Raw genomic sequence first — 57671 nt, 5'->3', positions numbered from 1 at the left:
GTCTAATCAGCAACTACGCCTCACTCAGAGTTGTGCACATCTTTTCCACAGCCTGTTAATTATTCTACCCGCTTGCACTTCACTGCTGCTTTCGGTATGATTAAACTAAATTTAATTATCTTTGTCTGGGGTGCCACACGGCTGAGAAATACCCATCGAACCTGCTCTGGTTAGGACCAGCGAAGGGAGATCACAAGGTTGTTTTTTATTTTATAATTACCACCCTGGCGGACATTTTAATCCGGCAGGGTTTCTTTATTTAACGAGGTCATTATGACAACACCAATTACAATTGAATCACTCCAGTTTGGTTATCAGAAAAAGCAAACTATTCTCAATATTCCTCAATTATCTATTCCAACTAATCAATTAACTATTTTTTACGGTGAATCTGGTTGTGGAAAATCCACCCTGCTTAGAATCATTGCCGGTTTGCTCCCCAAGTATGGCGGACACTTATCAGGCACCATCAATCTCCCGGATCATCTCACCTGTGCCATGATGTTTCAAGACCCGGCATTACAATTTGCTTTAGACACACCACGGCATGAAATCGAATTTGCACTAGAAAACCAGCAAGTATCCGCTCAGCGCATTCCCCAACTAACTCAGCAAGCTTTAGAGGAAATTGGTATTTTACACCTTGCTGACCGCCACTTCACAACCCTTTCCGGTGGTGAGCAGCAACGTGCCAGCTTAGCCGTTATCATTGCAATGAATCCACAAATCATCCTCTTGGATGAACCCTTCGCAAGTTTAGACTTGCATAATCGAACTTTGATTATCCAACAACTAAAGAAACTCCTTCAAACCGGCAAAACGATCATTATTGCCGACCACGATTTAGCCGCATATGATTCACTTCATCCGCTAATCATTGATTTCAATAATCATTTTCAACCATTATCATTAGCTGCTACTCAAAAATTGTTGGATCGATTTAATCAGCCTAATAACGTTCCAGCCATCCTACCTCAATCAACCGATCCGGCTGCTATTTCATTACATAACTTTACCTTACGGCGACAGAATCAATTGCTTATTCAGCAACCGGAACTGACCATCTATAAAAATAAGGTGACCCTTTTAACCGGTGAATCTGGTAGTGGCAAATCTTCTTTTTTCAAGGCATTAACTAAAATCATTCCATTTGATGGAACTGTTCAGCTTTTTGATCGTCCTTTAAAGAATTATTCTTCACATCTACTTGGCCAAACCTTGGGCCTTGTCTTTCAAAATGCCAACGATCAGTTTCTTAAGGTAACCGTCCAGGAGGAACTAGAACTCAGTCTAAAAAATGGTCAGCATCCCTACTTTAATCGCTCCCGTTTAGCAGACGCAATCACCAAGCTAGGTTTACAACATCTCACCAATCAGGTGGTATACTCCCTTTCTGGTGGTCAAAAGAAGAAGCTCCAATTACTGGTGATGCTAATGATGGGACAGTCATTGTTGCTCCTTGACGAACCATTCAGTGGCCTAGATCAGCAATCAATCGCTAATTTGATTGACCTAATTCATAACTGTCAGCAGGTTTTACCCCAAACCATTCTGATTATCAGTCATCAATTAACGGGACTCGATTCATTAATTGACTATCATCTCAATCTGAGTGGTCGACAACTGTCATATCAAGGGAGGGCAAGTCATGAATCCTAGTCTAAAATTATTACTGATTATCATTATTTCCCTGGAAATATCTTTTACCAATAAAATCACCACCAACCTACTCTTAATCTTCTTTGCACTAATCTTTCTAATTTTGCATCATTGTTCACTACGGACATTGGTAAAATTACTACTTATCCCCTTGCTTCCTGCTTTAACCATCGCAGTTACCATCCGCTGGTTTAGTCCAGGCCATAGTTGGTTCTTTGCGTGGGTAATGGTTAGTCGGATCTACGCCTACTGCTTTTTAGGCGCTCTTATTACTATTTCTACGTCTCCACTTGAGCTTGCCCGCTCACTAGAACAAAATGCCCACCTCCCAGCTAAATATGCCTATGGAACATTAGCCGCCCTCAATACTGTTCCACGCACAATTCAAGCAATCCAAACCATTCGCATTGCAGCCCAAATGCGCGGAATCACTCTCAACTTCTGGTCACCGCAGCTCTACTTCAAAGCCATTCTCTCAGCTTTAAGTTGGTCGGACGTGCTCGCTCAAGCAATGGAATCACAAGGCTTTGTTGAGGGACGCTCACGGACCCATGTTCAAGTCATTCAGATTAAAACACGAGATTGGATAACCCTCATCGCTAGTTTGGCAATTGTTCAGGTCACATTACTCATGCTCCCATAACTTTTCTGGTATACTAAAAGAAAAGGAGTGCATTATGAATAATCAATCAACAACCAGTAGGATTCTCAGTTGCTTGGCTTACCTCAGTATCCTATTTCTTCCCGTTTTGTTTCCATTAATCATTTGGATCGTTGATCATCGGGACCCGTATGTTGCTCGACATGCGCGATCTGCTTTCTGGACGCAGATCTTCCCCGCCCTTTACGTGATTATCGCCCTACTAACCTTTTTTATTCTCGGCGCGGCCGGAATAGATCAGATCCGTAGTTCGGGTGGTTGGCTCTTCGGCATCCTAACGGTTTTAGCTCTTTTAATTTCCTTAATTCTCTACATTTACAACTTGGCGATGGGAATTAGCGTTTTAATTAAACGGCAATAATTAATTGAACAAGCGATTAGTAATTTCCAGTTGCTAATCGCTTGTTTTTTTACATTTTTCGTTATAATAGAACTAAATTACATTCAAGAAAGGATTAATATTATGTCGACCGTTCTCGGAATTGTTCTCTTATTAGTTGCCGTCGTTACGGCCAACATTATCCATTTAATTTGGCCTGTCCTCCCTTTAGCAATTTATCAAATTATTGCTGGAGTGGTTTTAGCAATTATTCCTGACTTAAAGACTTTTCAACTCGAACCAGAAATTTTCATGCTCTTGATTATCGCACCGCTCATGTTTAACGACGGTCAAAATACTTCCTCTAGGCAACTCGCACGGGGACTGTCAAGGACGATGTCGATGGCTGTCTATTTGGCGCTTTTTGCAGTCATTATCCTCGGGCTAGGATTACATTTCCTCCTCCCACGTTCGTTCTCATTCCCCGTTGCCTTCATGCTTGCTGCCATTATTACCCCAACTGATGCCGTCGCTGTTAAATCGTTGACTACTGATGTCGAAATGCCAGAAAACGTTAGTTTAACCCTCGAACACGAATCACTTTTTAATGACGCATCGGGAATCGTCCTGTTTAGTCTTGCTTCATCCGCCCTGGCTTCTGGTTCATTCTCACTTGCTCAAGGAATCTGGACATTCCTGTATGTGTTCTTTGGTGGGATTATCTTTGGAATGATTGCCGGCTCCCTGCTCATTAACGTGCGGACCGCGCTAATGCAGCATCACGTTGACATCGCCCCAATTGTCATTCCAATTAATGTAATGACTCCGATTGTCGTTTATTGGTTAGCCGAAGAACTCCACCTCTCAGGTATTCTAGCAGTTGTAGCAGCTGGGATCATGCACAGTATCTTGTATGACCGTCTCCACCTTACTTCGACCAAGGTGCAGATTGCTACTACTACTATTTGGAACATCATTGCTGATGCTTTAAACGGCCTTGTGTTCGTCTTTTTGGGACTCAGCTTGCCAATGGTGCTTGGTCATATGAAACAGCTGCAAACTCTTAAAATTGTTGGCATTGCACTGGTTCTTTATCTGGTTATGACCTGGTTGAGGTATTTATGGTCACAAATTGGTTTTGTGCGTCTGCATTCCAAAGCTTTACAACAAGATAAAAAACTGGATAGCTTATTGCTAGCAATTGGTGGTGTTCACGGAACCATCACTATGGCGATGGCCTTTTCCATTCCTTTACTGGTCAACGAAGACCGAATTGCTATGCGGAATGCTTTAATTTTGATTGCGGCCTTTGTAATCCTTATTAGTCTTTTTGTTGGTACCTTTGCTTTTCCAAAACTCCTTCCCCAAAAACAAGAAAGTTATTCTAAAGCCGAATTTCACAAAGCTTTAACCAATACTGTTCAGTATGCCATTAATGATTTAACCAATAATGGTGAACAAAATCGTGAAAAATCCTTAGTAATTGACCAATTGGCTAGTCAAATGACCATGCGGGCACGCCTGAATACCGAAACCTATAACCATCTCTTGCAAAAGTGCCACCAAGTAGAATTAGATACCCTTGAAGAACTGACCGATAATGACGTCATCACTGAACGGCAGGAACGAATGTACTCGCGGCTGATGGCCCGTGACCTCTTCAGTAAATCAAAGCACGGTTTTTGGGATACTTTTATCATGTTGTATCACCGTCTGCACTGGCTACACGCCCGGCGGAAAGTAATCAAACTTTATCATAAAAATCCGGAATTAAAAAAAGCGCGGCAAGACCACTTTAAAGCGGTTAATGATGAAATTGGCCCCGTTTTACGAATCGTGATCCGACGTGTTAATAAATTTTTGAATGATGCTCAAACGCCGAAAAATGCTTATGAAATCGCCACGGTTCGGCGAACATACCTAAACCGTTACCGAATCTTCTCACGTAAAAATAAGATTAACGCTGATCTCATGACTAGCTACTTTATCAATGCCTTTCAAGCAGAACACAGCTATATCCAACAACAAGCTGCTGCGCATAAAATTTCGTTTGACTTAGCAAACGCACTTAACGAACAAGTCTCAACGGACCAGTTAGTTTACATGCAGTCTTTGGATTAATTAACAAAGCAGGTAATCATTTCCCGGGAAATGATTACCTGCTTTGTTAATTATTTTTGCCAAGAACTCGTAAGTCCCAGCCCTTCATCTTTGGTTGTGGTTGTTCATCTGTTAATAGGTCCGTCCAGCCATCTACTAACTCTGCGGGTAGTTGGCGTTCTTCGTCCCGCATGTTCAGAACAAAGTAAATCTCATGACCATCCTTCACTCGTTTAGTGATTTCCAAATCAGTTGGGGTCGTAATTAATCCTGACACATCTGCCACTTGTAGAACCTCATCCATCAAGTGACTCAATCCAGCATGATCAATCCGACTACCGACATACCAAGCCGTCCCTTGCCCGTACTGATTTTCCGTGATTGCAGGAACCCCAGCATAGAATTCTGTACCATATTTAGCGACCGCACGAGCATGGTCACTGGTTAAATGAATGAGGTCACATAAATAATGACCATCCGTAGCAAGACCATCTTTTTCATAAACGACTTGGGTTGTCTTTCCAGGAGTCATTGCATCCGTCTCTTCAACCCAAATCCCGAGCACTTTGCTTAACGGTCCTGGATAACCACCAGTGTAGACATTATCACTCTCGTTCACCATTCCTGACATGTAGGTCGTAAGGAAATGACCACCAGCAGCAACGTAGTCATTAATTTTTTCGGCAAGCCCCTGCTTAACCATGTAGAGAACGGGGGCCACAATTAAGTCATACTGGCTAAAATCGTCATCTACGCTAATCACATCCGTCGGAATATGGCGTTCATAGAACTGCCGATAATAATCCAGAACAGAGCCAACATAGTCTAGATCTTGAGAAATCCCTGCCACGTATTCATATGACCAAAAATTATTCCAATCAAAAATCAACCCAACCTTAGCTGGAGTTTTGGAACCTAATATCTTGGTACTCAGCCGTTTTAAATCATGGCCAATGTGAGCCACTTCTTGAAACGCACGGGTGTCAGTCCGTTGAGAATGGCTAATGACTGCACCATGAAATTTCTCTGAACCACCGATTGCCTGCTTAAGCTGGAAATATTGAACCGTATCTGCCCCATGTGCCACCGCTTGAAACTCAGTTGCCCGGACTTGTCCAGGTCGTTTCAGTGGACTATACGGCTGCCAATTAACTTGGGAGGGCGTCGACTCCATCAACATAAATGGTTGGTGCTTTAAGCTCCGCATTAAATCGTACAGAAACGCAGGTTGATAGGCTGGTTGGTCATAAGCCGGGTATGAATCGTACGCAATGATGTCTTGATCCCCCGCCCAGGCTTGGTAATCAATCATCTTGTTTGGCGTGCTATGGAAGTTCGTCATAATTGGGGTGTGATCATCATACTTTTCAATCGTCCGCTTTTCCATCCGATAAAGATTTTGGAGCGCAGCAGATTGGAAACGAAGATAATCCAACGACAAACCGGCAACAATAGTATGACTGCCTTCTGGGCCCCATGCATCACCAAGTTCGTTGGGAACCACAATTTCATCCCAATGATAAATGGTGTGACTCCAGACGTTATTATTCCAGGCCTGATTGAGGCGATCAAGAGTCTGATACTTTTGCTGCAACCATTTTTGAAACGCCCTTTGGCAATTCTCACAGTAACAATTACCGCCATACTCGTTGTTAATATGCCAAGCAACAATGTGGGGATTGTCACCATACCGTTCCGCTAATTTAGCAACGAGCTTTTGAGCGAGCCGTTGATAGTTCGGGGAACTAGGACAGAAGTTATGGCGTTGACCAAAAACATGCCGTCGTCCTTGATAGTCCACCCGCGCCACATCTGGGTATTTTTTAAACATCCACGCTGGCATGGCGGCGGTTGAAGTTGCCAAAACGATTTTAAAGTCAGCAGCACTGAGTTTTTCAATAATTTTATCCAGAATACTAAAATTATATTGTCCCTCTGCTGGTTCAAGCAGCGCCCATGAAAACACATTGACGGTCGCGGAATTAATATCTGCCTGCTTAAAGACTTTAATATCGTCATTCCAGGTGTCTTCTGGCCACTGCTCGGGGTTATAGTCACCCCCGTACAAAATAGTTGGTAATTGATTCTTCATAATGATCCTCCACTACTTATTCGCGGTCACTGCAATCACGCGTTCGCCATGGTGCACCGTCGTCCCAAATTGAACATGGTTAACAACATCCACTAGGTTTGGCCGAACCATGAACGTCACCACGGTATCAAGATAGCCGTTTTGGCGAATTAAATCACGATCAAATTCAATCAGAAGGTCACCCGCGTGGACTTTTTGACCATCAGTATAATGCACATTAAAGCCTTCGCCACGCATGTTAACAGTTCCGAGGCCAACATGAATAATCGTTTCTAAGCCATCATCGGCAACAATTTCAAAAGCGTGCTTGGTTGAGAAAGTAAATTTAATCGTTCCATCAAACGGTGCGTAAATCCGTCCATCGCTCGGTGCAATCGCAAATCCTTTTCCAGGAAAACCAACCGTTCCATCTTCATTCTTAACATCCGCCAACGCCATTAATTGACCATCAGCAGGAGCTAATACGTTGGTTTCTTCGGTGGGTGTCGCCTGACGATCTGTCGTCTTAATTTCACCCTTAGCTAACTTATCCTTCAATTCTTCCACAATTGCCGCGTGCTGTTTTTCTGACAATTTAACCTTCGTCAAGAACACAACAATGGAAAGAATTGCTAACGCCATTGGGATATAGAACGCCATGCTATCAAACGTGCGAATGTCTTTAGCGGTCATATCCGCAGCTGTCGCAGCACCTGTCATCCCCGCAGCTACCGCAATGTAACCAACAAGCCCGTTTGAAATGGCTCCCGTCAACTTATCGATCATTGGCCGCACAGCTAAAACAACCGCTTCGTTACGTTGACCGTTCTTTAATTGACCATATTCAATTGCATCCGTAAAGGTTAGTACCGTCACTAATTGGGCATAGTTAATGTTAAACAGTACTAGTCCTAAATCCATCATAAAAATATTCGACCGACAGGCAATAAAAATTACGTAGGCCAGGGCCATGCAAACTTGTCCCATGATGAAAAGCCATTTTCGTGGAATAAACTTATTCAAAATTGGGAATAATGGGCTGGTACAGAAACCGATGATCGTTGCAATAACACCAACAATCCAAAATTGTCCTGGCTTCCCAATGACAAACTTGTAAAGGTAGAACAAGACCCCGTTCGTAATCACGTATGCACATGAGTACAGCAGGTAGGCTAAGGCTGGCCACAAAATTTGATCATTATGGAAAATGGCAGAGAAAACATCCCGAATGGTCGTCTTCTGCTGAGCTGAATTCCGAATTAAATTTTGCTTTTCTTTGGTACCAAAGCAAACAGCTAACGCACTTAAAATTGCTAACGCCGTAATAATGGCAGCAAAGGCAAACCAGCCGACAGCCCCTTCTTTATGTTGACCAGTAGCCAAATAAGTAAAGTAAGTGACAATTGGGACCACGATAATGGTCAGTCCGTTCCAACCGATCGTCCCGGCAAAGGCACCTAATGATGTATAAATTCCCCGTTCATTCGAGTCTTCACTTAACGCTGGCACCATTCCCCAGTAAGAAACATCAGAGAATGAATAAAAAATATCAAACGCTAGGAAAATGATGACAAATAGGATCGCAAAGAGGACCCAGTTAACCTTTGCCAAGCCAAAAATACCGGTAAATAGAACTAACAAGAGGGCTCCGGAAACAATATTTCCCCAGAAGATCCATGGCTTAAATTTACCCCACCTGGTTTTTGTATTGTCCACAATATTACCGATTACAGGATCAATAATTAGTTCCAGAATCCGTACACCAACAATCAAACCAGTAATTAGTGCAATTAATTGGTCCGCAACGTGTTTGCTCAGACCATCAAACATTCCGCTCGTCACAAAAATAATAAAATAAGTGCTCATTACGCCATAAAAAGCGGAGTGACCAACGTTACCAAAACAAAACGCAGAACGCGAAATCCATTGGGCCGCCGTTAGTTTAGCGGCTGGTTTTTGTTTAGTGTCTAAAATGCACACCCTCCTCAGAAAAATCATTGTAATCGCTTACAACAATTATTATAGAAAACTGTCTAAAAAAGTAAATGAAATAAATAAAGGATTTACTAATCTTTAGTAAATCCTTTACTGATTGATTTTTCTTGTAAAACTATCGCGCATGACGAGCCTCGTATCCACCAGCAGATGAAAGTGTGGACGTTGTGGATGATTGATCAAATCATGGAGGTCTTCTACCGCAATTCGGCACATTTCTTCCTGGTTAATCTCATAAGTGGTTAGCGGTGGCGACACATACTTGGCTAACGCACTATTATTAATACTGATTAAAGACGTATCCCGCGGAACAATCACGCCTGCATGGTTAAAAGCTTGCAGTACCCCAACTGCAATCGTATCCGACGCACAGATAAAACCATCTGGTAGACCGATCCGACCATACCGTTCGATAATTTCTTCTCCCATCCGTTGACCATTTTCAATGGTAAAACGGCCACTAGAAAAAATTGGGGCATCTGCCATTCCATATTCTTCAGCCACAATTTTGAAAGCAGCGGTTCGTGAATCGGCCATTAACGGTTTATCCCCAATTTGCATTCCCTGACCACCAATAAAACCAATTTTTTCAAATCCTTGATGAATCATTTCTTCAAATGCTTTCCGCACCGTTAACGCTAAGTTAGGTTGGACAGAATCAAAATAATCTGGCGCTGGATTCGTATCGACGATGACCCCAAGGGGTAATACCTGATGAAGACGATCAAGATCATCAGTCGTCATGTGGTTCGCACCAACACAAATAAAGCCTTCGTAACGGCGAGCTTGATTAATCAATTTCTCCGTATCAGAAAAGGTCTTCGTCCTTAATTGACGTTTTGCTAACGCCTGCTGCAGATGTTCCTGCAGGGTGGCAAAATAGACATCATTCTCCTGATCTTGCTTGGTAATTCGAAATAGAATCGCGATCTCTTTATTTCCTAATGGTCGTTCATGCTCGTCCCAGTATCCTAATACATCCGCCACTGCCAAAATCTTTTCCCGCGCCTGATCCGAAATTACTAGTCGCGGATCTGAGTTTAATAGACGGGACACCGTGGCGGAAGAATATCCTGCACGTTGCGCGATTTCCTTAATTGTGACCATTGTGATCCTCCACTTCGCCTAATGAACGTAATGATTCAAAAATTGTTGCACATGCCGTTGGTACTGCCGAGGGGTCGTTTGAAAAGATTTGGCGTGTGCAGCTTTCGGCACTACCCATAACTCCTTCGGCCCCTGGGTTGCTCGATAATTAGTATAAACCATTTCCGTAGGCACAAACGTATCCTTGGCCCCATGGATGAATAACATTGGTCGTTTATTATGATGCAATGAAGCCACCGAACTGGCTTCACTTGTATAGAATCCATTCGCAATCCGGTTAACGATACTCAACGATGCTTCTGCTGGTTTAGCAACCACTGGCGGTAAATGATACAGCTGCTGAGCTTCATGATCAAGTTCCGCCGCTAGACTGGTGTAACCACAATCTTCGACAAAGGCTTTTACCTGATGGGGTAATTTAATTCCGCTCGTCATCATCGTGGTGGCACCACCCATGCTAACCCCAAACATCACAATTTGGCTATTCTGACCATTCTTTTGAATTAGCCGGTTAATCCATTTACGCTCATCATAACGTTCTGGCCAGCCATAACCAATGTAGCGACCTTCGCTCTCTCCATGCGCCCGTGCATCCGGGAGCAAGACATTATAGCCCATTTGATGAAACATCGCCGCATAAGCACCCATCGTTTCCTTATTATTCATAAAGCCATGACAAATTAAAACACTTTTCTTCGACGGCTGAGCTGCAGGAATATAATCCGCTACTAACCGGTAGTTTTTACTAGCGGACTTCATTACCCATCGTTGCTTTTTTACATCATGAAACCATTTCTTTTGCCGATACAGTGGATCAGAACGGCGCAGCGTTTGGTGATTGCTGCTGATAAATGACTTATGTCCCGGTACCATGCCGACTTTGAAAAAGTATCCACCGGCCGCTAACCAAATAATTAGTAAAGTCCCAATAATAGCTGTTAGCCACCGCCATAAATGCCGTTGCTTATTCTTCTTTTTCGCCATGAATTCTTCCCCTATCTCAATAATAGCGTTAATTTTAGCGCATTCTGACAAAAAATGCACCACGCGTTTTCCACGCTCCGTGGTTCAATGTTAAAATAGAATTAGTTCTCAAAAGGGGGAGTAGCTATGTTTCCAGAAAGACTACGGGCATTACGCCGTGGACAAAAAATCACATTAAAACAGTTAGCAGCAGCACTGAATCAGCACCTTGGACCAGACGAACGGCCAAATACTGCTTCACAAATTGGCAATTGGGAGCGCGGTATTCGTACACCTTCCTACATCGAGGCCAAAAAATTATCCGAATTCTTTGACGTTAGCCTGGATTACTTAACTGGAAAAGAAGACCATGACGATTACGATCTGGCAAAACTGTTTTTCTCCAGTAAAAGTCTCACTTTCAACCACACAAAATTATCAAGTGAAGACCGTTATGAAATTTTCCAGTTAATTGATGGTTACCTCACAGGACGCAATCACCGTCAAGATACCGACAAATTCTACAGTAAACAAGAAGAATTAAATTTGCATTTTAATTAAGAAGGGCCATTATGAATCCAAAGAAACTGAAAAAATTAAAAAAGCAGTACCGTAAAGTCGCAACTGCTGCCCATCAATCCTCATATATTCAAGAATTGAAGCATTATGGTGAACTATTTAATGACTTTTCCAGCATCAAATTTCTGATTAATAATGCCCTACTCAATGACCGATTACTTCGTTCTGGACTGCTACCCCAGCCGCTCCCAAAAATGCTTTTGCCGGATGACATTCAAGATACCATTTTTAAAGAAGTGAATGCCAAATATCCCCAAGGTGATCCGCAAGGCGACAAAGTATGGGAAAAATATACCACTGCACTTCCTAAGCTTGATCGTCTCTTACGAAATTACCGTGACTACCTCGAAGAAACTTATGGAATGTGGTCGTACACCAATTCGTCATTCACCAACGCCTTAAGTCATTATTTAGCTGGAGCCCCAATTCTGGAAGTAATGGCCGGCAATGGTTACTTATCGAAAGGATTGCGAAACTCTAATCCCCACCAGGAAATCTACACTACCGATAGCCAGGCCTGGGTCAAGGAAAACGAAACTGGTCGCCATCCAGTTACCAAGATCGAACCATTAGATGCACTAGCCGCCGTCCAAAAATATGGTAACCAAGTTAAGTACGTTGTGATGTCTTGGGCACCCGACAAGGGCGAGCAAGATTGGCAATTACTCCAATTAATTCGGCAAGATTACCCTGACCTACAGTTATTGGTCGTGGGTGAAAAAAATGGCGCCACCAATTCACCAACCTTTTGGCAAAATGCGCATTTATCACAACCTGACGCTCTACAAAAGGTCAATCAGTATTTAAAGACCTTCGATTTAATTGATGAACAAATCTATTTGGCAAAGTAGTTATCATGGGGCAGCTACTTTTTTATTGTCAAAACATCTAAAAAGATCTAAAATTAACCCAAACATCTAAAAAGCTCTAAAACTATATGGAGGTTTTATTCATGAATAAGAAAAATCCATTTAACCCCACCTTTGGAGATGTCCCCAAAATTTACCTGGGTAAAGACCAACCAGAAGAATTAGCATCATTAATCCAACAGAGCGATTTTGCGCGTTCTTTTTTTATCACCGGTGTCCGTGGATCTGGTAAAACGGCCTTTATGACAGAAGTAGAGCAATTACTGAAAATGCAAAGTAATTGTTACTGTATTGATTTAATTAACGACTCTAGTCTACTACCTAGTTTTGTAAATCGTCTGAAAGAATTAACTAATACTAAGCTGACAAATGCGTTCAAAAAAGTAAAGGGCATTTCAGCAGCGGGAATGCAAATCAGTTTTAAACAGCAAGATGATCCTAGCAATGAGATTGCCAATCATGTCATGAAGCTAATGAAAGTAATTAAAGACCAGCAAAAATTTGTAGTAGTCGCAATTGATGAAGTAACCAACGATCCCGTAATTCATAAATTTGCCCAGATTTTTAATGAATTAAAGCGTCAAGATATGCCCATTTTTGTTTTGATGACCGGCCTACCTGGATTGATTTTAGACGTTAAAAACGAAGAAAAATTAACCTTTCTCCTTCGTTCAGAGCAGCGTGTAATGAAGCCTCTTCAGGCAAGCGATACTGCCATTACTTATCGGAAAATTTTTGAATGTTCCCCAGCTGTCGCTAGTAAGATGGCCCAAATGGTCCAAGGATATTCATACGCTTTTCAGTTGCTTGGCTATTTAACATTTCAAGAAGGTCAACGAACAAATACTACCGTTTCATTAGAGCTACTAAAGCAAATTGAACCCGATTTCTTAACCTTGCTCTTTGACAATGCTTACACGAAAATTTTCGATGAACTATCATCAAATGATCAAAAATATTTAGTAAGCATTTTCGGTAACAAACGACTCAGTGAAGTTGCTAAAGAAATGAAGCAGAGCTTATCATATGTTTCCCAATACCGTCGACGAGCAATCAGTCGTCATCTAGTTACTCCTGCAACATATGGTAAAGTTAAATATACATTACCGTACTTTCGTAAATTTATTCAGGAAACCCAAAATCCCGATTCCATGTATTATCAATTTATCGACTAAAAAAGCCGCGACTACCTCAATGAAGTAGTCGCGGCTTTGTGTATTGATATGATCTCAGGTAATGATGAACGTCCACTTTCATCATTACCAGGCACCCTGCAATCCGGCAGGTTAATGTGCCCCACTCGAAATGTCTAATGGTAGCCATTTGGGTTGCTACCAGACCTCTCGACTCATCGCAAATTTATTTTAGCATTTTATCGAATTCACATCAAGCTTCGTCATCCGCCTGTCGATTCTCGGTTGCCGTTGCCAATTGATCCGCAACCCACTCTTGAAACTTCGTGACTAGTGCAGCGTTATTTTCAAAATCAGCACCGCCGGCTAGTTCATCAATCCGCAATCCAGATTTATTCAGCTGATCCCCTTCTGCAACCATGTATACATTCACCGGATACTCCGGATCCCGATCTAATAACTTAGGATCTAGGCGTTCAGCTTCTTTCATTGGAATGTTGATCAGGTTAGTTTCTAAACGAACACTTAAGTCATCACCAACTGGCATTTTAACGGTCCATTCATAGCCACATAGATAACCACTCGCCAACTGATCTTCAATGAATTGCAGGCCTTTTTTGATGACGGTTGCTTGTTGAACCTTGGCGGCCGTTGTCGCAACATTGGTCGTCTTCACATGGTCACTAGTCAATTGTGTTAAATAATCTTCATACGTAAATTCCATTTATTTGGTTCCCCGTTGTTTCCGATACTTCTTTTCCATGAACAGTTCTCGTTGTCGAACTCCTAAAACGATCCCATATACACATAGAATAATTCCAATAATGGCAATTAACTGCACTAGTAACCCAGTGATGGACGTCTTGTTTTGCACTTGAAGCAGGCCACCAAGACTAATAATGCCGTAGTACATCATGGCAGCAATCGTAGCATAGTTAGAAAAGTGCCAGTCCGCTACCGCTAAAAGCACGACGACAATCATGATAATTATCATGGTCACTAATGTCGTCAGCGCCACACTAGACATCCAGTCAATCTGATGCTGATTGAACATCACAAACTCAATTATCATCGCCATCACCATCGTCACAATGGTTATGGCAATGATCCGCGAAACATTCTTCTGTTTATTCATACATTAATCCCTCTCAATTGATCCCTTTCATTTTACTATCTGTTGACGAAAAGCTCAATTTATCCCTATTTCATGGTATCATAGATGAAAAGATAGAAAGGGATTTTACGATTATGGCAAATGGAACCTACCAAAAAATTTTAGTTCCAGTGGATGGTTCAAAAGAAACTCCACTAGTAATGAAGCGTGCAATCCAAGCTGCTTTAAATAACGATGCCCACCTTGATATTCTTAACGTTGCCCAAATCAACCAAGTTACCGAGGGTTTTGCTACTTTAACTGATATGAGCGATGGTAAAACCCACGAACTTGTGCAAATTATCGAAAAACGTTTACGCGATTTAGAACAGCAAGCTAAAGATGCTGGTGTTAAATCTGTAGCGATTCACATCCGTTTTGGTAATCCCAAGTTGGTCATCTCCCGCGACTTCATTCGTGACCACCATAATGACCTGATCGTAATGGGCGGTACGGGAACATCACGAATCGAACGCTTACTTCTCGGGTCCACAACTGGCTATGTCGTTCGGATGGCTAAATGTGATGTCATCGTTGCCCGCCAGCATAAATAATCAAAGTGCGTTATTTCATCGAATTCATTGATGAGATCGCGCACTTTTTATATATCCGTTAACTAGCTTGAATAAACAGTTTCATGGTGTAATAATCATCCACCATCAAAAAAAGAACGACGCTTCCGCGCCGTTCTTTTCTTATCAAAAGGAATCATGAATCCCTTTTCCGATAAATTAATTGCTATTAATAATGATAATTAGAATTCACGCTTCTTAGCAACTAAGCCTAAACCAAGCATAGCTGATACAGCACCAAGTGCGATGACAGCAGTTGATTCGTTGTTGCTAGTTTGTGGCAACTTAGCGTCATTCTTAGTGTTCTTTGCGCTAGCTTCGTTGGCAGCAGCAACCTTGTTAGCAGCACGGTATTCAGCACGAGTCATCGTAACTTGACTAGCGTTACTCTTGGCAGAATTACCTTCCTTAACACCAGTAGCAGTCTTATCACCGTCAACTGATGAAGCAGGAGTCTTGTCATCGTCCTTCTTGGTATCGTTACCAGTAGTATTGTGGTCACCGTTGTCCTTGCTGTCATCAGAGCCCTTAACAAACATGTTGTTAAGAATGTTAGTGTCAGCGTTTAAAGCATCGGTGTAAGTCTTCAATTCGCTTTGCTTTTGAGCTAATGCGGCTTCTAATGGAGCAACGGCATCGTCAGCACCCTTAGCTGCAGCACGGTTAGCCTTAGCTTGGTCAGCCTTGTCAATGATTGATTGACGGTAAGCAATGTCGTTAACCAGCTTTTGGTAACGAGCGTTAGCCTTAGCATCATCAAGCTTCTTGTTCCACCAGTTAAGAGCGTTGTTACGGTCAGTTACGTTTTGCTTAGCAGCAGCTAATTGACCCATTAATGAAGCAGCGCCATCCTTACCATCGGCACCGTGGAGACGGTTGTTGATGGCGTTAACGATGCTTTGCTTAGCAACAACGTTTGAAGCTAATACATCATCGTCTGGGTCCTTAGCAGCGGCAGCCTTAGCAGCATCAAGGTCAGCTTGAGCCTTAGCTAACTTGTCGTTTTGCGTATCGATCTTAGCTTGAATAGTGTCAACAGCCTTCTTGGCATTGTTAAGAACCTTATTAGCATCCTTAACGTGTCCTTCAGTGTCAGTTACAGCAGTGTAAGCAGGGTCAGCCTTGTCGGCGTTGATCTTTTGACGAGCACCAGTGGCCTTCTTTTGCATTTCAGCGTATTCAGCATCGTTTGGTAAGTTGTAATCTGCACGTGCTTGAGTGTAAGCATCCTTCTTTTGGTTAGCAGTCAAACGAGCAGCGTCACGAATAGCCTTCAAGTCCTTTTCGTGTTGAAGAGCAGTTTCGTATGCAGCTTGCTTAGCAGCAGCACTGTCAGCAGCAGACTTGTGACCTAACAAGTCGCGACCTGCAGGGTTCTTGTCTGACTTAGGAGCAAGAATCTTGTTAGCGTTCCGGATGGTCTTGTCAGCTGCAGCAACCTTAGCGTTAGCAGCATCACGAGCAGCCTTGTGCTTTTGTGAATCTTGGTAAAGTGCGTTCATTTGGTCTAAGAGGCTTTGGTTGTAATCAGCAGCGTCTTGCTTTTGATCTTCAGTAGCCTTCTTATCAGCATTTACCTTGTCAAGGTTAGTTTGAGCTTCAGCTTGTAACTTAGCAGTTGCATCGTAAGCTGCATCGTCCTTCTTATCCTTAGCAGCTTCATCGTTAGCTACCTTAGTTTGAGCAGTCTTAGTTGCAGTAGCATCTGAGATTTGGTTTTGAAGCTTGTTGTAAAGGTCAGCTTCGTTCTTGTCCCAGTTGTTCTTGTAAGCGTTAGCTTCGTCAGCAGCAGCCTTAGCAGTGTTAGTTGCCTTGTGAGCATTGTTGTAATCACTGTTAGCCTTGTTGTAGTCGCTTTCAGCATTCTTCCATGCAGTCTTAGCGTCATTGACCTTAGCTGCATTTTCGTTAGCATTCTTAGCGTTGTCAACAGCCGTTTGGGCATCGTTAACAGCCTTTTGGGCGTTGTTAACGTTAGTTTGGTCAGTAGCAACCTTTGCCTTTTGAGCATCGTATTGATCTTGGCTAACTTCTTGCTTCTTGTTAGCAACTTGAGTAGTAGTAGTTGCAGCAGCTGCAGTATCAGCATGAGCAACAACATCGCCGTTGCTTAAAGTTAAACCAGCTAATACGGCAGTGGTCATCAAACCAGCAACCATCCAGTTCTTACCGGATTTGTACATCTTGAAGCGTAATTTATTATTTTGCATAATTAATCCTCCAAACATAATAGCAAAAAATCTATCAAATACTCCATATATTTGAACGATTATTATTTTAATAGGTTGGTTTTTTTTCAACTTTTATTATCACAACAAATAATTTGAAAATGATTTTTTTATGAAATGATTATTACTTTAATCAACGATATTTTTGTCTATTAGTTAACAATTAATTCAACTATTAGAAAATTAATTTTGCAAATTCTTTTTCGCGGCCCCTTAGTGATCAATCGTTCAACATGAACCAGCAAATCCATCAAAAAAGGACGACGTTTTCGCGTCGTCCTTTTCTAACAGATTAACCATTAATCAGCTAAGTTCAATTCTTTCTTTACCAAGTTGGCAACTTCTTCGTTCGTATCAAGGTCCATTGCCTTTTCAACTAACTTTGCACAGTCCTTGGTATCAAGGTTCTTCATCATTGAACGAGTCCGTAAAATGGATGATGCTGACATTGAGTATTCATCCAAGCCCATTCCCATTAACAATGGTAATGCCAATTCGTCACCGGCCATTTCACCACACATGGCAGCCTTTGTACCATGACGGTGTGCAGCCGCAATAACATGGTTAATCAAACCAAGGAATGCTGGATTCAATGGTTGATAAAGGTATGAAACAGCATCGTTACCACGATCAGCCGCAAAGTTGTATTGAATCAAGTCGTTAGTTCCGATACTGAAGAAGTCAACTTCTTCTGCCATCTTGTCAGCGTTAATTGCAGCCAATGGTACTTCGATCATCATCCCGATCTTTACGTCGTCACCAAGGACACGGTGATCCTTTTGTAATTCAGTCTTGCATTCTTCAAAGATCCGCTTAGCAGCCCGTAATTCTGCTAATGTCCCGATCATTGGGAACATAATGGATAATGGACCAAATTCAGAAGCCCGAATCAAAGCCCGTAATTGGGTCTTAAAGATTTCAGGACGATCCAAGCAAATCCGAATTGCCCGGTAACCCAAGAATGGGTTCATTTCATCTGGTAGTGGTAAGTAGTCAAGTGGCTTATCTCCACCAATATCAAGAGTCCGAACAACTACCGGCTTACCCTTCATGCCAACAATGGCTTTCTTGTAGGCTTCAAATTGTTCATCTTCAGTTGGGAGGTGATCAGACCCCATGTAGAGGAATTCTGAACGGAATAAACCGACACCATCAGCACCTTGCTTCATCGCATCTTCCACATCATCAGGTGTTCCAATGTTGGCGGCAATTTCAAAATGCTTGTCATCCTTGGAAACAGAAGGTGCATCAACTAACTTAGCCCATTCAGCACGTTCCTTTTCAAAGGCTTCTGCCTTGGCTTGGTAGTCTTTAACTTGATCATCTGATGGGTCAACAATGATGTCCCCATGCAGTCCATCAACGATCACATTTTGACCATTCTTAGCATTTGCTGTGATATCTTCGGCACCAACAACGGCTGGAATCCGTAAGGTCCGTGACATGATAGCAGCATGGCTCGTCCGACCACCTAAGTCGGTCACAATCCCTTTAACAAACTTTGCGTCCATCTGTGAAGTATCAGAAGGTGTGATTTCCTTGGCAACAATCACTACAGGCTTGTCGATTCCGGCAATGTTTGGTAATTGCTTACCAAGCAAGTGACTCATCGCCCGCTTAGCAACGTCTTTAACGTCTGCTGCCCGTTCTTGCATGTACTTGTTATCAGTCATTGCTGCTAACATGTCAGCAAAGTTCGTCGTTACTTTATCAACGGCGGCTTCGGCACTCGTCTTATTATTGTTGATGTCATCCTTAATTTGCCCTAGCATTTCTGGATCTGAAAGGATAGCAATATGGGCATCGAAAACTTCTAGTTCTTCATCAGCCAAGCGCCCCTTAGCGTTTTCCTTAATCTTTTGCAATTCAGCAATTGAATCGTTAAATGCCGTTTCTACACGAGCGTACTCTGCATCCGCATCACTAATTTTTTTGTCCTTATCGTATGACAAATCTGGATCCACTAGTAAGTAGGCTGGTGCAATCCCAATTCCGTCACTAGCGGCGATTCCTTTAACGTCTTTTGACATGTTCTTTCCCCTTTTCATTCATGATTTAAATCACATGTTTAAATTATAAATCGTTTTCATCAACTTTGCTATATTAATTGATAAACGCTTTCAAAATTTTTAAAAAGAAAAGAAGCCACCGCTTCTCTCCTTACTTAATTAATCTGTGGCATGCTTTGCATGATCTTTAGAATGGGCATTGTTTTGACCATAGTAAGCATTGGCACCATGCTTCCGGTAGTAATGCTTATCCAGTAAGTATTGTGGCAGGTGCAAATCTTCATGTGTTAATTGCATGGCGTGGTAGTCTTCTTCCGCCACTACTTCGAGCACTTTGGCATTGTAAACCGCCTTATCTGGCGTTGGGCCCCAGGCAAAGGGACCATGTTGCATCACTAAAGCAGCTGGGGTTGCTTCATAGTCTAAGCCCCGTTCCTTAAAGGAACGAACAATTACCTTACCGGTATTGCCTTCGTAGTCTTCTTCGATTTCCTGCTTAGTTAGGGCATCCGCAGCTGGGACATCGGTGTAAAAGGTGTCGGCGTGAGTCGTGTTCATTGCTGGAACGTCCATCCGTGCTGCCGCAAAGGAGACTGCCCATGGGGAGTGAGTGTGCACAATTCCGCCAATCTTTGGGAAGTGGTTATAGAGGTAAGTATGGGTTGGCGTATCAGAAGATGGATTGTAGTCCCCTTCCACAACTTCACCCTTCAGGTTGACCACTACCATGTCTTCAGGCTTTAAATCTTCGTAGGGAACTCCAGAAGGTTTAATAACGTAAAGCCCCTTTTCACGGTCAATTCCAGAAACGTTTCCCCAAGTAAAGGTAACTAATCCTAACTTAGGAAGTTGCATGTTGGCTTCATAAACTTCTTGTTTTAATTCTTCGAGCATTGTTTTTCTCCTTATTATTAATTATTTTTGAACGGGTTCTTGGTGAATACCAACTTCATTAAAGAGGTTGTCAAAATAGCGTTTAGCTTCTTTAACTTCATCAATTGGATCTTGATCACCATTGTCACCAGTCCACATTTCGATCGTGTAACTACCGTTGTAGTCAAGACGAACTAGTTCCTTGAGTAGTCCGGCAAAGTCAACACAGCCATCACCAAACGGGACGTTTTTAAATTGACCCTTGAAGGTTGGCGTAACTGCCTTAGTGTCCTTAAGATGGACTGCAGCAACATTATCAATGTGTTTTTCAAAGTCCACCGGGACATAATTTTCTGGCCAGGCACTAAGGTTTCCCAAATCTGGATAGGCTTGCAGCCACGGGCTATGAATTTGGCTCTTCAATTCCGCAATTTTTTCGATCGAATTCAAGAATGGGTCGTCCATCGTTTCGATCGACAGCATAACCATCTTTTTAGCAGCCATATGAACACACTTAGCGAGATTCTCTACATATAATTCACGTGACATCATCGTTTTGTCTTCATAGTAGACATCGTAGCCGGCCATTTGGATGTTATGGATTCCTAAATCAACTGCCAAATCAATGGCCTTTGCCATCATTTCTAGAGACTTTTGCCGAATCTTCGGGTCTTTGGAACCCAATGGGTAACGACGGTGGCCGGATAACATCATTGTGTTGATCCGACTATTAGTTACCCACATCGCATCACGAAATTCTGCCCGTTGTGCCTTTGTCCAATCTAGCCGCGCTAAACGTTCATCGCTTTCGTCAATGGAAAATTCCAAAAAATTAAAGCCTAATTGATGGACTAATTCAAATTTTTCTTTCCACGTCAGGTCCTGTGGAAGGGCCTTTTCATAAATACCCAATGCATTTTCTGTCATAACAACGATTCCTTCCTACTAAAAAAGCAATGACGAACCAATTACAGCCCGCCATTGCTTTGCAAAAAAAGAGATTATTTTGACTGAGGCAGTTTGTAATTAACCCCAAATACGGTCAATTTCGTTCTTGAACTCCAGTGCTGCGGCATGTGGATCATCAGCGCCGTGGATCGCACGGCCAGCGATGAAGCAGTAAACTGGAAGACCCTTAAATAACTTCAGAACTTCTGGCTTAACACCACCGGTAACAGAAACTTTGAAGCCCATGTCGATCAAGCTCTTAACGGAGTTTAGATCCTTTTCACCCCAAGTTTGACCAGCAAACTTAGCGTCCCGGCTTTGGTGATAAACTACTTGGTCGATACCGTTGTCTAGCCATTCTTGTGCCCGTTCCTTGTTGTCCCAGCCTTCATATAATTCAACTTGGACTTCAATTTCTTTTTGGGCGTTCGCCATGGTTGGAACGGTGGCTGCGTTGATACAAGTTAACCAGTCAGCACCATGTTTCTTTGCAACTTTACCGATGTGGCCACCAGCGTCGGCACACTTGGCATCCGCAAGCACGATCTTGTCTGGTGCAATTGCCCGAAGATCACTAACGGCGTCCATACCTTCTTGGTAAATCAAGAGGGTGCCGGCTTCGACAACATCAACGACATCACTAACTTGCCGGGCCACATTCAACGCTTGGGCAGTAGTATCAGTGTCCAAAGCGACTTGTAACATTGGTTTAGTCATTTTATTTACCCCTTTAGATTACTTGTTTAACTTTGCTTGAAGCTTCTCGTTGTTCTTAACAGCATCTTCAACTTCTTGCTTGGACATAACGTTCTTAACACCAATTACAATGGCACCACGCTTCTCAGCTTCGTCAAACATCTTAACGAATGGTAATGAAGTGAAGACTACGTCATAGTTACGGGCAGTCCCTTTTGCTTCAGAAACTGAAGTGTGATCAGAAGTGGTAACGTTAAAGCCCAAGTCCTTCATTGCCTTAGTGGCAGTCCGTGAAAGCATTAAACTAGTTCCTGAACCATTTGCACATGCACTTAAAATTTTCATGATGTTTCCTCCTAAATTTACAGACCTAATTTATTAATTATTTAGCAGCATCCGCTTCGTCTTCATGCATCTTCTTCCAAGCGTCGTAATCCTTAACGATTAAGAAGTAACCCTTTGGGTCGTGACGGTATTCCAATTGTGGAATCAGGACAAAGATGATGATGACAACAGCGATACCAATGTAGCCTAAGTACTTCATGATGACAGTTGCGAGTGGCCATACTGTTGCCCAGTCGAACATACCAAGGTAACCACCGTACGTTGCCATGCCAACCCAGGTAGCAATTAATGCAGAACCACCAACTTGGATTAATCCAGAGATGAATGGTGCAATCATGGCGTACTTGTAACCACCACGGTTGTTGGCAAAGACACCAATTGCCGCGTTATCAAAGAACAGTGGAATAAATCCGGCGATGACAATCGTTGGTGACTTGAAGACAATCAGTAAGATAATCATCAGGAATTGACCTAATGCACCGAACATGAAACCAATTGTGGCGGCGTTTGGTGAACCAAACCCTAAAGTTGCGGCAACATCGATCCCAGGAACGGAACCTGGTAGCCAACGATCAGAAATCCCTGTGAATGATTCAGTTAATTCGTTAACGAATGTCCGAACCCCTAATTGCAAAATTGCAAGGTAAACGGCAAACATTAATGAAGTTTGAATAATATAGAAGACAAAACTTTGACCAGCCTTCATAAATCCGGCTTTGATTAAGTAAGATGGGCCAAGGATAATCAAGATAATCCCGAAGAAGATGATCATCAGAATCGCGGTGGAAACCATGTTATCGTTGAACATTGATAACCAACCAGGAAGTTCGATATCTTCAAGACGCTTAGATTCAGTCTTACCCTTTGCTTTAGCACGCTTTTCCATCCATTCAGCCCATTTGGCAAAGATGAAAATCCCAAACATTTGTTGGTGGGCAATTCCAAATCCAGCACCATCAGTTAATTCTTGAGTAATACCAACGGTTAAGTTAGAACCAACGGCCCAGTAAAGACCGAGGACAATACTCATCACGATTAGCAACGGAATCCGTCCCATTTGTGGGAAACAGAAGAGGAAGAGCCAGAAAGCAGTCGCTGCCTGTTGAACTTGAACGTTACCAGTAGTAAAGACAGCCCGTAGCTTCGTGTACTTTTGGAAACGAACTAATAAAATGTTCATAATATAAGCAAACAATAGCAATAACATTGTGTCAGCGAACGAACGGCCAAACCGCTTCATGATCCCAACAGTAACCGCGTTTTGCCCAAAGTATGGGTCCGTAACCATGGCCGAGAGATGGAACCGTGACTTCAAACCAACCAAGATTGGCCGGAATGAAGTAACCAGTCCACTTGAACCAACCGTTAAAATAAAGTAACCAATTGTGGCTTTTAAGAACCCAGAAAGTACTTCATACCATTTCTTCTTTTCCAGAAGGTAACCAATCAGAACAATAAACCCAATCATGAAGGCTGGTTGTTCTAGAATGTTTTTGGCAAAGTATTCCCAGATTGTCATAAAGACATTAAATACAGCATTCATTTTTCTTCACCTTTTTCGACAATCCTACATATTGTGCTTCTTCATTACGTCACGATAATCATCCATGGTCTTGATCTTCAGCAGGTCATCAACCATGTCGTCTTCCATTAACATGTCAGATAAGTTTGCAATGTTTTTAACGTGGGTATCGTGATCCTTAGCAGCAAGCATAAAGAATAACTTGGCATCCTTTTCTGGGTTACCATCTTCAAAAGAAACCTTTTCTGGCATAATTGTGAAACCAATCCCGGTTCCTAAGACACCGCTGTTTTCAGCTGAGGAGTGTGGCATTGCAACGCCAGGAACAATCACAATGTAAGGACCATATTCCTTAACATCAGAAATCACTTGATCGATATATTGGTCAGTCACCAAATGATTATCCTTCATAACTTCCCCGCTGATTCGAATTGCATCTTCCCAATTATCAGGATGCTTGTCAGTAATATTAACTAGTCCATTTTCTAAAAAGTAACGTAACATTATTTAAAATCCTCCCATGCCCACCCGATCGTGGGCTAATTAATGTTTTTCATTCAACTTTCCTTCCGACCTGATCTCGCAAGTGAATTAAAGTAATTCTGGGAATGGAAGGTCTGGCTTGTTCTTGAATGCGTCGTGGAAACCACGGTCGTACATGTATTCAAAGTCATCCTTGTTTTGTGGGAAGCTGAAGCCACCACCAACTTGAAGGATGTAAGGCTTGAAGTCGTAGTGGAGACGGTACTTCTTAAGTTCCCAAAGCTTGATAATGTCCTTTGGATCAGCAAAGAAGTTTGACCAGATATCCCAGTGCATTGGAATAACAACCTTCGTCTTCAAGTCTTCAGACATCCGTAATACTTGAGAGTCATCAAGCTTATCAGTGATGCCCCGTGGGTTTTCACCGTAAGCACACAGTGCAACGTCAATCTTGTTTTCGTTACCATGCTTAGTGAAGGTGTTGGACATGTGAGAGTCACCAGCGTCGTAGAGGTTACCACCAGAAGTTTCAAATAAGTAGTTAACCGCAACTTTGGCCATTTCTTGTGGCATGTGACCTGCTAAAGTAACATTTGGATCATCTTCAGTAACTAATTCAGTCCGGTCAAATGATTCAAGGGCCTTGATGTTTACAGCACCAACCTTGACTTCATCACCTGGCTTTACAACAATGGTCTTTTCAGCAGGAATTCCCCATTCGATCCATTCATCAACAACGCCTTGTGGGCCGATAAACTTAGCGTTTGGACAGTTCTTGTTAACACATGCTGCAGTGTAGATGTCCAAGTGGTCGTGGTGAGTGTGAGTAACACAGAGTGCATCGACATCCTTAAAAGCAAATGGGTCAATGACGTAAGGACGGTTCCGTAAGTTTGGTTGTTGAGCTTCAACACCGGCCATCCGCATCATTTGGTGACCCTTCCGCATCTTGCCATTACCGTGGGTGTGCTTACCAGTACCGTTCCATACATCAACTAAGATGTTGGTACCTTCATGAGTCTTTAACCAAAAGCCCATGCAGCCAGTCCACCATAAGCGGAAGCTTCCTGCAGGAACCTTGTAATCAGCAATTTCTTCGTTGAGGTATTGACCCCATTCTGGGAAATTGTTCATTGCGTAATTTTCTGGAGTTACATCGTTAATATTCTTTGGTGATGCCATTGTAAATTCCTCCTAAACAACATCTTTATTTGTTTACGAGTATAGAATATTATCTTAAGTAACCGATTTCAATCGTTTTATATGTTATTTTTTCACTTTATACGATAATTAAATGTTATATCACAACTTTTTTTGTTTTTTAGAGATAAAACAGCTGTATTTTGATAGTTATTTGTTATAATCACATATGAAATGGTTATAGTGCACATATTACGGATGAATAGAAGGTATCAATATGAGAAATTCATACAAAAATATCGAAAATCGTCGTGAACACATATTAGACGTACTAAATAAAAACAAATCCATGACCATCGAGGAGCTTAGTAAACACCTTAATGTCTCGGAAATGACTATTCGCCGCGATTGTAATAGCTTGGCGAAAATGGGAAGAATAACCCAGCATCTCGGGACCGTCAGTTTTGTTTCTCCAGAGAATGCTAGTAATAGTGACTCACGTTACCGAATCAAAAGAAGTCTGGGAACTGAAGCAGCGAAAAACATTAGCGATCACGATATCGTATTTGTTAATTCCAGTTCAACTGCCTTTTATGCAGTTAAAGCATTGTTAAATAAAAAAGTTTCCATTATTACTAATAATGGAAACGTCGCAAAATTATTATCGGATCATAATATCGCTTCAATTATCCTTTCAGGTGGAAATGTCAACAATCGTGATATTATGAGTGGTGATGTCGCAAATCGAACCTTTTTAAGTATGCGATCTGACTGGGGAATCATCGGCTGTGCCGGTCTCAGTCTTGAACAAGGAATCTCAACTCCTGGAATTGAGGAAGCAAATGTTAATCGCAATATCATTAAAAACTCACGTCGATTAATTGTGGTTGCTGATTACAGTAAGTTTGGGAGTTTCTCGAACTTTACGATCGGCAAGATATCTGATATTGATATCTTAATCACTGATACATTTGTTTCAGGAAAAACACTTGATGCATTTCGGAAACAAGGTGTCGAAGTTATTCAGGTAACGCAAATTTAACATTGGTACAAAAAAGCGGGGCTGCTCTAACTGAACAGCTCCGTTTTGACATTAAATACCATGTCTATTCTAATTTACCAACCACTGGCAAGCCTTGCAGCACCTTATCTTTATGCGGTGACTTGTTGAATAAAACATCGGTTAAATCACGGCCAGCCAAATTCCCATGATGTTCACCATTTTTCCAAGCATCTTTGCCAGAAACATCATAAACAGTTCCATTAATTGCCACGTACGCTGGTTGCCCATTCTTACCATTAAATTTAGCTAATTCATCGGTTGAGAATACTTTTTCACTCATAAAAATGCCTCCTTAGATCAATAACGGTAGTTAACATCTTCATTATAGCGAAACTCTTCCCACAATACGATTAATCCGCCCATTATTAACGTTTTTTAAAGGCTTCATAAACTGGATCAACTGCTTCTTCAGCTGCTTTCACGTTTTGGGGCTTAAAGTAAATCCGGTTGGCATTATTGTACATCACATCATTCAGTTCATTTTCTGTGAAAAGATCTGTGTTCTCAAGCCAAGTAGCCAGTTGATGATAAGAGTTAAACGTTGCTGACCATGGGGAGTCGGTTCCCCAAATTATTCTTTTCGATCCTAATATTTGCTTTGCAAGTCGTACTGTTTTTTGACATTTAGGATATGGAAAATCATCCTTGGTTTCTCCCTGAATATCTTGAATTGCCGAAAGATCTATCAAGATATTGTTGTACGGTTCAAACTGTTTCAATACATTTTCTAGACGATCTAGATGATCCGCATCCGGAAATGAAAGGTGACAAACCACAAAGTCAAATTGCGGATAACATTTTGCTAAGTTGACAATCGCTTCAGGTTGGTAACTAGTTTGAGTGTAATCACCATAGTCCGCCGTTACCACAAAGCCAGGATAGTCCGCTAAGTAATGAAAAATCTGCGAGCACCGGGGATCAATGTCTAAACGGAACGGTTGGTGGAATCCGTGTAAGCCACCGCCCTGGCTAATCTCAAATTTAATGGCACGAAAGCCCAACTGTTCAACGTGACGCTTAACGATGTCTAATGCGAAGTCATCAAATGGATCAACAGAAAATGCACCAATAAATTTCCCGGGAAATCGTTTTACGACTTGGTAAGTATAATAATTCTGGTAACCATTCAAAGTCCCTTGGAGCAACACCGCTTTACTAATGTGCTCTTGCTCCATTACTGGAAAATACTTTTCAACTAAAAAGTTATCATCACCCCAGCCATCAGGAATTAAATGAATTATTTCTCCATTATCCCAAATTGCATAGCCATTGCCTAAGGGACTAAGTCGTCCTTGTCCCTTAGCGCCAGCTAGTTCGCGAACCAGGTGAAGGTGTCCATCAATTTTTTGCATATCCATCCCTCTAATTATCATTCAATGTACTGCTTAGCCTCATCATAACCTAAGCTAAACTTATCCATTAACTTATGAATTAACTTTTCTCGGTCTGGTTCGTACTCCGAAAGTAATTGTGCTGTTGCTTTAATAGTTTTCTTTCTACCTTCAGCTCTTCCCTCAGCTCTAGCATCCATCAGATTCATTTCATAGCTCATGAATTTCTGCCTTCTTTCTGGATCCTGCTTAATACGTTCCATTTCTTGAACCACCTGCGATACTAAAGGATCTTCCATCACAGGTTGGTTCTCCATTAGTTTAAGGAAGTTTCCTATCTCAATACTATCATGAAAATCGTTCGCTTTGGCATTGAAAATAACCTTATGTTGACCATCATCAGCAGTTAACTTCGGATCACGATCACATCGACATTGAAAACTATATTTAGACCATCCACGACCATAATAATCAAAATCACAAAAGATAATTACGTAGGTTGGATACCCGGATAACTTATCATAATCATCACCAACCTTTAACAAATCATAATCAATCTGATCTTGATAATACCGTAATCGGTAAGGCAAATTATGGCGATTAGCAACCTGCATCTCAATTACAAACACTCGTCCCTTTTCATCTTGGGCATATACATCAAATCGACTGCCACGAGCATCAATCGGACCATTAATTGTTCTTTGAGTTTCATTAAGTTCAATTTTCGTCACCTTTAATTCTGGCACTGCACATTGGATTAATTTCAAGCAAATATCGCGATTTTCCATTACCATCCCAAACATGACATCGTTTGAGATCTTTAAATTGTTCCATTTGCTAATTAACCCTTTAATCATCGTCGTTTTTGATTGCAATTTCACCTTCATTATTACCTCGCAAATTAGATTGGCAAAAAAATATCCGCCTATTATTAATAGACGGAAGAAATTACAAATTACATTAAAAAAAGAGCGGAAAAACCGCTCTTTTTTACAATAAATATTAAATTATTGTTCTTCGTACCAGCTGTAGTGGAAGTTACCAGGACGGTCAGTACGTTCGTAAGTGTGAGCACCGAAGTAGTCACGTTGTGCTTGAAGCAAGTTAGCAGGAAGCACTTCTGCACGATATGAATCGTAGTAGTTAATAGCAGCACTCAATGATGGAGTTGGTACACCGGCCTTAACGGTAAGGGCAACAACATCACGCGTAGCCTTTTGGTACTTCTTAGCAATGTCCTTGAAGTAGTCATCAAGAAGCAAGTTCTTGAGTTCAGGGTTCTTATCAAAGGCATCAGTAATCTTTTGTAAGAATTGAGCACGAATAATGCATCCTTCACGCCAGATTTGTGCTAATTCACCATACTTAAGGTTCCAGTCGTAACGGTCAGAGTCGATCCGCATTTGTTCGAATCCTTGAGCATAGCTCATAACCTTACCGAAGTAGAGAGCTTGACGAATCTTTTCGATCATAGCTTCCTTGTCATCAATTGAGATGGCTTCAGTTTCTACTGGTAATTCCTTGCTTGCCTTAACACGTTCGTCCTTCATCATGGAGATGTAACGTGCGTAAACAGCTTCAGTAATTACTGATTGAGGAGCACCACCGTCAAGGGCAGTCATTGAACTCCACTTACCAGTACCCTTGTTAGCACCACGGTCAAGAATCATATCAACGATTGGCTTGTTCTTATCATCACCAAGGTCATCTTTACGAGTAAGAATGTCGGCAGTAATGTTGATCAAGAATGAGTCTAATTCGCCTTGATCCCATTCGTGGAAAATCTTAGCCATGTCATCAACGCTCAAACCAAGAACGTTACGCATAACGTTGTAGCTTTCGTCGATTAATTCTTCATCACCATATTCAATACCGTTGTGAACCATCTTTACATAGTGGCCGGCACCATTAGGCCCGATGTAAGCAACACAAGGCTTGCCGTCTTCAGCTTTAGCGGCAATCTTAGTCAAGATAGGAGCAACTAAGTCATAAGCTTCCTTTTGACCACCAGGCATCAAGGAAGGACCATGAAGGGCACCTAATTCACCACCGGAAACACCCATTCCGATGAAGTTAATACCTGATTTGTCAAGCTTAGCATTCCGTTCCATAGTGTCATGGAAGTTAGTGTTACCACCGTCAATCAGAACATCACCCTTATCAAGTAATGGCAATAATTCGTCAATAACAGCATCAGTTGGTCCACCAGCCTTAACCATTAAGAGGATCCGACGTGGCTTTTCAAGTGAGTCAACAAAGTCCTTAATAGTGTAGCTAGGGATTAACTTCTTATCACTGTGGTCCTTCATCATTTCGTCAGTACGGTTACGGTGACGGTTATAAACCCCAACAGTAAAACCGCGACTTTCGATGTTTAAGGCCAAGTTCTTACCCATAACGGCAAGACCTACAACACCAATTTGTGCTTTCTTATCTGACATTGTGTTGTCACACTCCTTAATAAATAAAAAATACTTTTACAGTGACCATTATAACAGAAAGCTAGATTTGTGAAAGATTTAATTTGAGAAATATTGATCAAAGTCTAGAATACCGTTAAAAAGACCTAGCCAGATAAAATCTCATTAGCGAAACAATTTGTCTAATTGGAGAACTTTTAACACTATTTTTCAACTGAATAGCATAGATTGGATATTCAAACTTAAGCTCTGTCAAGTGATGCATGTTTAAAGATTCTTTATATAAATTTGTAATCTGACTCGGTACAATTGCCCATTGATCACTGCTTAACAAGGTTGGAATTGTATTCATAACTGTATTAGTCGTTATTGCTGGTGTAATAGTACTATCCCAACATACATTATGCCAAACTTTATACTTATCGTTATTATAATCAATGAATATTTCGTTGCGTTTATCTAAATTTTCTACTGAAATATTATCAGGTAAAAGCTTATTTCCACTGGTAACAACTACTAAATGATCACCAAATATTTTTGTTGAAGATAATTTAGGATTATTAGTATCAAAAGGTTGTATACCAATATCAGCTTGCATTTCATTAACTAATCTATCAATATTTTCGCGATCTGTACATTTAATATTTAAACGAATTTCAGGATTAGATAGGTTAAAGAACTTTACTAATGGAGAAATATATAAACCACAAATATCAAATGTAGTTGCAATCGTTATACGATCATAATGTGGTTCATTTTTTAGCTCATTTGCACTTTCGATTATACTAAGATATTGCTTTGCTAGAGGAATAAATTTCTTACCATATTCAGTAAGCGTAATCTGAGCATGACCTTTGACACGGTTAATTAGCTTCACACCAAGATGCTTCTCTAACTTATTAAGACGGTTACTAACTCCCGCTTGCGTTATAAATAAAGCATCTGCTGCTAAAGAAATTTGTCTATACTTAACAATCTTCAAAAAGGTTTCTACTAATTCTGAATTCATTGTTACACCATTACTTTAATAGAACATTATATTTTTTTAGAGAAACTATACTCTGATTCATATTGAAAATGGTTACTCCCCCATTTAATGGGACATTATCTTTGCCAGCAACATTTGCCCCATAGTATTCACTAATTGTTCTTATAAACGTCCCATGTGAAACTATTAAAACATTGTCTGCTTCTCTTAATGGTTCAAGCCTATGTACAAAATGTTTCCAGCGATCAGTAATTTCACGATACGATTCAGCGTATTTATTTTCATCTTTAGTTAACATAAGGGAACGTACTTCTTCCATTCCACCGTGCTTAATTATATCATTTTGATCTTCATACGGCGTTGATCTTGTAATCATTGACCAAACATCATCACAGGGTAATCCATCAAAAGATCCAAAGTTAACTTCTCTAATATCACTATTAGTTATATATGGTAAATTCTCAAGGTGAAGTTCTTCTATAATATCTCTTGTCGTTTGAACAGCCCTTCCTAAATCCGAAGAAAAAATCTTTGTAAAATTAATATCTTGCATAGACTTTCCTACTTGGTGTGCTTGAGCATGTCCCCTTAAAGTTAAAAAAGAATCAATCTGGCCCTGCATCCGTCCAAGTTTATTTAAAAAAGTTTCTCCATGACGAACTAAATATAATTTAGCCATAGTAATCACTCCTAAATATTTTATTTCAAAAATCAAATATAACGACTTGTAATGTATACGCTTTCAATTATAATAAAAAGTGAATAGAAAGTTAAACATTCTAGATACCTAACTTTCTAATTTATTTTGCAATTATTTTAGGAGGTTATTTTATGCACGTGACTTTAACTGTGTGGCAGGCGTTGTTAATAGCATTATGGGTTGCATTAGTTGAATCTCGTATTCTTGGATTTGCAACATTAACAATGAGATTTAGTCCACTAATGACTGGAATGATGGTCGGCCTTATTATGGGACAAATGCATCGAGCTGTTATCATCACAGCCGCAATTCAATTAGTTTATATGGGCTTCGTTGCTCCAGGTGGTGCTTTACCAGCTGAGCCATGTATTGCAGCTGCAATCGCTGTCCCCGTTGCAATCATGGGAAACATGAGTCCGCAGGCTGCAATTGCTATTGCAGTTCCGGTTGGATTACTTGGTAGTTATCTGTATCAATTCCGTTTCTTCCTTAACACTTTTGCCTTAAAGCCAATGGATAGATATGCAAAAGAAGCCAATGCACATGGATTAAGAATTTCTATTATGGCAATCCCAACTGTGATTTCTTTCTGCTTATTCATCCCATTAATTTTCATTGCTCTTTACTTTGGTGCTCCAGTAATTGCTCATGTTGTTGCAAATATTCAACACGGAACTATTATTCACGTACTAACAAGCGTTGGTGGTGGATTAGCCGCATTAGGGATTGCAGTTATTATACAAGTAATTGGTAAGCAAAAATTATTACCATTCTTCTTCCTTGCCTACTTTATGAGTGTTGCTTTTGCAAAACTAAACATTAACATGACGATCTACGCTGCATTCGGAATTATCTTCGCGTTCTTATATGTAATGTTTACTCAAAAACAAGTTGATAATTAGTAAGGAGGGGTCAATATTGAGTAAAGAAAACGATGCCCCAAAGGGACAAAATCAAAATGTTGAACCAGAATCAAACAACAAGGGACAAATCCCGCAACCTGATAAAATAACAAATCGTGATTTAATGAAAGCCTGGTTTGGATGGTGGTGGGCTAATGAAGTTAACCATACATTTGACCGAATGCTTGCCCCCGCCTTTTGCTTTGGATTAATTCCAATTTTAAAAAAGTTATATAAAACTAAAGACGAGCTAGCAAAGGCTTTCCAACGTCACTTGCTATTTTTCAACACCCAGTGTACGTGGGGTGGTGGGACACTAATGGGAGTTACCATTTCCCTAGAAGAAGCACGTGCTCGAGCAATGGCCAACGGTGAAGAAGCTATTTCTACCGATATTATTTCCAACACTAAAGTTGGGCTAATGGGTCCACTAGCTGGAATTGGTGATTCTATTGACTCAGGTACCGTTCAATACATTTTCATTGCCATTTTCTTACCATTTGCACAAAAGGGTAATTTCTTAGGATGTCTTTTACCATTCCTTTGTTTTGCAACCGCTACCTATATTTATGGTTACTACTTTACAAAGATGGGATATTCACTAGGTCGGTCTGCGGCTAAAGAAATTATGACTTCTGGTCGAATGTCATCCATTATTGATGGACTAGGTGTTTTAGGACTATACATGATGGGAATCATGGCTGGACAATACGTTAAGATCAAGAGCTACTTGAAATTCACAATTTCTCATAAAACATTTGATGTTCAATCAATTTTAAATACCATTATGCCAGGAATTCTTCCTTTAACAGCAATCTTACTTCTCTATCTATACTTCCAGAAGAAGGGGCTTAAGATTACTCGTGGATTAATTTACCTAACAATCATTTTAATTGTTCTATCTTGCTTCTATATCGTTTAATAAACTGGAGATGTTGATAAATTGAAGAAACGTGCATTTTTACTTGTTACACATGGTGATATGGGTATTGAAACTGTAAAAAGTCTAGAACTTTTAATGGGCGAGCAAAAAAATGTAACTGGGCTTGGATTACACCAAGGCGAATCTGTAGATGATCTTAAAAATAAAGTCCTAGAAGTTTTGGACAACAACAAGGATCAATATGATGAAACGATCATTTTAGTCGATCTACTTGGTGGTAGTCCATCCAATGTTGCATTACGTTCATTAGCAAATTATCGCGACTTAAAGATTATTACTGGTTTAAACTTACCAGTATTAATTAACTTAATTAATTTTACAGATACCGAAGATGACACAAACAAGTTAATTAAAGATTCTATTGAAGTTGGACAAAATGGTATGAAGTTAATTGATATTAACTTTTTAAATAACAAATAAAGGAGAGATAATTATGGGTGAAATTAATATGGCTCGTGTAGATGACCGTCTTATTCATGGAAAGGTTATGCAAAAATGGACTAAGGGACGTGGAACAAATTCCGTTTATGTTGTTGATAATGCAACAGCAGCTGACGACTTTCTTAAGGACATCTACGTTTCAACAAATTCTACAGGTGGACTAAAAATTAAAGTATTTTCTACTAAGGAAGTTGCCGATGAATGGAATAAAGATCAATTTGGTAATGATAAAGCATTAATTGTTTTCAAAAACGTTAAAGAATTAAAAGAATCCTATGACAACGGATTACCTTTAAAAGAAGTTGACGTTGGTGGAGCTGCTAAAAAGCCCGATACCGTTTCACAACCAATTGGAGATGTTTCACTTACCCAAGATGACATCAATGATCTAAAAGAATTGGCTAACGATGATGTTGAAGTTTACTTCCAGTCGGTACCTGAATCACGCAAAGTTAATTTTAAGGCATAAAATAAATAGATAGGAAGGTGGTGAACTTTATTGACTCAGCAGAATAATAGTCAGTATAAAGTTACTGCCGATCCTGTCAGAATTCTAATAATTGATATTGCTTATGTATTAATTATCAGTGGACTTTTATCCATTTTATGGGTAAAAACAATTATAATCTGGAAGATATTTGCTGTTTTCTTTGCGATTCTATTTTTAGTTTTAACTTGGAAAACCTCAAAACCATTAATTACCAACAAAACACTATATTTAATTAATGACCAAGGAGTAACTGATTACACCCAAAAGAAGCCTGTTACTATCCCATGGCAATTAATCAAAAAAATAGAACTCGTTCCCAACAATGCTACTTATCAAATTGGAATAATTGCATTTGATGTCATAACAGACCAAAAGAAAACTGCTAAGCAAATTCAAAATAATTATTCAGAAAACGGTAATTTAGCTATTTACTCAATTATCATTGATGGATTTAAGTTTAGGCGTAAGCCCTTTTTAGCTATATATAACGAGCTTAAACGCCAAGGGATTATATACAATCCTAAAATATTAATTAATGAGCAATATAATTTACTAAGCTAGATCAAGAATCCCGATTAATCTTTTCAGATTAGCCGGGATTCTTTAGTATGGCTCCATAAATTAATTCTAAATATCATTACCAATCGCATGTATATAAAAAAGACCATCACGCATATACCATGATGGCCCCAATTTAAATTAAGCTGACTAGATTAATTCAAACCTAATTTATCTAAAATTTCTTCATAGGCTTTATCAGCACCCATACCAGTAAGAATTGGCAAACCACTGATTACCTTATCCTTAACATCATCTGGTACAACTGTTGTGCTTACAAATGCATCATATTCATCAATGTGATTAATTTGTTCAGCAATATTACCCTTTAGCATCTTAACCTTATCAAGTACGCCCTTGGAGTCTAAGAAATCACGAATCTTGCCTTCAACAACAGTTGAAGTAGCAATACCACTACCACATACAACCATTAAAGTCTTCATAATTAATACTCTCCTTTTTCCTATTTATCAGCTACGGCTTTATCATTAGCCTTGTGAAACTTATTATACCAAATCATGATAGCAAGTGTTACTACACCGATTAGGCCAATGCCACCCCAAGTCATGATCTTACCAAGGCCGATAATTAACCAAGTTGTCCATACACCACCATCACTTAAAACAGTAATGGAACTTGCGCCTTGTAATCCAAAGTGTGCTGCCTTTGCAGAAGCAGTAACAAATGGTGCAACCCATGAGGCAATGTAAAGTGTAATGATGATATCAACAATCCCACCAATTAAAGTACGGAAAATATCACCACGGAACACAGCGGCCATAATGGCGATCATATATGGAATTGTTGCTAAGTCACCAAATGGTAATGTGCTGTTTCCTGGAAGAATAACAGCAATTAATAGTGTAATTGGTACTAAAATCAATGCAGAAGACAGAACTGTTTCGTTACCAGCAGCTAAGGCACTATCCATCCCAATGTAGAGATTACGGCCTGGGAAGTGTTTCTTAATAAAGTCGTTGGCACCTTCAGAAATTGGCGTCAATCCTTCCATTAAGAGTGAAACCATCCGTGGCATTAAGACAAGAACAGCAGCAGTAGTTACACCAAGTTGCAGAGTCTTAGCAAATGAGTATTTAGCCAGCAAACCAATAATAATACCAATGATCAGTCCCATTACTGAGGCATCACCGAATACACCCATCCGCTTTTGAACAGTTTTTGGAGTAATCTTAATTTTGTTAATTCCAGGAATTCGGTCCATCAACCAATTTAATGGCAAAGCCAGTAAAAATCCTGGAGCAGAGGCACCTTGTGGGAAGGAAATACCAGGTAAGCCATATTGCTTTTGAATATATGGAGCTGACATATCGGCTAACAGATAAATAATCATGATGTGAACAACCATCGTGAAAATACCTAATGCAAAATTATGAGTTACCGCATAAACAATAGAACCTGTGAAGGCAATGTGCCAGTAATTCCAAACGTCAACATCAAGCGTCTTAGTCAATCCAATAATCAGTAAAATAACATTAGTAATAACACCAACCGGAATTGCTAAACTTCCAAGAACAGTCCCATAGGCAACAGCAGATCCAGCTGGCCAACCAATATCCAAAGTTGAAAGGTTTAAACCAAAGTTACGAACCATTGCGTGTGAAGCAGGTCCAAGGTTTTTAGTCAATAAAGTAATGACTAAGTTCAAACCAACAAAACCGATCCCGACTGTTAAGCCTGCCTTAAAAGCCTTACCCGGGGTAATTCGTAAAATTAAAGCAAAAATGAATAAAAGAATTGGGAGCATTACACTAGCTCCAAGGTTAACAAACCATTGCAATCCCGCACTAACTGCGCTCATATTGTTTCCTCCTCAATATTATTCAATAATTCCGTTTTCCTTCATCAGTGAAATAAAGTCATCAATTGACGATACATTTTGAACGGCTGTCATTGCTTCTTCGTTTTGGAACAATGCCATTAATTTCTGCAACATAGTTAATTGATCGTCTGATTTCTTCAAAGCCAGCATAAAAAGGACTTTTACTTGAATTTCAGCATTATCTCCCATTTGATGGAAAGTTACGGGTTCCTTCAACCGCATGAAACCAATTTGTGGTTCAATAACTTTATCAGGGTCACAATGCGGAATTGCAACACCGATTGTTTGCGTCATTAAACCTGTGGGAAAACTAGCCTCACGCTTTAAAATAGCATCCTTGTACTCATTAGTAACAACTCCAACATCATATAAATGATTTGCTAATTTTGTCAGCGCATCTGTATTACTGGAGGCACTTTGATCAAAGAACACCACTTTTTTATCAAAAAGCATTTTGTCTCTCTCCTATCCAACTCTTAGTAAATCCATTAATTGTTGATAAGACAATTTTGGATTTTGAAGGGCTTTCATAACCGATTCATCAGTTAAACAATCAACTGATGACGATATCGATGAATCCTTTGGGCGTGAAAAAATGTAAATGCCCGTGGTTATATCATTACTTGTACCATACTTAATTGGTCTGTCCACTTGACTAATTATCAACCAACTTTTCGGCAATTTATTACTTACAACATGTGGCATAATTACGTGTTCATCAACCTGAATACTACCTAAACGGTCACGCTCTTGTAGTTGTACCAATAAGTCAGCATTAAGTTCATCCGAAAGCATTAGTTTTTTAATTATTAATCTTCGCCAATCAGAATAATCCTTGACGTCTACTAATTTAATCAACATTATGTTCATCAAGATACCTACTCAATCTATTTCGATCTTGCATATTAAACATTGCGCTTGATAAAATTACTTGCTCATTGTTCCTTGGACTAACTGGAATAGTTGAAACAATTAAATCAACATTAACGTATTGCGAATAATGGCTTTCATAATCACTTTTTGAGACAATACCAACTAAATCTAGTTCAGGAAAGTTTCTGTGAATTTTTGCGTACAATAATTTAGAAGTACCAACACCACTTGCACACATCACTAAAACTCTCTTATTTAAACTGGTTTCCTCAAAATATTTGGCGAAATATAACGTCAAAAAGCCAATCTCATCATCACTAATTTTCCATGAAAGTAATCCATCATCATTCGCCTGTCTACTTAATCGTTTCAAACAATCGAATAACTTTTGATACTCTGATTTAATGTCATCCAATAATTTATTAGCAATTACAATGCGATTCTTTAGACGATTGAACATCGGTCTAATATGACTAATTAAATCGCCCTTTAACGCTTTAACTTTTGGATCATGAATACTAAGCTGAAAGCCATTAATATAATAGTCTGCAAGCTTACTGGCATCCGAAGACACTTCATCATCAATTGCAAAGTCGTGATTATACCGCATCGAAATTAAATATTCTAATAAATAATAGCTTTCAATTTCAGGAATATCTCGATGAATATAATCAGCTGTATTCTGAATAACATCATTACTGATTTTCCAAAATTTAGCATTTTCTTTACGCAATTGAAGACACTTATCCGCAAAATCGCTTTGTTGAGTGTCCTTAACAACCTTGCCATTTCGAAATCGTTTAATTAAAACATACAAGTGCGAAAAAATATTAACATTGTATGGATAAGGAATTGTAGTTCCTAATGACTTCTGAATCCAATCAATTTGAGTAGTTAGAAATGAATTATCATAATTGCTCAAATCTTCGAACTCACTAGCAAAATCATTAATACTTTCAGTATTCATCGCCTTGCTCTGAACCAATGCACTATTAATTGCCCGTCGAATTTGCTGTTCTTCACCTTTAACAGCCACATAATTATTATGACGTTGAATGTTGAGGTTGTATTTATGTAGCAAATTATTAATTGCTAACAAATCCTGACGAATTAATTCTGCACTAACATAATACTTCTCATAAACATCATTAATATTAACTGCTAAAGGTGCATTGAATAGTAATGTTGTAATCACTTCATTCCGCCGTTCGATGGGTGACTTAACAACCAGATTTTGTTCTTCATGGAAATGTCCATTTAGTTTAAGATATTGGTCATAATCAAGAATATATCCCTTCCCACGTTCAGATTTAATCAATGGGAAGTGATATTTCTGATTAATCTCGGTAACAGATCGGTAAATAGTTTTTGGTGAAACTCCAATAATTTGTGCTAACTCTTTCGACGTGACAAACCGATCATACTTAGCTAAAGTACTGACAATTTTATCACTGCTCTTAGTCATCATCCTCCCTCCTTATTTTTAGTCTAACAGGTTATTAAAATAATGATGATAAATAAGTGTCCAATGTAATGGCCATTGTTGTGAACACGTCCACAATGATACCATATAAAACTATTAGTTATTTAACCAATTATCTTATGTATATTTATATAATGTTTGTAATTAAAAAACTCAGTGTAAAATTATTTCACACTGAGTCAAAATATTCAGATCACCCTATGACTTGCTTTAACGATTAATTTGCAGAAAATTTATTTATTGCGCTCTTTTAAATTTTCCAAAGGTAGTTAGATCCCTGTTTCTCGTAGGAGATGGATTTATTCCAACAGATAAAACAGTAAGCAAATCATCAATATAATCAACAATCGTTCCCGCCCACTATGAAAGGAATATTTATCTCACAACTTTTGCAAGAAAGTAATTACGCTTACCTTTTCTGGCTACAACATATTTACCCTCAAAATGATTTTTTGGATCAACAATATAATTTTCATCATTAACTTTTTGACCATTAATCATAATTGCACCATTATTAACATCTTCCCGAGCCTGTCGTTTAGATGATTCAATTTCTGTTTGAACAAGCCAGTCAATCACATTAACAGAATCTAGATTAATTTCAACTGAAGGAACCTTTTTAAAAGCCTGTTTAAGCTCACTAACTGAAAGATCTTGAATGTTTCCATTAAATAGAAGATTCGAAATTCTCTCTGCTTGTTTCATAGTTTTTTCACCATGAACAAACTTCGTAACTTCTTCAGCTAGGCGTCGTTGTGCTTCTCGTTTTTGAGGTTCTAACTTCACTTTTTCAGCTAAATCATCGATTTCCTGATGAGTAAGGAAAGTAAAGTACTTCAGATACTTCACAACATCTAGATCATCCTGATTAAACCAGAATTGGTAAAACTCAAACGGTGATGTTTTATTAGCATCTAACCATACTGCTCCACCAGCAGATTTACCGAATTTAGTACCATCTGCTTTTAACATGAGAGGAATTGTTAAGCCAAATACTTTTTCATTTGGCTTTTTACTATGAATAAGGTAAACCCCGTTGGTCAAATTACCCCATTGATCTGCACCACCAATTTGTAATTGAATATGGTCCACATTATTAAGGTATAAAAAGTCAACCGATTGTAAAATTTGATAACTAAATTCAGTAAATGAAATTCCATTCTTCAAGCGACTAGCAACTGCTTCTTTGGATAACATCGTATTAACATTAAATGACTTCCCATAATCACGAAGAAAATCCAATAAACTGATTTTGCTAAGCCACTCATAATTATCAACAATTTTGAAATTTTCCGTACCAAATAGCTTAATCATTTGCCTGGTTAAAGCTTCTTTATTATGTTGAACTTGCGTAGCAGTTTGCAATTGTCGTTCTGTTTTACGTCCAGATGGGTCTCCAATAAATCCTGTCCCACCGCCAATAAGAATATATGGATGATGACCAGCTAATTGGAATCTTTTTAACATGATAAATGGAATCAGGTGTCCAACGTGGAGTGAATCACCTGTTGGGTCAGTCCCACAATATAAAGAAATCTTTTTGGAATTTAATAACTCACGTAGCCCATTCAAGTCAGTACATTGATTAATGGCACCACGCCATTTTAAGTCTTCTAAAATATCCATAAAATCACCAGTTATTAATTAATCATTAAAAATGGAAAATTGCTTTACATGCAAAAAAGACAATTGGAACAAGGAGTGCTGGCATTTGATTAGTTGTCTTAAGATCCTTAATTCCCATTAAACTCAATCCAGATGAAGCAACCATTAATCCCCCTAACATAGCAATTTCCGTGATGAATGGTGTACTTAACCAGTCACGAGCAAATGTTGCAACAAGGATGATTAAAAATTGATAAACAAAAATAATTGGAGCACACACAATCATTCCAATACCATCAGCAGCCGCTAAGATCATTACCATTACAAAGTCTAATGATGCATTAACAAATAAAAATGTAAAATTGTGACTAGTAGCAGCCATAATGGCACCGACAATCGGTAAAGCACCTAAACATGAAAGAGTACATTCTGTAACAATAGAACGCGCTAACCCTTCAGATCCTTTACCAGCTAACTTATTTACTTTACCGTCAAGATTCCACCAAGTTCCTAAAACGGTCCCTAAAATCATTGCAATAATAAATAACACCGCATATTTAGACTTGGGCATATAACTACAGAAACTCTCAATTCCAACAGCTAAAGCGATAAAACCTAGCATTGCAATTAAAATTCCTTTGTATCTGTCACTCATATGCTTTCCAATGAAGCTACCAAGAATTGATGCAATAACAACTCCTACTGCATCAGTAATTGTACCCGTTAAACTTACTAACATTATTATTTCGCCAACCTTTTATTAATTGAACAATTGCTAAAAAGAAAGCCCAAGTAATGACTGCCTGAGCTTTCTCAAAATGAGTTTCTAGCTCACATATTGAATTAGAGAATGTTTTCATTCCTTGCGACCTTTTCAAGCTTATCTTGAATTGCTGCCGTAATTTCTTTTGACCAATATTCAACCGAGTCTTCGTCATACATCCATGGAGACATGCATGAGGAACGAAGAACCTCTAATTTACCTAATTTATGATATTCATCTGCAGTCATACCAAGACTTTCAATAAATTTAACTGGAGCATCTCCATAATTATCAGGTTCAAAGCTCGTATCAGATAATTGAATATCCATGTTATAAAGCTTGCCGCCCTTAGCAGTAGTGGTGTATTCCATAACTGCTTGAGTTAAATCATTCATGGCTTTAAGACTGTCATTACCTTCTTCTTTGTATACCCAGTCAACCATGTTAAAGTCTGGATCATAAACAACGTGCGATACAATTGTGTGACCATCAACTTCGAACTTCTGACCATCAAAAAGATCATGAATTCGACGGGCACCGTATAAAGTCCGAGCAACTAATCGACCATAACCACTAATGTTTAATGGAAGAATCTTATTAGCAGCCCAAACAGCTGCGGCTGATCCAACTGACTTAGAGCCTTCCAGTGTAAACTGACCAATTGATGCTGGAACAGCGATCCCTTCTTGGAATGCATATGGTGCATAGTATGTCAAAGTATCCTTTAAACGAGTATCCTTAATCGTTAAACCACCAGCATCATATGGAACATACCCCATCTTGTGAGGGTCATCCGTTACAGAGTCAGCTTCACCCATTGCTTTATATGCATCATAAACATTCTTCTTCAAGAACTGGTTATTTTCAGTAAAGATTCCATATTCCTTAAATTTAGTTTCGAGTTTGTCATATGGAATAAAGTTGTTATCTTCATCTAAGTAAACTGTTCGACCATAACCACCGTATGCAGCATCAACATGAATATAGAAGTTTACGCCCTTCTTAATCCACTTATTGCGCATTTCAACAATCTTATCCACATGGTCAATTTGGCCTTCTTCGGTTGTACCAACTACAGCAACAACCCCTAAAATTGGAATATGCTTTTCAACATTTTCTGCAATAATCTTATCCAACTTATCTATATCAATCCGGTAATGGTCATCAACAGGTAGAACAACTAAGTTATCTTCACCAACCCCTGTGATATCACAAGCTTTCCGCCAAGAATAGTGCATTGTTGATGGTACTAACCATTTACCAAGCTTCTGTAAGTTTTTACCACTACGTGCAGAATGAGCTTTAACTTCGTTCTTCTTGTCACCAGCTTGATCCAATAGATCCAATTCTTCTTTAACCGACATGTTAAGAAGTTCCCATTCAGTCTTACCCTCAACTAATTCAGGGCAGACTTCCTTAATGGCCAAAGGAATTGATGCAACATTACGAGCCATCCATAAAGCACTAACATTGGCAATTGAACCATCAGTCGCAACGTATCCCCAACCGTTCTTATCATATCCATGCATTTCAGCTAATTGGTGACCTACTTCTTGTTCCATCAAAGTTGATGCAGGACTACCAGCCCAAGCAACACCATTACCATTCCAAAGCATCGCAAAATTGTATGCTAAGATAGAAGGCATTAAGGTTTCATTATCCATTTGTGAAAGGTAACGGCCTGCTGTGTCCCAAGGAATAGAACCGTCACGTAACTTACGTGATAATTCGTTTAATACATCCTTCATATTTACAACGGCATTATTAAATTCAGGAGTCGCTTTTTCATCTTCACTAATTGAATCTTCATCACCTGCATTGTAATTTTTGCGCCAACCAATATGATCATCGGTCAATTTAGCAGCAAGTTCTTTGAATAGATCACCATTTTCACCGTGTGGTCCAATAAAATATGCAGATAAATCCATATTCTTGTAGTTCTTTTTGGTACTCATTTCGTAGTAACCTCCAATAATCGGGTTTATGTTGTGTAGATGTAAGCGCTCTTCTCTATCAACATCTATAATGATATAACTTTTTTTTTTTGTCAACATTGCAATACAGCGCATTTAAGACAATGGTTTTACTTGAATAAAGAAAAAATTATTAAAATTTTCAATCATCGTTATTGTTATTTCTTTGTCAATAATGATTCAACAGATTTATTAATATCGTTTGTTAAAAATATTTTTTATGGTTGACATAATTTTAGTTATTGGATAAAGTGTAGCTAAATTCAGACAGAGCAAAGTAGTTCATTATACAGAGAATCTCTTATTGGCTGAAATTGAGAAAATGAACGAAGTGGATCTATCTGCTAAAATAGCTAAATACATGTATTGAGTGACAGATTTTTCTGTAATTTAGGTGGCACCACGGTAACTCGTCCTATTTCTTTTTTAGGGAGTAGGATTTTTTATTTGGAGGCATTAATCATGAATAATAAAAAAATAGTTTTAACTGGCGATCGTCCTACTGGCAAACTTCACATTGGCCACTATGTTGGATCATTAAAAAATAGAGTAAAAATGCAAAATAGTGATAAATATCAAATGTTTGTGATGATTGCTGATCAACAAGCTTTAACCGATAATGCAAAAAATCCGAAAAAAATTCAGGACAGTCTAGCTCAAGTAGCTTTAGACTATCTTGGCGTAGGTTTAAATCCAGAAAAAACCACACTTTATGTTCAATCGCAAATTCCGGCTCTTTCTGAGTTAAATATGTATTTTCTAAACTTAGTAACTGTTTCTCGATTGGAGCGTAATCCGACTGTTAAATCTGAAATTCAGCAAAAACATTTTGATAGATCTATTCCTGCTGGATTCTTGACATATCCGGTTAGCCAAACAGCTGATATTGCAGCCTTTAAGGCAAGCTTAATTCCTGTAGGTGATGATCAAGAACCGATGTTGGAACAAGCTCGGGAAATCATCCATTCATTTAATTCAACATATGGAAATGTACTAGTGGAGCCAGAAGGGGTCTTCCCTCCTAAAGGCCAAGGACGTATCCCTGGTTTGGATGGTAATGCTAAGATGAGTAAATCACTAGGAAATACTATTTATTTATCTGATGATGAAGATACTCTGAAGAAAAAAGTTATGTCTATCTATACCGATCCTAATCATATTCATGTCGGAGATCCTGGTAAGGTCGAAGGTAATATCGTATTTACCTACCTTGATATTTTTGATAAAAATAAAGATAAAGTTCGCGAACTAAAAGAACAATACCAACATGGTGGATTAGGTGATGTGACAATCAAAAGATATTTATTCCACATTTTAAATGAAGAATTAGCTCCAATTAGAAAACGTAGAAGTATGTATGCCAAAGATATTGCTTCTGTTTATGATATGTTACATAAAGGATGCGAAAACGCTAACATCATTGCAAATCAAACATTGGAAGAAGTAAAATCTGCAATGGGTATAAATTATTTCAAATAGTTAGTCTCATAAAAAGTTTCAATTTTGGATAAACACAAAACCACTTTCCAAGCAAAAGCTTAGAAAGTGGTTTTAATTTGCTCAAATAAATACTATCTTAATCTACTTCATGGACAAACGTCTTCTCAAAAAACAATATAGGATTGTATTAACAATGATTACTATAAACCCGATAATTAGTGCGGGACGTGAAAAACTAATGATCAAATACATCGATACTATTAATGCAAGTCCTGGAATTACATATCCCATTATAGCTTTGGTACGGTTTCCAAATTGTTTTTGGTACTCTAATTTAATTACTGAAAGAATAGAAGGTAAATATTGGATAAAGGAGGCTAATACCACTAATGAAACTAAGAATAGGTAGGATTGTGTCGTTAACATAAAAATTATTACATAGGTAATTATCATTGACACTATTGGTGCATCGAAACGGTTTTTCTTACCAATCCATTTTGGAAGCATATGGTGTTCTAGAGATAATGAAGCAGGCAGCATAGTTGCATCATACGATTGAGCAAAAGCAGCCCCAATCATCCCAACTAACATGCATACGATTATTAATAAATATCCCCATTTCCCAACAGTTAGTAATAATGCATCGGCGACAGGAACATGACTAGATACCAATTTTCTTCCTAATATTCCAATGCAAACAACCATTACTAAGGAATACAAGCAAATCAAACTTAACATTATAACGGTTAATACTCGGGGAAGATTTTTCTTTGAATTTACCATTTTTCGTGCGGCCACCGGTAATAAAGAAAAGCCACCAAACATATAAAATGTTACTGAAAATGCCTCACTAAAGTGATTAGAAAAACCTCTTACGCTATTTCCAACATAATTAGGAATAATCGGTTCAAAGTTGTCTTTTTGAATAAAAAATAATCCAACAATTATAAAGAAAATAACTACAAACACTTTAGTGGCTGATGAAATATTATCAAAGATCTTAACAAAATAATTACCAAAATAGTTAACAACTAAAAACAGCAAAATAATGGCAGAGATAATCGTTAATTTGACTCCTGAATTACCAAAAATTGGGTTATAGCTTTTTAAGGTCGTCATAAACGCCACTATTTCGCAAGCAGTTCCACAACACCCTAGCACGTAGGTAAACATTCCAACCTGAAAGCCAGCAAATTTGCCAAATGCGTGGTATGAATACACCCATGAGCCACCAGATTCATCAAACTTTCCTGCTAATCTTGCATAGCAGGTCACTATCAATCCCATAGACAAAGCTGATGTTACTAATACTAAAATCCCTAAAACTCCCATATCCTTATATATAGTTTGCGGCAGTAGGAAAGTTCCCGAACCAATAATTGAATTCATTCCTAAGAAATAAATTGACCAGAATGATAATTTTTTACTCATTGATATTCTCCATTCTATAAAAAAAGCCCAGTACGAAGTATCTTCATACTGAGCTCTAAATATTCTATTCACCCTATATATTCGCTTTTTTAACGATTAAATATGGAAAAATTGTTCATTGCGCTCTTACAAAATTTCCGAAAAGGTAGTTAGATCCCTGTTTCCCGTAGGAGATGGATAGTTCCAACAATTGAAACAGTTGCGAATAATCAACATATCTACATATCTAATCCCGCCCGCTATGAAAAGAATATTTACTTAGTAACTTTTGCTAGGAAGTAATTTCGCTTCCCTTTTCTTGCAACAACGTATTGACCATCAAAATTAGTGCTTGGATCTACAACGAAACTTTCGTCACTAATCTTTTGACCATTGATCGTTATTGCACCATTATTAACATCTTCACGAGCCTGACGCTTCGACGGCTCGATTTCAATTTGTACTAACCAATCAATTACATTAACTGGTTTAGAACTAATTTCCACTGATGGAACCTTTTCAAAGGCTTGCTTAAGTTCTTCAACTGATAAGTCTTGGATGTCACCCTTAAATAAAATATTGGACATCTTTTCAGCTTGTTTCATGGCTTCTTCACCATGAACAAACTTCGTAACTTCTTCAGCTAACCGACGCTGCGCTTCCCGTTTTTGCGGTTCTGTCTTAACTTTTTCAGCCAAGTCATCAATCTCTTCGTGGCTCAGGAAAGTAAAGTACTTCAAGTACTTTACAACATCACGATCATCTTGATTGAGCCAGAACTGGTAGAACTCAAATGGTGATGTCTTTTTAGCATCTAACCATACTGCTCCACCTGCGGTCTTACCAAACTTAGTACCATCAGCTTTCAACATAAGAGGAATTGTTAAGCCGAATGCTTTTTCATTTGGCTTTTTGCTATGGATTAAGTCGACCCCGTTGGTCAAGTTACCCCACTGATCAGCACCACCAATTTGTAATTGGATATCTTCAGTGTTATTCAGGTATAAAAAGTCGACCGACTGTAAAATTTGGTAACTAAATTCAGTAAATGAAATTCCATTCTTCAAACGACTAGCAACAGCTTCTTTTGATAACATCGTGTTAACATTGAACGACTTACCATAATCACGTAGAAAGTCTAATAAGCTAATCTTGCTCAACCAATCATAGTTATCAACAATCTTAAAGTTCTCCGTTCCAAACAGTTTTATCATCTGCTTTGTAAGAGCTTCTTTATTGTGTTGAACCTGATCAGAAGTTTGTAATTGACGTTCTGTCTTACGTCCAGAAGGATCACCAATAAAACCTGTCCCACCACCAATGAGGATGTATGGATGATGGCCTGCAAGTTGAAATCGCTTCAACATAATAAATGGAATTAAATGTCCAATATGGAGAGAGTCACCTGTTGGATCGGTTCCGCAATAAAGTGAAATCTTCTTTGTCTTTAATAATTCACGTAATCCATCTAAGTCTGTACATTGATTAATGGCGCCTCGCCACTTCAAATCTTCTAAAATATCCATACAAAATCACCTCACTGATCTATCTACTTACTGATCTTGTTCTATGTCCTAAAATAAATCCAACAATGATTGTTAAAATCGGTACTGTAATTGGGAAGAATGAGTACGGAATGTATTTAAATGGACTAATTTGTAAAGTACCTGAAATAAAGACTCCGCTAACACTCCATGGAATGATTGAATTAACAGCTGCACCAGCATCATTTAACACACGAGTTAAATAAGTAGCTGGAAGATGCATTTTTTCAAATGACTTCTTAAAACTTTCTCCTGGTAAGATAACGGAAAGATACTGCTCACCAACAAGAAAGTTAACACCAAAGCAGGTGATCGCAGTTGCCAACACTAATCTGCCCACACTATTAACAAACTTTTCCATTCCATCAATAAGTGCACCAATTACATTAAATTTGATTAATAAGCCACCTAATGCTAAAGCAAATATTATCAATGCGAGGGAACTAAGCATGCTACTAATTCCACCCTTGGATAATAATTCGTTCATTGACTTACTACCGGTATGTGCAATATATCCATTCATAATGTAGTTTGCTAAAGTATTTAGCTTAATTGGATTGTGTAGCCAACCGATTATTACAGCAAAGAATGACCCAAATGCTAAGGAAGGAACTGCTGGTACCTTAAGCCAAGCCATTACAAGTAATAACAACACTGGTAAAACAGTCCACCATGAAATCCAAAAGCCATGTTGCAGCTCACTAGTCATTACATCAATCGTCTTAAGGCTTGCGTTGCTATGTTCCATTCCCATAATGGAGAATAAAATCAGCGAAATGATCCACGCAGGGACATCCGTCCATAACAACGATTTAATATGATCATATAAATCAATTTCACCTACACCAGCTGCTAAATTAGTTGTTCCTGATAACGGAGAAGTATTAGCCCCAAAAAATGCTCCAGAAACGATTGCTCCAGCAATTAATCCCGGATTAATCTTGAGGGCAACACCAATCCCCATGAAGGCGATTCCCATTGTTGAAACAGTTGTGAACGAACTTCCACAAGTTAACCCAACCAATGAACAAACTATAAAAACAGTCGGAAGAAAGAACTTCACTGATATAATCTTGAAACCAAAATACATAATTGTTGGAATTGTGCTGGAGTAAATCCAGGTCGAAATCAGCACACCAATCATTAAAAAGATCACTAACGGAATTACTCCAGGTTTGATTCCTTCTTCAATTCCAGACATAACATTGTCCCAGCCAAATCCTCTAATAAATCCATATAACATTAGAACTATCACTGAAACTAATAGTGGAACCTGCGGTGACTGAGATTTAAAAATAATCAAATATCCTAAAATAATGAGAATACAAATAACAACTAGTAAACTTTCTAAAATGCCAACATGTGGTTTTTCTCGTTCCTTTTTAGCCATAAGGGTCACTCCTAGTAATTAATTAATACACAAAATTATTTTTGACTTGCTTCATAAGCTTGGGCATCTTTCAGCCATTGGTCATTCTTGTGTGAATTAATAATAAGAGGAATGACAGTTAATAAGATGGTAATAATTGCCATGATAATCGCGTTCATAGCTCCAGCAGTTGCCAAAGTTACAATAGCAATAGCGAAAATACCAAAGATAAAGAATACAGTCCAAACCCATGCAACACCATTGCCATTCTTACCAACACGGTAAGGACGGGCAAGGTCTGGCTTTGTGTAACGTAAACGAATAAATGCAATTGCAATTAAGAAGTAAATTACACAGTACAGTAATGTCGTCGTATTAGTTAATAACAGGAAGACATTATTAATATCAGGCATTGCGTACATCAAAGCAAAAATCGTGATACAAGTTGATTGCGTCAAAATAACATTTCGAGCAACACCAATGTTGTTGTGCTTGAAGAAGCCCCACTTTGATGGAACTAATCCTTCACGAGCAACTTGAATCATTGTTTGTGATGGACCAGTAACCCAACCTGATAATTGTAAGAAGACACCAACAGCCGCTAATAAGCTAAAGACATTAGCAATCCATGTTGGCCAGCCTAATACCTTACAGAACAAGAGAACTGGTTGAGTAATGTTAGTTAATTCTGTTGTACCCTTTGGAACAACGTTAGCAACACAGAAGGCGTTCAAAATATTTAAAACAACCATAGCAACTAAAGCAAATACAACACCACGTACAAAGTCATGAGTTGCATCCTTCATCCGAGGAACGTAAACACCTAAGGTTTCAATCCCAGTAAAAATGAATGAAATAGCAGCTACGTATTTGAAGGTACTTACATCTGGCAATAACTTGTGGGCTGAGAAGGTTCCTAATACACTGTGTGCATCAATTCCAGTCTTAATTGCTGCGGCTACACCCATAATGATCATTACTGCAAATGGAATGTAAACACCAAACCAAACACCAAAGTTCCCGGCAAACTTTACCATGTCAAACTTCAGGTTCAAAATCGTAATAATCCAATAAATTACAATGATGCATCCTAAGGTAAACCAGTGATTTTGACCTAAAGCAACATTACCAACTGTATTACCAAGCAGAGGTCCTAAGGTTGATGCAACCATAACCATTCCTGGAAAAATTTGTACCCAAAGTAACCAAGCTGTGGTAAATCCCCATTTAGGATTCAAACCAGTACGAACCCATAATTGTGGGCCACCAGCATCTTGAAGCATGGCAGAAAATTCACCAGACATTAAAGAAACTGGTAATGCAAAGAAGATGACGGCAAATGCCATGTAGAAGAACATTTGCCAACTTGCGGCAGCTAACGTTGGAACACTACGGACGGTCGCAATCATGGCCATCCCGATACCAACGAATGTACCTAAGCTAATTTTCGTGTTTTCACTCATTGTTTTATCCTTTCACAAATAAACAGGACAAAGCCCAGCGAGTCTTGCTCCCTGAGCTTTAACCTTATTCACTTTTTGAAAAAATTAACCTAAAATAGCAGTTAATTTTTCTTCCATTGCCTTCTTAATCTTGTCAGCATAACTTTCAAAGTTGTCACGATCATAAAGGAATGGAGTTAATACACAGGCACGCAAGATACCAACTGTTTGAACCTTGTTCCATTCATCCTCAGAGAATCCAAGGCTCTTAACATATGGAACTGGACTATTACCGTATCCATCAGTAGCAAAGTCGGTATGTGATGTAATAAAGTCATTGTTATATACAGGACCGCCGACAAATGATGCCTTTTGATAGAACTTCAAGTTCAAATCATTCATCTTAGCTAAATCAGTGTTGCCCTTGATGTTGAATGTCCAGTCAACCATATTAAAGTCTGGTTGAGTCAATGGGTTTACTTCAACTTCTGTACCGTTAATGTTGAAGTGTAAGTTCTTCAAGAATTCGTAGTAACGGTTAGCGGCTTCAATTGAACGGCCAATTAACTTACCATAACCAGAAACATTCAAAGGCATAATCCGGTGCGCAGTCCAAACAGCTGCCGCTGTTGCACCAGCCTTAGATCCTTCAAGAATGTATGGGGTTAAGGTTGCTGGAGCACCTGAACGCTTGTCATAAACATAAACTGGGAAGTATCCAATAATGTCACGCATATCCTTGTGACGAATTGCAATACCACCAGCAGCATATGGAACATATCCCATCTTGTGAGGGTCAACGGTAATTGATTGTGCTTCTGGGAACGCCTTATATGCGTTGTAAACTTCCTTGGAGATGTATTCCTTATCTTCTTGGAAGACACCGTACTTTTGATGAACTTCTTTCAAATCTTCATATGGAATGAAGTTGTTATCTTCATCTAAGAAGAGTGAACGAGCATATGATCCATAAGCGGCATCAACGTGAAGGTAGAAGTAAATACCTTCCTTTTGAAGCTTGTCACGTAAAGCAACAACCTTATCAACTGGGTCAATTTGACCTTCTTCAGTTGAACCAACAACAGCTACTACACCAAGAATTGGAGTATGGTCTTTAGCAAGATCACGAATAATCTTTTCAAGAGCATCAACATCTAGACGGTAGTGTTCATCAACAGGACAAGAAACAACGTTATCAAGACCAACGCCGGTAACATCGGCAGCTTTCATCCAGCTGTAGTGCTTGGTCTGGGGAACAATCCATTTACCTAACTTATCCATGTTGTGTCCAGCACGGGCTGAGTGAGCCTTAATGTCGGAAGCAGTCTTTGGATCGGTACTGTTAAGCAAATCCAGAACTTCTTCAGCAGACATATTCATTAATTCCCAATCGCTCTTTCCAGAAACTAATTCTGGCTTAATTTCCTTCATAGCTAATGGAAGACTCTTCATGTTACGTGCGTACCATAGACCTTCCATGTTAGCTAATGAACCATCAGCTGAAATGTGTCCCCAGCCTTCTTTAAATCCATTTAATTTAGCGAAGTCTTGACCAACTTCTTCTTCCATTTGAGAAGTACCTGGTGATGATTCATAAGCAACGTTGTTACCGTTCCAAAGCATTGCATAGGTATATGCAAGAATGGATGGCATTAACGTTTCTGAGTTCATATGACCAAAGTACCGTGGTGAATGCCAAGGAACTGAATTGGAACGAAGACGAACTGATAATTCATCAAGAACACTTTGCATCCGTTCGTTCGTCTTTTGGAACGATTCACTGTTCTTATCGCTTTCAGTAATCAATGGCTTGTCTTGTGGCATATAATTTAAACGCCAACCCATGTGAGCATTGACAAGCTTATTCATAGTGGACTTGAAGATATCAGCATTTTCTGATTTATCACCAATGAAAAGTGCGTCTAGATTCAAACCAGTGTGCTCTTTTTCAGTCATAAAAATAGCCTCCAATTTGACTTTTTATATTTTTAGTTGATCAACTATCTTTATGTTATAACGTTTTTTTTTGTCAATGCCGTTACGGCAACGTTTCATAATGATTAAATTATGATTAGATTAATTTATTTTTGGTATGTATGGTTATAATAATAGTTTTACTTGTATTAAAAACCTTGTTCAATATTTAGTTATTAATGCTCTCCATATCCAGAAAACGTTTTCTTAATTATTTAAAATGTGTATATTATGTTTTTTCATTTTTATTTAAATGATGAAAAATATATAATCGACCAAGTCTGATCTATACAAACTAAAAAAGCCTTGCCATACAAGCAAGACTTTCTTTCACTATTTAATTACCATTATGCCTTCACGGGCGTTAAATTGAGCTTTTCTAAAATTTGCTCAACGCTAAAGCCAAAGTGTTTCATCACTTCAGCACCATTACCGCTGGCACCAAAAGAATCAATTCCACAGACTTGACCATCGAGGCCGACAAACTCATACCAGCTTTGACTGGCTCCCATTTCAATTGCTACCCGCTCAGTTACTTCTGGTGGCAGAACACTGTCGCGATAACCTTGTGGTTGTTCTTTAAAAAGATCCATGCATGGCATCGAAACAACCCGTGCTTGATAGCCTATTTTGGCTAATCGTTGTTGTACAGCCATCGCCAAGTGAACCTCTGAACCGGATGCCATTAAAATCATGTCTGGCACCCCATCCTTAGCGTCGCGAAGAATATAGCCACCACGATCAACCAATGTGCCGACCGTCTCGTCCATCACTGGCAGCTTCTGGCGACTAGTTACCAACACTGTTGGCCGATCCGTCGTATTCGCAATCACTTGCCAGCTTGCGACCATTTCATTTGCATCCGCTGGCCGAATCACATTCACGTTCGGCATTGCCCGATAACTAGCTAATTGTTCAATTGGTTCATGGGTTGGACCATCTTCACCTACCGCAATTGAGTCATGCGAGCCGACAAAAATGCTTGGTAAATGCATGAGGGCTGCTGACCGAATGGCTGAACGCATGTAATCCGTGAACGTGAAAAATGTACTGCAGATTGCCCGGTTACCACCATGCAGATTCATCCCGTTGGTGGCGGCCGCCATTCCAAACTCACGGACTCCAAAGTAGACATTCCGTCCTGCAGGATTATCCGCTGCAAAACGCTCCGTTGCCTTTAGATTGGTCTTCGTGGATGAGGACAAGTCCGCCGATCCCGTCCATAGTTGCGGATTTTTATCTGCCAGCTCCTCTAGGATTTCCGCACATACATTCCGCGTAGCGACCTCATCGCCAACATGATACTTCGTTTGTAAGCCCTCCGTATCTAGGTAGTTGCTATACAATTGCCGGTATTCGTTTGGATATGCCTTTTGGTATTCCGCCATCATCGTTTGCCATTTCTGGTACCGTGATAGTTTACTATCTACTGCCCGATCAAATCGTTCATAAATGGCATTGGCAAACACAAACGGCGCATCTGTCCAATGATAGTAACTCCGCAACTGCTGAATTTGGTCATCAGTTAAGGCTGCTCCGTGAATCTTATTGGTACCCGCTTCTTTGGTTCCAATCCCAATCGTGGTCTTTACTTCAATTAATGATGGTTTGGCGGAATGTTGCGCATTCCGCAAGGCATCTTGAATAGCTGACAAATCACCATCACCATTTTGAACCACTTGGTAGTCCCAACCAGCCGCTTCAAAGCGCTGGCGGACATTTTCGTGGGTACTATAACTAAGTGGTCCATCCAGCGATACATCATTTGAATCGTATAACACGATTAACTTATTCAACTGATGTTGACTTGCGATGTTGATTGCTTCTTCGCTTAGACCTTCCATCAAATCACCATCACCCAATAAAGTATAAGTGTAGTGATTAATCACTGAATAGCCCGGTCGATTGTAAAGTGCCGCCAAGTGCTTCTCGGCCATTGCCATCCCAACCGCCATGCCAATTCCTTGTGATAACGGCCCGGTGGTCGCGTCCACTCCCGGAGTCACTCCATATTCTGGATGACCCGGGGTTCGTGAACCTAATTGCCGAAAATCTTTCAAACCCTGAATGGTCAAACCAAAGTGGTTGAAATACAGTACGCTGTAAAGCAGCGCTGAAGCGTGCCCAGACGAAAGGACGAAGCGATCCCGATTCATCCATTGCGGATCTTCTGGATTAAAGCTCATCACCTTTTCATATAGGGTATACATCATTGGTGCCGCATCCAAAGCCACACCAGGATGCCCACTTTGGGCTCGATGGATCATGTCTGAACTCAGCATCCGTAATGCATTCACTGCTGTCATATCTTGATTATTCATAAACAATTTCACCTCATCACGCTGAACGCGCGTTATTTGTGTGGATTGATTAATTAAAGGTATAGTTTATTTTTATCAAAATATTTAAGATTGGTATTTTGTTGATTTTTGCTATTAAACAAGAAAACATGGTTAATGTTTCTGAATTGGTATACTTTAATCAACGTGTTAGATACTATACCAATTTCCGGATAAATGCAAATTATTTTTAAAATGTTTAACGCTAAATTAAAAAGGTTCCCGCAGAATCGCGTCCGCAAGGGCCTGACTTTTGACTAAAATCTTCGCAAAGAATTATCCCATTACCAGGTACTGACCATCATCGACAACGAATTCCTTAAAGAGTGGCAGAGCAAATTTCACCTTTCCATACCCAGCGGGCCGAATAACCTGGCTATCAATCAGGCGACGCCGATATATACCAATATAGCCAGACGGCTTATTCATTTTCATATCTTTGTCCTGTTTTATATCTCTTTATATCTTCAAGCAAAAAAAGACTCTGGTTTTCACCAAAGTCCGTTCATGTTATTTAGTTGCCTTTGCGACCGCTTGTTGCCCCAACAAGTTCACAAAATTAAATGGTCGATCAAAGTTTGGCTGGAAAAGCATGTCCACCATCGCCATAAAGTTGATTGTATTATGATTTTGAATCATGACGGAAACCGTGTTAGCGTACATCGAAATATCTAGGTTGCTCATAAATTGCGCTCCAAGAATCCGATTATTACTCCGATCCCAGACAACCGTTCCCATAATCTTTTCTTCATTTGGCATAAATTCCGGTCGATAATTGTCTTCAAAGGTCACTGCATCCGCATCAAATCCCGCTTCTTTAGCATCCGTCAGGGTTAACCCGGTTGCTGCCATTGAACGACCATACAATTCGATTCCAGAGGTAGATTGGGTTCCCATGTAGGTCATTACGTTGCCAAAAAGATTCGTTCCCGCAATTGTTCCTTGGCGAATCGCATTCGTTGCTAATGGAACGTAGGCCTCGGTATCAGTTGGGTTGAAATGAACCGCGACAGAATCACCGGCACCGTAGACATCCGGATCAGACGTTTGCATGTAAGCGTTGGTTTTGATGGAGCCATCCTCATTAAAGTCTAGCTGGCCTTTAAAGAGGTCTGTATTCGGCCGGAAACCAATGCATAAGATCGCCATATCAGCCTCATAGCTGCCAACGTTAGTTTTGATAACCACTCCATCATCCGTCTCCTCGAAAGCCGTTGCCCGTTGGCCGAATGCAAAATGAACACCGTGGTCTTCAAAATCTTTGGTAGCACGATCAGTGTATTCCTGGTCATAGTATTTACTGAGTAAGCGATCGTTAGTGTCCACTAACGTTACTTGCTTACCCTGCTTACTATAAGCTTCCACTAATTCAACACCAATGTAGCCTCCACCAATGACAACGACCCGCTTGGCATCCTTAGCAACTTCAAATAGCTTTTTCGCATGGTTATAATTTTTGCATAGGTAAACGTGATCACTATTAATTCCCGGCAGGTCAGGAATTACCGGCCATGAACCAGTCGTCACAACCAACTTATCATAATGATCTGTACTTTCTTCACCCGTTAGCAAATCCTTCACTTGGAGTGATTTAGCCTGAAGGTCAACGCTTGTTACCTCATGCTGCATCCGAACAGTTGCACCTAATTGACCGAGCGCTTCTGGGCTGGAATAAAACATGTCATCAATGTTTTTGGCAACTCCACCAAGATAAGTGGCGATTCCACAGGAGAGGAATGAAACATTATCATTCTTTTCGTAAATCGTCACCTCAGTATCTGGATGTTGAGACAAAATTTGGCTGGCCGTAATTGTTCCAGCATGCGTACAACCAATAATTACAACTTTCATAATCCATTCTCCTTAATCGTATGATAATAAATTATCTTATTGTCACGCATTATTATATCAGCGTTCCTCGAAAAAGGAAGAGTTTTGTGAAAAAATATACAAATAGTTTTTGCTTTATCGGTTGATACAAAAGTGCACTAAAAAAGCTGGGTTATCCCCAGCATAGGATTGATTACTTAACAATTTCACAGAACTCAATGGTTTCTGCATTTGGACCTTCGATGTTGAAGAACTTAATTCCTTTATCCCAGAAATCAAGGTGTTGAACTTCGGAATCCTTGAGCTTGAACCCTTCCGCCTTGGCCGCCTTAAAAGCGGCATCAGCATCTTTGGTATTCAAAGAAATGTGGTTGATTGCACCAGTCTTACGAACTGCACCTTCACCAGTCCAGATCTCCAAAGTAAGGTGATTGTATTGCATAAAAACGACTTCGTTCCCCTGATCGTCAGTATCAAATTCGCCAAGCTTCTTGAAGCCTAACTTTTCCCAGAACGCTACGGTTG

General features: G+C 39.4%; 53 protein-coding genes and 1 riboswitch. Of the genes, 15 read left to right on the top strand and 38 right to left on the bottom strand.

The window, feature by feature from the left end; translation table 11 throughout:
- Positions 1-116: 116 nt before the first annotated feature.
- A riboswitch (TPP riboswitch) is annotated at positions 117-205 on the top strand.
- Between the two features lie 68 nt (positions 206-273).
- The 4 genes from HMPREF0501_RS03570 to HMPREF0501_RS03555 all read left to right on the top strand — a co-directional run bounded on the left by HMPREF0501_RS03570 (position 274) and on the right by HMPREF0501_RS03555 (position 4760).
- Entirely contained in the window at positions 274-1659 is a 1386-nt protein-coding gene (locus tag HMPREF0501_RS03570) for an ATP-binding cassette domain-containing protein (protein WP_006916484.1), read from the top strand.
- Positions 1649-2302 (top strand): energy-coupling factor transporter transmembrane component T family protein, encoded by a 654-nt coding sequence (locus HMPREF0501_RS03565; RefSeq protein WP_006916483.1) that lies wholly within the window; start codon positions 1649-1651, stop codon positions 2300-2302. Before HMPREF0501_RS03570 ends, HMPREF0501_RS03565 begins: the two co-directional genes overlap by 11 nt.
- Positions 2303-2336: 34 nt before the next feature.
- Entirely contained in the window at positions 2337-2681 is a 345-nt protein-coding gene (locus HMPREF0501_RS03560) for a DUF4870 domain-containing protein (RefSeq protein ID WP_006916482.1), read from the top strand.
- Positions 2682-2783: 102 nt separating this feature from the next.
- Positions 2784-4760 carry a cation:proton antiporter gene (locus tag HMPREF0501_RS03555; protein ID WP_006916481.1) on the top strand — a complete coding sequence of 659 codons (1977 nt, stop codon included), beginning with the start codon at positions 2784-2786 and terminating at the stop codon, positions 4758-4760.
- Positions 4761-4806: 46 nt separating this feature from the next.
- Here HMPREF0501_RS03555 and HMPREF0501_RS03550 read toward each other — a convergent pair whose 3' ends face one another.
- The 4 genes from HMPREF0501_RS03550 to HMPREF0501_RS03535 all read right to left on the bottom strand — a co-directional run bounded on the left by HMPREF0501_RS03550 (position 4807) and on the right by HMPREF0501_RS03535 (position 10896).
- Positions 4807-6831, bottom strand: coding sequence for a beta-galactosidase (locus HMPREF0501_RS03550; RefSeq protein WP_006916480.1), 2025 nt, complete (start codon positions 6829-6831; stop codon positions 4807-4809).
- 12 nt (positions 6832-6843) lie between these two features.
- A complete protein-coding gene (locus HMPREF0501_RS03545) occupies positions 6844-8808 on the bottom strand; it encodes a PTS sugar transporter subunit IIA (protein WP_081443410.1) in 1965 nt (654 codons plus the stop codon).
- Between the two features lie 87 nt (positions 8809-8895).
- Positions 8896-9912, bottom strand: coding sequence for a LacI family DNA-binding transcriptional regulator (locus tag HMPREF0501_RS03540; protein ID WP_006916478.1), 1017 nt, complete (start codon positions 9910-9912; stop codon positions 8896-8898).
- An 18-nt stretch (positions 9913-9930) separates the two neighbouring features.
- A complete protein-coding gene (locus HMPREF0501_RS03535) occupies positions 9931-10896 on the bottom strand; it encodes an alpha/beta hydrolase (RefSeq protein WP_006916477.1) in 966 nt (321 codons plus the stop codon).
- A 126-nt stretch (positions 10897-11022) separates the two neighbouring features.
- Here HMPREF0501_RS03535 and HMPREF0501_RS03530 point away from each other — a divergent pair, with 126 nt between their 5' ends.
- From HMPREF0501_RS03530 to HMPREF0501_RS03520, 3 genes are all read left to right on the top strand, one after another.
- The gene (locus tag HMPREF0501_RS03530) at positions 11023-11436 is read left to right on the top strand and encodes a helix-turn-helix domain-containing protein (RefSeq protein WP_006916476.1); all 414 of its coding nucleotides are present in this window, start codon (positions 11023-11025) and stop codon (positions 11434-11436) included.
- A gap of 11 nt (positions 11437-11447) precedes the next feature.
- The gene (locus HMPREF0501_RS03525) at positions 11448-12305 is read left to right on the top strand and encodes a hypothetical protein (protein ID WP_006916475.1); all 858 of its coding nucleotides are present in this window, start codon (positions 11448-11450) and stop codon (positions 12303-12305) included.
- A 101-nt stretch (positions 12306-12406) separates the two neighbouring features.
- Positions 12407-13498 carry an ATP-binding protein gene (locus tag HMPREF0501_RS03520; RefSeq protein ID WP_006916474.1) on the top strand — a complete coding sequence of 364 codons (1092 nt, stop codon included), beginning with the start codon at positions 12407-12409 and terminating at the stop codon, positions 13496-13498.
- Positions 13499-13709: 211 nt separating this feature from the next.
- Here HMPREF0501_RS03520 and HMPREF0501_RS03515 read toward each other — a convergent pair whose 3' ends face one another.
- The gene (locus HMPREF0501_RS03515) at positions 13710-14180 is read right to left on the bottom strand and encodes a hypothetical protein (RefSeq protein ID WP_006916473.1); all 471 of its coding nucleotides are present in this window, start codon (positions 14178-14180) and stop codon (positions 13710-13712) included.
- On the bottom strand, positions 14181-14591 hold the full coding sequence (locus tag HMPREF0501_RS03510) for a hypothetical protein (RefSeq protein WP_006916472.1): 411 nt from the start codon (positions 14589-14591) through the stop codon (positions 14181-14183). It lies immediately after the preceding gene.
- A gap of 113 nt (positions 14592-14704) precedes the next feature.
- Here HMPREF0501_RS03510 and HMPREF0501_RS03505 point away from each other — a divergent pair, with 113 nt between their 5' ends.
- Positions 14705-15163: a universal stress protein gene (locus HMPREF0501_RS03505; RefSeq protein ID WP_006916471.1), complete on the top strand. Its 459-nt coding sequence runs from the start codon at positions 14705-14707 to the stop codon at positions 15161-15163.
- A gap of 200 nt (positions 15164-15363) precedes the next feature.
- Here the strand turns inward: HMPREF0501_RS03505 and HMPREF0501_RS03500 are convergent, their stop codons facing one another.
- The 9 genes from HMPREF0501_RS03500 to ulaG all read right to left on the bottom strand — a co-directional run bounded on the left by HMPREF0501_RS03500 (position 15364) and on the right by ulaG (position 25467).
- Positions 15364-17391: a KxYKxGKxW signal peptide domain-containing protein gene (locus HMPREF0501_RS03500; protein WP_040455815.1), complete on the bottom strand. Its 2028-nt coding sequence runs from the start codon at positions 17389-17391 to the stop codon at positions 15364-15366.
- A gap of 317 nt (positions 17392-17708) precedes the next feature.
- Complete coding sequence (ptsP, locus tag HMPREF0501_RS03495) at positions 17709-19439, bottom strand: phosphoenolpyruvate--protein phosphotransferase (protein WP_006916468.1); 1731 nt, start codon at positions 19437-19439, stop codon at positions 17709-17711.
- A 138-nt stretch (positions 19440-19577) separates the two neighbouring features.
- Positions 19578-20312, bottom strand: a complete 735-nt coding sequence (locus tag HMPREF0501_RS03490) for an L-ribulose-5-phosphate 4-epimerase (protein WP_006916467.1) — start codon at positions 20310-20312, stop codon at positions 19578-19580.
- A 21-nt stretch (positions 20313-20333) separates the two neighbouring features.
- Entirely contained in the window at positions 20334-21218 is an 885-nt protein-coding gene (locus HMPREF0501_RS03485) for an L-ribulose-5-phosphate 3-epimerase (RefSeq protein WP_006916466.1), read from the bottom strand.
- 99 nt (positions 21219-21317) lie between these two features.
- A complete protein-coding gene (locus tag HMPREF0501_RS03480; RefSeq protein WP_006916465.1) occupies positions 21318-21956 on the bottom strand; it encodes a 3-keto-L-gulonate-6-phosphate decarboxylase UlaD in 639 nt (212 codons plus the stop codon).
- Between the two features lie 18 nt (positions 21957-21974).
- Entirely contained in the window at positions 21975-22280 is a 306-nt protein-coding gene (locus HMPREF0501_RS03475) for a PTS sugar transporter subunit IIB (protein WP_006916464.1), read from the bottom strand.
- A 37-nt stretch (positions 22281-22317) separates the two neighbouring features.
- Positions 22318-23823, bottom strand: a complete 1506-nt coding sequence (locus HMPREF0501_RS03470; protein WP_006916463.1) for a PTS ascorbate transporter subunit IIC — start codon at positions 23821-23823, stop codon at positions 22318-22320.
- A 24-nt stretch (positions 23824-23847) separates the two neighbouring features.
- Positions 23848-24306 (bottom strand): PTS sugar transporter subunit IIA, encoded by a 459-nt coding sequence (locus HMPREF0501_RS03465; RefSeq protein WP_006916462.1) that lies wholly within the window; start codon positions 24304-24306, stop codon positions 23848-23850.
- An 87-nt stretch (positions 24307-24393) separates the two neighbouring features.
- The gene (gene ulaG / locus HMPREF0501_RS03460; RefSeq protein WP_006916461.1) at positions 24394-25467 is read right to left on the bottom strand and encodes an L-ascorbate 6-phosphate lactonase; all 1074 of its coding nucleotides are present in this window, start codon (positions 25465-25467) and stop codon (positions 24394-24396) included.
- Positions 25468-25702: 235 nt separating this feature from the next.
- Here ulaG and HMPREF0501_RS03455 point away from each other — a divergent pair, with 235 nt between their 5' ends.
- Positions 25703-26467 carry a DeoR/GlpR family DNA-binding transcription regulator gene (locus tag HMPREF0501_RS03455; RefSeq protein ID WP_006916460.1) on the top strand — a complete coding sequence of 255 codons (765 nt, stop codon included), beginning with the start codon at positions 25703-25705 and terminating at the stop codon, positions 26465-26467.
- Positions 26468-26531: 64 nt separating this feature from the next.
- Here the strand turns inward: HMPREF0501_RS03455 and HMPREF0501_RS03450 are convergent, their stop codons facing one another.
- From HMPREF0501_RS03450 to HMPREF0501_RS03425, 6 genes are all read right to left on the bottom strand, one after another.
- Complete coding sequence (locus tag HMPREF0501_RS03450; protein ID WP_006916459.1) at positions 26532-26768, bottom strand: cytochrome b5 domain-containing protein; 237 nt, start codon at positions 26766-26768, stop codon at positions 26532-26534.
- A gap of 85 nt (positions 26769-26853) precedes the next feature.
- Entirely contained in the window at positions 26854-27840 is a 987-nt protein-coding gene (locus HMPREF0501_RS03445; protein ID WP_040455813.1) for an amidohydrolase family protein, read from the bottom strand.
- 17 nt (positions 27841-27857) lie between these two features.
- Positions 27858-28706, bottom strand: coding sequence for an Rpn family recombination-promoting nuclease/putative transposase (locus tag HMPREF0501_RS03440; RefSeq protein ID WP_223206779.1), 849 nt, complete (start codon positions 28704-28706; stop codon positions 27858-27860).
- A gap of 120 nt (positions 28707-28826) precedes the next feature.
- A complete protein-coding gene (gene gndA, locus HMPREF0501_RS03435; protein WP_006916456.1) occupies positions 28827-30260 on the bottom strand; it encodes an NADP-dependent phosphogluconate dehydrogenase in 1434 nt (477 codons plus the stop codon).
- 115 nt (positions 30261-30375) lie between these two features.
- Positions 30376-31248 (bottom strand): LysR family transcriptional regulator, encoded by an 873-nt coding sequence (locus HMPREF0501_RS03430; protein ID WP_006916455.1) that lies wholly within the window; start codon positions 31246-31248, stop codon positions 30376-30378.
- Between the two features lie 10 nt (positions 31249-31258).
- Complete coding sequence (locus tag HMPREF0501_RS03425; RefSeq protein WP_040455812.1) at positions 31259-31906, bottom strand: histidine phosphatase family protein; 648 nt, start codon at positions 31904-31906, stop codon at positions 31259-31261.
- Between the two features lie 152 nt (positions 31907-32058).
- Here HMPREF0501_RS03425 and HMPREF0501_RS03420 point away from each other — a divergent pair, with 152 nt between their 5' ends.
- The 5 genes from HMPREF0501_RS03420 (at position 32059) to HMPREF0501_RS03400 (ending at position 35264) form a co-directional block, all read left to right on the top strand.
- A complete protein-coding gene (locus tag HMPREF0501_RS03420) occupies positions 32059-32829 on the top strand; it encodes a PTS mannose/fructose/sorbose/N-acetylgalactosamine transporter subunit IIC (protein WP_040455811.1) in 771 nt (256 codons plus the stop codon).
- Positions 32830-32917: 88 nt separating this feature from the next.
- Complete coding sequence (locus tag HMPREF0501_RS03415; protein ID WP_050755757.1) at positions 32918-33751, top strand: PTS system mannose/fructose/sorbose family transporter subunit IID; 834 nt, start codon at positions 32918-32920, stop codon at positions 33749-33751.
- A gap of 21 nt (positions 33752-33772) precedes the next feature.
- Positions 33773-34192: a PTS sugar transporter subunit IIA gene (locus HMPREF0501_RS03410; protein ID WP_040455809.1), complete on the top strand. Its 420-nt coding sequence runs from the start codon at positions 33773-33775 to the stop codon at positions 34190-34192.
- Between the two features lie 13 nt (positions 34193-34205).
- The gene (locus HMPREF0501_RS03405; protein ID WP_040455807.1) at positions 34206-34682 is read left to right on the top strand and encodes a PTS system mannose/fructose/N-acetylgalactosamine-transporter subunit IIB; all 477 of its coding nucleotides are present in this window, start codon (positions 34206-34208) and stop codon (positions 34680-34682) included.
- Between the two features lie 30 nt (positions 34683-34712).
- A complete protein-coding gene (locus HMPREF0501_RS03400; RefSeq protein WP_006916451.1) occupies positions 34713-35264 on the top strand; it encodes a hypothetical protein in 552 nt (183 codons plus the stop codon).
- Positions 35265-35416: 152 nt separating this feature from the next.
- Here the strand turns inward: HMPREF0501_RS03400 and HMPREF0501_RS03395 are convergent, their stop codons facing one another.
- From HMPREF0501_RS03395 to HMPREF0501_RS03360, 8 genes are all read right to left on the bottom strand, one after another.
- Positions 35417-35704, bottom strand: a complete 288-nt coding sequence (locus HMPREF0501_RS03395) for a PTS sugar transporter subunit IIB (RefSeq protein WP_006916447.1) — start codon at positions 35702-35704, stop codon at positions 35417-35419.
- A gap of 20 nt (positions 35705-35724) precedes the next feature.
- The gene (locus tag HMPREF0501_RS03390; protein ID WP_040455805.1) at positions 35725-37080 is read right to left on the bottom strand and encodes a PTS galactitol transporter subunit IIC; all 1356 of its coding nucleotides are present in this window, start codon (positions 37078-37080) and stop codon (positions 35725-35727) included.
- Positions 37081-37098: 18 nt separating this feature from the next.
- Positions 37099-37554 (bottom strand): PTS sugar transporter subunit IIA, encoded by a 456-nt coding sequence (locus tag HMPREF0501_RS03385; protein ID WP_006916445.1) that lies wholly within the window; start codon positions 37552-37554, stop codon positions 37099-37101.
- A 12-nt stretch (positions 37555-37566) separates the two neighbouring features.
- On the bottom strand, positions 37567-37962 hold the full coding sequence (locus HMPREF0501_RS03380) for a PTS sugar transporter subunit IIA (protein WP_006916444.1): 396 nt from the start codon (positions 37960-37962) through the stop codon (positions 37567-37569).
- Positions 37952-39442, bottom strand: a complete 1491-nt coding sequence (locus tag HMPREF0501_RS03375; RefSeq protein WP_006916443.1) for a BglG family transcription antiterminator — start codon at positions 39440-39442, stop codon at positions 37952-37954. Before HMPREF0501_RS03375 ends, HMPREF0501_RS03380 begins: the two co-directional genes overlap by 11 nt.
- A gap of 390 nt (positions 39443-39832) precedes the next feature.
- Positions 39833-41083 carry a tyrosine--tRNA ligase gene (gene tyrS, locus HMPREF0501_RS03370; protein WP_006916442.1) on the bottom strand — a complete coding sequence of 417 codons (1251 nt, stop codon included), beginning with the start codon at positions 41081-41083 and terminating at the stop codon, positions 39833-39835.
- 25 nt (positions 41084-41108) lie between these two features.
- On the bottom strand, positions 41109-41801 hold the full coding sequence (locus HMPREF0501_RS03365; RefSeq protein ID WP_006916441.1) for a DUF554 domain-containing protein: 693 nt from the start codon (positions 41799-41801) through the stop codon (positions 41109-41111).
- A 104-nt stretch (positions 41802-41905) separates the two neighbouring features.
- Positions 41906-43780 (bottom strand): pyridoxal phosphate-dependent decarboxylase family protein, encoded by a 1875-nt coding sequence (locus tag HMPREF0501_RS03360; protein ID WP_006916440.1) that lies wholly within the window; start codon positions 43778-43780, stop codon positions 41906-41908.
- Positions 43781-44260: 480 nt separating this feature from the next.
- On the opposite strand from HMPREF0501_RS03360, the gene trpS reads away from it, so the two are divergent.
- Positions 44261-45277, top strand: coding sequence for a tryptophan--tRNA ligase (gene trpS / locus HMPREF0501_RS03355; protein WP_006916439.1), 1017 nt, complete (start codon positions 44261-44263; stop codon positions 45275-45277).
- A gap of 102 nt (positions 45278-45379) precedes the next feature.
- On the opposite strand, the gene HMPREF0501_RS03350 is transcribed toward trpS, so the two are convergent.
- The 9 genes from HMPREF0501_RS03350 to HMPREF0501_RS03315 all read right to left on the bottom strand — a co-directional run.
- Positions 45380-46669: an APC family permease gene (locus HMPREF0501_RS03350; RefSeq protein ID WP_040455801.1), complete on the bottom strand. Its 1290-nt coding sequence runs from the start codon at positions 46667-46669 to the stop codon at positions 45380-45382.
- 254 nt (positions 46670-46923) lie between these two features.
- On the bottom strand, positions 46924-48174 hold the full coding sequence (tyrS, locus tag HMPREF0501_RS03345; RefSeq protein WP_006916437.1) for a tyrosine--tRNA ligase: 1251 nt from the start codon (positions 48172-48174) through the stop codon (positions 46924-46926).
- Between the two features lie 19 nt (positions 48175-48193).
- A complete protein-coding gene (nhaC, locus tag HMPREF0501_RS03340) occupies positions 48194-49582 on the bottom strand; it encodes a Na+/H+ antiporter NhaC (protein ID WP_040455798.1) in 1389 nt (462 codons plus the stop codon).
- 35 nt (positions 49583-49617) lie between these two features.
- Positions 49618-51024, bottom strand: coding sequence for a tyrosine-tyramine antiporter (gene tyrP / locus HMPREF0501_RS03335; RefSeq protein ID WP_006916435.1), 1407 nt, complete (start codon positions 51022-51024; stop codon positions 49618-49620).
- An 84-nt stretch (positions 51025-51108) separates the two neighbouring features.
- Positions 51109-52959, bottom strand: coding sequence for a tyrosine decarboxylase (tdc, locus tag HMPREF0501_RS03330; protein WP_040455797.1), 1851 nt, complete (start codon positions 52957-52959; stop codon positions 51109-51111).
- Positions 52960-53324: 365 nt separating this feature from the next.
- Positions 53325-55298, bottom strand: coding sequence for a transketolase (gene tkt / locus HMPREF0501_RS03325; protein ID WP_040455796.1), 1974 nt, complete (start codon positions 55296-55298; stop codon positions 53325-53327).
- Between the two features lie 294 nt (positions 55299-55592).
- Positions 55593-55751 carry a hypothetical protein gene (locus HMPREF0501_RS08910; RefSeq protein ID WP_006916432.1) on the bottom strand — a complete coding sequence of 53 codons (159 nt, stop codon included), beginning with the start codon at positions 55749-55751 and terminating at the stop codon, positions 55593-55595.
- A 75-nt stretch (positions 55752-55826) separates the two neighbouring features.
- A complete protein-coding gene (locus tag HMPREF0501_RS03320; RefSeq protein WP_006916430.1) occupies positions 55827-57167 on the bottom strand; it encodes an FAD-dependent oxidoreductase in 1341 nt (446 codons plus the stop codon).
- 172 nt (positions 57168-57339) lie between these two features.
- A partial coding sequence (locus tag HMPREF0501_RS03315) for a VOC family protein (protein ID WP_006916429.1) occupies positions 57340-57671 on the bottom strand: 332 nt, incomplete at its 5' end.

Origin of the sequence: Limosilactobacillus coleohominis 101-4-CHN (assembly GCF_000161935.1) — a bacterium.
Classification (GTDB): Bacteria; Bacillota; Bacilli; order Lactobacillales; family Lactobacillaceae; genus Limosilactobacillus; species Limosilactobacillus coleohominis_A.
This window is presented reverse-complemented; position numbering and strand designations above follow the sequence as displayed.

Coding starts and splice junctions, on each gene's coding strand:
- HMPREF0501_RS03395 (WP_006916447.1), bottom strand. CDS start 35,704: ATGAAGACTTTAATGGTTGTATGTGGTAGTGGTATTGCTACTTCAACT.
- HMPREF0501_RS03525 (WP_006916475.1), top strand. CDS start 11,448: ATGAATCCAAAGAAACTGAAAAAATTAAAAAAGCAGTACCGTAAAGTC.
- HMPREF0501_RS03570 (WP_006916484.1), top strand. CDS start 274: ATGACAACACCAATTACAATTGAATCACTCCAGTTTGGTTATCAGAAA.
- gndA (WP_006916456.1), bottom strand. CDS start 30,260: ATGTCAGATAAGAAAGCACAAATTGGTGTTGTAGGTCTTGCCGTTATG.
- HMPREF0501_RS03455 (WP_006916460.1), top strand. CDS start 25,703: ATGAGAAATTCATACAAAAATATCGAAAATCGTCGTGAACACATATTA.
- tkt (WP_040455796.1), bottom strand. CDS start 55,298: ATGAATAATCAAGATATGACAGCAGTGAATGCATTACGGATGCTGAGT.
- HMPREF0501_RS03385 (WP_006916445.1), bottom strand. CDS start 37,554: ATGCTTTTTGATAAAAAAGTGGTGTTCTTTGATCAAAGTGCCTCCAGT.
- HMPREF0501_RS03515 (WP_006916473.1), bottom strand. CDS start 14,180: ATGGAATTTACGTATGAAGATTATTTAACACAATTGACTAGTGACCAT.
- HMPREF0501_RS03565 (WP_006916483.1), top strand. CDS start 1,649: ATGAATCCTAGTCTAAAATTATTACTGATTATCATTATTTCCCTGGAA.
- HMPREF0501_RS03350 (WP_040455801.1), bottom strand. CDS start 46,669: ATGAGTAAAAAATTATCATTCTGGTCAATTTATTTCTTAGGAATGAAT.
- HMPREF0501_RS03545 (WP_081443410.1), bottom strand. CDS start 8,808: ATGATTTTTCTGAGGAGGGTGTGCATTTTAGACACTAAACAAAAACCA.
- ptsP (WP_006916468.1), bottom strand. CDS start 19,439: ATGTCAAAAGACGTTAAAGGAATCGCCGCTAGTGACGGAATTGGGATT.
- HMPREF0501_RS03365 (WP_006916441.1), bottom strand. CDS start 41,801: ATGTTAGTAAGTTTAACGGGTACAATTACTGATGCAGTAGGAGTTGTT.
- HMPREF0501_RS03320 (WP_006916430.1), bottom strand. CDS start 57,167: ATGAAAGTTGTAATTATTGGTTGTACGCATGCTGGAACAATTACGGCC.
- HMPREF0501_RS03535 (WP_006916477.1), bottom strand. CDS start 10,896: ATGGCGAAAAAGAAGAATAAGCAACGGCATTTATGGCGGTGGCTAACA.
- HMPREF0501_RS03420 (WP_040455811.1), top strand. CDS start 32,059: ATGCACGTGACTTTAACTGTGTGGCAGGCGTTGTTAATAGCATTATGG.
- HMPREF0501_RS03520 (WP_006916474.1), top strand. CDS start 12,407: ATGAATAAGAAAAATCCATTTAACCCCACCTTTGGAGATGTCCCCAAA.
- trpS (WP_006916439.1), top strand. CDS start 44,261: ATGAATAATAAAAAAATAGTTTTAACTGGCGATCGTCCTACTGGCAAA.
- HMPREF0501_RS03445 (WP_040455813.1), bottom strand. CDS start 27,840: ATGCAAAAAATTGATGGACACCTTCACCTGGTTCGCGAACTAGCTGGC.
- HMPREF0501_RS03440 (WP_223206779.1), bottom strand. CDS start 28,706: ATGAAGGTGAAATTGCAATCAAAAACGACGATGATTAAAGGGTTAATT.
- HMPREF0501_RS03390 (WP_040455805.1), bottom strand. CDS start 37,080: ATGAGCGCAGTTAGTGCGGGATTGCAATGGTTTGTTAACCTTGGAGCT.
- tyrP (WP_006916435.1), bottom strand. CDS start 51,024: ATGAGTGAAAACACGAAAATTAGCTTAGGTACATTCGTTGGTATCGGG.
- tdc (WP_040455797.1), bottom strand. CDS start 52,959: ATGACTGAAAAAGAGCACACTGGTTTGAATCTAGACGCACTTTTCATT.
- HMPREF0501_RS03375 (WP_006916443.1), bottom strand. CDS start 39,442: ATGATGACTAAGAGCAGTGATAAAATTGTCAGTACTTTAGCTAAGTAT.
- HMPREF0501_RS03490 (WP_006916467.1), bottom strand. CDS start 20,312: ATGCTCGAAGAATTAAAACAAGAAGTTTATGAAGCCAACATGCAACTT.
- HMPREF0501_RS03430 (WP_006916455.1), bottom strand. CDS start 31,248: ATGAATTCAGAATTAGTAGAAACCTTTTTGAAGATTGTTAAGTATAGA.
- HMPREF0501_RS03475 (WP_006916464.1), bottom strand. CDS start 22,280: ATGAAAATTTTAAGTGCATGTGCAAATGGTTCAGGAACTAGTTTAATG.
- HMPREF0501_RS03470 (WP_006916463.1), bottom strand. CDS start 23,823: ATGAATGCTGTATTTAATGTCTTTATGACAATCTGGGAATACTTTGCC.
- HMPREF0501_RS03530 (WP_006916476.1), top strand. CDS start 11,023: ATGTTTCCAGAAAGACTACGGGCATTACGCCGTGGACAAAAAATCACA.
- HMPREF0501_RS03555 (WP_006916481.1), top strand. CDS start 2,784: ATGTCGACCGTTCTCGGAATTGTTCTCTTATTAGTTGCCGTCGTTACG.
- HMPREF0501_RS03405 (WP_040455807.1), top strand. CDS start 34,206: ATGGGTGAAATTAATATGGCTCGTGTAGATGACCGTCTTATTCATGGA.
- HMPREF0501_RS03425 (WP_040455812.1), bottom strand. CDS start 31,906: ATGGCTAAATTATATTTAGTTCGTCATGGAGAAACTTTTTTAAATAAA.
- HMPREF0501_RS03360 (WP_006916440.1), bottom strand. CDS start 43,780: ATGAGTACCAAAAAGAACTACAAGAATATGGATTTATCTGCATATTTT.
- tyrS (WP_006916437.1), bottom strand. CDS start 48,174: ATGGATATTTTAGAAGATTTGAAGTGGCGAGGCGCCATTAATCAATGT.
- HMPREF0501_RS03480 (WP_006916465.1), bottom strand. CDS start 21,956: ATGACTAAACCAATGTTACAAGTCGCTTTGGACACTGATACTACTGCC.
- HMPREF0501_RS03465 (WP_006916462.1), bottom strand. CDS start 24,306: ATGTTACGTTACTTTTTAGAAAATGGACTAGTTAATATTACTGACAAG.
- HMPREF0501_RS03560 (WP_006916482.1), top strand. CDS start 2,337: ATGAATAATCAATCAACAACCAGTAGGATTCTCAGTTGCTTGGCTTAC.
- ulaG (WP_006916461.1), bottom strand. CDS start 25,467: ATGGCATCACCAAAGAATATTAACGATGTAACTCCAGAAAATTACGCA.
- HMPREF0501_RS03500 (WP_040455815.1), bottom strand. CDS start 17,391: ATGCAAAATAATAAATTACGCTTCAAGATGTACAAATCCGGTAAGAAC.
- HMPREF0501_RS03380 (WP_006916444.1), bottom strand. CDS start 37,962: ATGTTGATTAAATTAGTAGACGTCAAGGATTATTCTGATTGGCGAAGA.
- HMPREF0501_RS03540 (WP_006916478.1), bottom strand. CDS start 9,912: ATGGTCACAATTAAGGAAATCGCGCAACGTGCAGGATATTCTTCCGCC.
- tyrS (WP_006916442.1), bottom strand. CDS start 41,083: ATGGATATTTTAGAAGACTTAAAATGGCGTGGTGCCATTAATCAATGT.
- HMPREF0501_RS03450 (WP_006916459.1), bottom strand. CDS start 26,768: ATGAGTGAAAAAGTATTCTCAACCGATGAATTAGCTAAATTTAATGGT.
- HMPREF0501_RS03485 (WP_006916466.1), bottom strand. CDS start 21,218: ATGACAGAAAATGCATTGGGTATTTATGAAAAGGCCCTTCCACAGGAC.
- HMPREF0501_RS08910 (WP_006916432.1), bottom strand. CDS start 55,751: ATGAAAATGAATAAGCCGTCTGGCTATATTGGTATATATCGGCGTCGC.
- HMPREF0501_RS03510 (WP_006916472.1), bottom strand. CDS start 14,591: ATGAATAAACAGAAGAATGTTTCGCGGATCATTGCCATAACCATTGTG.
- nhaC (WP_040455798.1), bottom strand. CDS start 49,582: ATGGCTAAAAAGGAACGAGAAAAACCACATGTTGGCATTTTAGAAAGT.
- HMPREF0501_RS03505 (WP_006916471.1), top strand. CDS start 14,705: ATGGCAAATGGAACCTACCAAAAAATTTTAGTTCCAGTGGATGGTTCA.
- HMPREF0501_RS03550 (WP_006916480.1), bottom strand. CDS start 6,831: ATGAAGAATCAATTACCAACTATTTTGTACGGGGGTGACTATAACCCC.